The sequence below is a fragment of the Cardiobacterium sp. genome, assembly GCF_057314735.1.
On record NZ_DBHKZK010000039.1, the window covers coordinates 56,343 to 99,940 of the forward strand.

The 43,598-nt window shown below is 60.3% G+C and carries 42 protein-coding genes and 3 pseudogenes (1 of these 45 only partly in view); 18 read left to right on the forward strand and 27 right to left on the reverse strand.

Translation table 11 applies throughout. The features are described from left to right. The 4 genes from ACO54Z_RS04680 to ACO54Z_RS04695 all read left to right on the forward strand — a co-directional run. Nucleotides 1-186: the 3' portion of a hypothetical protein gene (locus tag ACO54Z_RS04680; protein ID WP_485995974.1), read on the forward strand. 510 nt of this gene lie to the left of the window's left edge; the window shows 186 of its 696 coding nt (coding positions 511-696); its start codon lies off the left edge, out of view; the stop codon is at nucleotides 184-186. A 9-nt stretch (nucleotides 187-195) separates the two neighbouring features. Then, on the forward strand, nucleotides 196-657 hold the full coding sequence (locus ACO54Z_RS04685) for a hypothetical protein (RefSeq protein WP_485995975.1): 462 nt from the start codon (nucleotides 196-198) through the stop codon (nucleotides 655-657). Nucleotides 658-902: 245 nt separating this feature from the next. After that, nucleotides 903-1,388, forward strand: coding sequence for a hypothetical protein (locus ACO54Z_RS04690; RefSeq protein ID WP_485995976.1), 486 nt, complete (start codon nucleotides 903-905; stop codon nucleotides 1,386-1,388). A 188-nt stretch (nucleotides 1,389-1,576) separates the two neighbouring features. Beyond that, nucleotides 1,577-2,053, forward strand: coding sequence for a hypothetical protein (locus tag ACO54Z_RS04695; RefSeq protein ID WP_485995977.1), 477 nt, complete (start codon nucleotides 1,577-1,579; stop codon nucleotides 2,051-2,053). An 841-nt stretch (nucleotides 2,054-2,894) separates the two neighbouring features. On the opposite strand, the gene ACO54Z_RS04700 is transcribed toward ACO54Z_RS04695, so the two are convergent. After that, the gene (locus ACO54Z_RS04700; protein WP_298079495.1) at nucleotides 2,895-4,460 is read right to left on the reverse strand and encodes a DUF4139 domain-containing protein; all 1,566 of its coding nucleotides are present in this window, start codon (nucleotides 4,458-4,460) and stop codon (nucleotides 2,895-2,897) included. 59 nt (nucleotides 4,461-4,519) lie between these two features. After that, entirely contained in the window at nucleotides 4,520-5,461 is a 942-nt protein-coding gene (locus tag ACO54Z_RS04705) for an NAD(P)-dependent oxidoreductase (protein ID WP_485995978.1), read from the reverse strand. 174 nt (nucleotides 5,462-5,635) lie between these two features. Between ACO54Z_RS04705 and ACO54Z_RS04710 the strand changes: the two genes are divergently transcribed. Further along, nucleotides 5,636-6,322 (forward strand): TIGR00266 family protein, encoded by a 687-nt coding sequence (locus tag ACO54Z_RS04710; RefSeq protein WP_298079493.1) that lies wholly within the window; start codon nucleotides 5,636-5,638, stop codon nucleotides 6,320-6,322. Between the two features lie 57 nt (nucleotides 6,323-6,379). On the opposite strand, the gene dksA is transcribed toward ACO54Z_RS04710, so the two are convergent. The 3 genes from dksA to ACO54Z_RS04725 form a co-directional block, all read right to left on the reverse strand. Next, on the reverse strand, nucleotides 6,380-6,805 hold the full coding sequence (dksA, locus tag ACO54Z_RS04715) for an RNA polymerase-binding protein DksA (RefSeq protein WP_298079492.1): 426 nt from the start codon (nucleotides 6,803-6,805) through the stop codon (nucleotides 6,380-6,382). Nucleotides 6,806-6,885: 80 nt separating this feature from the next. Further along, nucleotides 6,886-7,698, reverse strand: a complete 813-nt coding sequence (locus ACO54Z_RS04720; protein ID WP_485995979.1) for a metal ABC transporter permease — start codon at nucleotides 7,696-7,698, stop codon at nucleotides 6,886-6,888. 66 nt (nucleotides 7,699-7,764) lie between these two features. Next, entirely contained in the window at nucleotides 7,765-8,469 is a 705-nt protein-coding gene (locus ACO54Z_RS04725) for an ATP-binding cassette domain-containing protein (RefSeq protein ID WP_485995980.1), read from the reverse strand. A gap of 55 nt (nucleotides 8,470-8,524) precedes the next feature. On the opposite strand from ACO54Z_RS04725, the gene ACO54Z_RS04730 reads away from it, so the two are divergent. After that, nucleotides 8,525-10,681: a primosomal protein N' gene (locus ACO54Z_RS04730; protein ID WP_485995981.1), complete on the forward strand. Its 2,157-nt coding sequence runs from the start codon at nucleotides 8,525-8,527 to the stop codon at nucleotides 10,679-10,681. A 171-nt stretch (nucleotides 10,682-10,852) separates the two neighbouring features. Next, nucleotides 10,853-11,677: pseudogene (locus tag ACO54Z_RS04735) on the forward strand (IS256 family transposase, variant Zn-binding type); the annotation flags it as partial. A 288-nt stretch (nucleotides 11,678-11,965) separates the two neighbouring features. Here the strand turns inward: ACO54Z_RS04735 and ACO54Z_RS04740 are convergent. The 17 genes from ACO54Z_RS04740 to leuA all read right to left on the reverse strand — a co-directional run bounded on the left by ACO54Z_RS04740 (nucleotide 11,966) and on the right by leuA (nucleotide 26,554). Next, the gene (locus tag ACO54Z_RS04740) at nucleotides 11,966-12,388 is read right to left on the reverse strand and encodes a stringent starvation protein B (protein WP_485995982.1); all 423 of its coding nucleotides are present in this window, start codon (nucleotides 12,386-12,388) and stop codon (nucleotides 11,966-11,968) included. Beyond that, nucleotides 12,385-13,023 (reverse strand): glutathione S-transferase N-terminal domain-containing protein, encoded by a 639-nt coding sequence (locus tag ACO54Z_RS04745; RefSeq protein ID WP_298080258.1) that lies wholly within the window; start codon nucleotides 13,021-13,023, stop codon nucleotides 12,385-12,387. The genes ACO54Z_RS04740 and ACO54Z_RS04745 overlap by 4 nt, the downstream gene beginning before the upstream one ends. Before the next feature lie 13 nt (nucleotides 13,024-13,036). After that, nucleotides 13,037-13,810, reverse strand: coding sequence for a cytochrome c1 (locus ACO54Z_RS04750; protein ID WP_485995983.1), 774 nt, complete (start codon nucleotides 13,808-13,810; stop codon nucleotides 13,037-13,039). Further along, the gene (locus tag ACO54Z_RS04755; RefSeq protein ID WP_485995984.1) at nucleotides 13,807-15,060 is read right to left on the reverse strand and encodes a cytochrome b; all 1,254 of its coding nucleotides are present in this window, start codon (nucleotides 15,058-15,060) and stop codon (nucleotides 13,807-13,809) included. Before ACO54Z_RS04755 ends, ACO54Z_RS04750 begins: the two co-directional genes overlap by 4 nt. Nucleotide 15,061: 1 nt before the next feature. After that, a complete protein-coding gene (petA, locus tag ACO54Z_RS04760) occupies nucleotides 15,062-15,697 on the reverse strand; it encodes a ubiquinol-cytochrome c reductase iron-sulfur subunit (protein ID WP_485995985.1) in 636 nt (211 codons plus the stop codon). 111 nt (nucleotides 15,698-15,808) lie between these two features. Continuing rightward, nucleotides 15,809-16,555, reverse strand: a complete 747-nt coding sequence (locus ACO54Z_RS04765; RefSeq protein ID WP_485995986.1) for a Nif3-like dinuclear metal center hexameric protein — start codon at nucleotides 16,553-16,555, stop codon at nucleotides 15,809-15,811. A gap of 161 nt (nucleotides 16,556-16,716) precedes the next feature. After that, on the reverse strand, nucleotides 16,717-17,979 hold the full coding sequence (gene murA / locus ACO54Z_RS04770) for a UDP-N-acetylglucosamine 1-carboxyvinyltransferase (RefSeq protein ID WP_485995987.1): 1,263 nt from the start codon (nucleotides 17,977-17,979) through the stop codon (nucleotides 16,717-16,719). Between the two features lie 458 nt (nucleotides 17,980-18,437). After that, nucleotides 18,438-18,662: a BolA/IbaG family iron-sulfur metabolism protein gene (locus ACO54Z_RS04775; RefSeq protein ID WP_298078749.1), complete on the reverse strand. Its 225-nt coding sequence runs from the start codon at nucleotides 18,660-18,662 to the stop codon at nucleotides 18,438-18,440. Beyond that, nucleotides 18,647-18,952 (reverse strand): STAS domain-containing protein, encoded by a 306-nt coding sequence (locus ACO54Z_RS04780; RefSeq protein WP_485995988.1) that lies wholly within the window; start codon nucleotides 18,950-18,952, stop codon nucleotides 18,647-18,649. The genes ACO54Z_RS04775 and ACO54Z_RS04780 overlap by 16 nt, the downstream gene beginning before the upstream one ends. After that, a complete protein-coding gene (locus tag ACO54Z_RS04785; RefSeq protein WP_298078751.1) occupies nucleotides 18,949-19,566 on the reverse strand; it encodes an MlaC/ttg2D family ABC transporter substrate-binding protein in 618 nt (205 codons plus the stop codon). The genes ACO54Z_RS04780 and ACO54Z_RS04785 overlap by 4 nt, the downstream gene beginning before the upstream one ends. Then, complete coding sequence (mlaD, locus tag ACO54Z_RS04790) at nucleotides 19,563-20,063, reverse strand: outer membrane lipid asymmetry maintenance protein MlaD (protein WP_485995989.1); 501 nt, start codon at nucleotides 20,061-20,063, stop codon at nucleotides 19,563-19,565. Before mlaD ends, ACO54Z_RS04785 begins: the two co-directional genes overlap by 4 nt. Nucleotide 20,064: 1 nt before the next feature. Beyond that, the gene (mlaE, locus tag ACO54Z_RS04795; protein WP_485995990.1) at nucleotides 20,065-20,856 is read right to left on the reverse strand and encodes a lipid asymmetry maintenance ABC transporter permease subunit MlaE; all 792 of its coding nucleotides are present in this window, start codon (nucleotides 20,854-20,856) and stop codon (nucleotides 20,065-20,067) included. Continuing rightward, nucleotides 20,853-21,659, reverse strand: coding sequence for an ABC transporter ATP-binding protein (locus tag ACO54Z_RS04800; RefSeq protein WP_485995991.1), 807 nt, complete (start codon nucleotides 21,657-21,659; stop codon nucleotides 20,853-20,855). Before ACO54Z_RS04800 ends, mlaE begins: the two co-directional genes overlap by 4 nt. After that, entirely contained in the window at nucleotides 21,649-22,125 is a 477-nt protein-coding gene (locus ACO54Z_RS04805) for an EVE domain-containing protein (protein ID WP_485996010.1), read from the reverse strand. The genes ACO54Z_RS04800 and ACO54Z_RS04805 overlap by 11 nt, the downstream gene beginning before the upstream one ends. Nucleotides 22,126-22,400: 275 nt before the next feature. Continuing rightward, nucleotides 22,401-24,158: a peptidylprolyl isomerase gene (locus ACO54Z_RS04810; RefSeq protein WP_485995992.1), complete on the reverse strand. Its 1,758-nt coding sequence runs from the start codon at nucleotides 24,156-24,158 to the stop codon at nucleotides 22,401-22,403. Nucleotides 24,159-24,273: 115 nt separating this feature from the next. Beyond that, entirely contained in the window at nucleotides 24,274-24,783 is a 510-nt protein-coding gene (azu, locus tag ACO54Z_RS04815; RefSeq protein ID WP_485995993.1) for an azurin, read from the reverse strand. A gap of 124 nt (nucleotides 24,784-24,907) precedes the next feature. Next, nucleotides 24,908-26,554: a 2-isopropylmalate synthase gene (gene leuA / locus ACO54Z_RS04820; RefSeq protein ID WP_485995994.1), complete on the reverse strand. Its 1,647-nt coding sequence runs from the start codon at nucleotides 26,552-26,554 to the stop codon at nucleotides 24,908-24,910. Nucleotides 26,555-26,669: 115 nt separating this feature from the next. Between leuA and ACO54Z_RS04825 the strand changes: the two genes are divergently transcribed. The 7 genes from ACO54Z_RS04825 to mfd all read left to right on the forward strand — a co-directional run bounded on the left by ACO54Z_RS04825 (nucleotide 26,670) and on the right by mfd (nucleotide 35,241). Next, a complete protein-coding gene (locus tag ACO54Z_RS04825) occupies nucleotides 26,670-27,143 on the forward strand; it encodes an Lrp/AsnC family transcriptional regulator (protein WP_485995995.1) in 474 nt (157 codons plus the stop codon). Between the two features lie 72 nt (nucleotides 27,144-27,215). Beyond that, the gene (locus ACO54Z_RS04830) at nucleotides 27,216-27,806 is read left to right on the forward strand and encodes a class I SAM-dependent methyltransferase (protein ID WP_485995996.1); all 591 of its coding nucleotides are present in this window, start codon (nucleotides 27,216-27,218) and stop codon (nucleotides 27,804-27,806) included. Nucleotides 27,807-27,825: 19 nt separating this feature from the next. Beyond that, nucleotides 27,826-28,275, forward strand: a complete 450-nt coding sequence (locus tag ACO54Z_RS04835) for a Fur family transcriptional regulator (RefSeq protein WP_485995997.1) — start codon at nucleotides 27,826-27,828, stop codon at nucleotides 28,273-28,275. Between the two features lie 112 nt (nucleotides 28,276-28,387). Beyond that, nucleotides 28,388-29,489 (forward strand): peptide chain release factor 2 gene (gene prfB / locus ACO54Z_RS04840; protein WP_485995998.1). Its coding sequence is split into 2 segments (ribosomal slippage): nucleotides 28,388-28,459 and nucleotides 28,461-29,489, totalling 1,101 coding nucleotides; the frame shifts between segments, so codons are not numbered across the junction. Further along, a complete protein-coding gene (gene lysS, locus ACO54Z_RS04845; protein WP_485995999.1) occupies nucleotides 29,486-30,979 on the forward strand; it encodes a lysine--tRNA ligase in 1,494 nt (497 codons plus the stop codon). Before prfB ends, lysS begins: the two co-directional genes overlap by 4 nt. 14 nt (nucleotides 30,980-30,993) lie before the next feature. Beyond that, nucleotides 30,994-31,896: a L,D-transpeptidase family protein gene (locus ACO54Z_RS04850; protein WP_485996000.1), complete on the forward strand. Its 903-nt coding sequence runs from the start codon at nucleotides 30,994-30,996 to the stop codon at nucleotides 31,894-31,896. Between the two features lie 63 nt (nucleotides 31,897-31,959). Continuing rightward, the gene (gene mfd / locus ACO54Z_RS04855) at nucleotides 31,960-35,241 is read left to right on the forward strand and encodes a transcription-repair coupling factor (RefSeq protein ID WP_485996001.1); all 3,282 of its coding nucleotides are present in this window, start codon (nucleotides 31,960-31,962) and stop codon (nucleotides 35,239-35,241) included. Between the two features lie 222 nt (nucleotides 35,242-35,463). Here the strand turns inward: mfd and ACO54Z_RS04860 are convergent, their stop codons facing one another. After that, complete coding sequence (locus ACO54Z_RS04860) at nucleotides 35,464-36,834, reverse strand: Na+/H+ antiporter family protein (protein WP_485996002.1); 1,371 nt, start codon at nucleotides 36,832-36,834, stop codon at nucleotides 35,464-35,466. A 237-nt stretch (nucleotides 36,835-37,071) separates the two neighbouring features. Between ACO54Z_RS04860 and ACO54Z_RS04865 the strand changes: the two genes are divergently transcribed. From ACO54Z_RS04865 to ACO54Z_RS04875, 3 genes are read left to right on the forward strand one after another with little or no spacing between them, the layout of a single operon-like run. Beyond that, on the forward strand, nucleotides 37,072-38,847 hold the full coding sequence (locus ACO54Z_RS04865; RefSeq protein ID WP_485996003.1) for a bifunctional chorismate-binding protein/class IV aminotransferase: 1,776 nt from the start codon (nucleotides 37,072-37,074) through the stop codon (nucleotides 38,845-38,847). 2 nt (nucleotides 38,848-38,849) lie between these two features. Next, nucleotides 38,850-39,629 carry a helix-turn-helix transcriptional regulator gene (locus ACO54Z_RS04870; protein ID WP_485996004.1) on the forward strand — a complete coding sequence of 260 codons (780 nt, stop codon included), beginning with the start codon at nucleotides 38,850-38,852 and terminating at the stop codon, nucleotides 39,627-39,629. Between the two features lie 60 nt (nucleotides 39,630-39,689). Further along, complete coding sequence (locus tag ACO54Z_RS04875) at nucleotides 39,690-40,070, forward strand: VOC family protein (protein WP_485996005.1); 381 nt, start codon at nucleotides 39,690-39,692, stop codon at nucleotides 40,068-40,070. Nucleotides 40,071-40,127: 57 nt separating this feature from the next. Here ACO54Z_RS04875 and ACO54Z_RS04880 read toward each other — a convergent pair whose 3' ends face one another. Beyond that, nucleotides 40,128-40,565, reverse strand: a complete 438-nt coding sequence (locus tag ACO54Z_RS04880) for a helix-turn-helix domain-containing protein (protein ID WP_485996006.1) — start codon at nucleotides 40,563-40,565, stop codon at nucleotides 40,128-40,130. Continuing rightward, nucleotides 40,562-40,786 (reverse strand): annotated as a pseudogene (locus tag ACO54Z_RS04885) (hypothetical protein). Before ACO54Z_RS04885 ends, ACO54Z_RS04880 begins: the two are co-directional and overlap by 4 nt. 53 nt (nucleotides 40,787-40,839) lie before the next feature. Between ACO54Z_RS04885 and ACO54Z_RS04890 the strand changes: the two are divergent. Then, nucleotides 40,840-41,630, forward strand: a pseudogene (locus ACO54Z_RS04890) (IS5 family transposase). A gap of 141 nt (nucleotides 41,631-41,771) precedes the next feature. On the opposite strand, the gene ACO54Z_RS04895 reads toward ACO54Z_RS04890, so the two are convergent. Continuing rightward, a complete protein-coding gene (locus ACO54Z_RS04895) occupies nucleotides 41,772-43,094 on the reverse strand; it encodes an MFS transporter (protein ID WP_485996007.1) in 1,323 nt (440 codons plus the stop codon). A 145-nt stretch (nucleotides 43,095-43,239) separates the two neighbouring features. Then, nucleotides 43,240-43,598 (reverse strand): transposase (locus ACO54Z_RS04900; protein ID WP_485996008.1); only part of this gene is annotated, 359 nt, incomplete at its 5' end.

Genomic DNA, 43,598 nt, shown 5'->3' on the forward strand with positions numbered 1-43,598 from the left:
TGGCAACCCTTCGCTGCCAGCCTCCTGCAAGCGCTGGAAGTACCCGCAGCGGACTGGCCGCTCGCCTGCGGACTGGCGATACAGGAGCTGATGGCACAGGGCAAAGACGTCCTCGCGCCGCATCTCGTGGTAACCATCGTCATGGAATGCGCGGTACCGATGAGCAAGATGGTGATGAAAAGCTGACGGGAGAATATGATGGCTTTTAAATGTGAAGGGATTAACCCAACGCTTAGGGAAAAATTTTATAAGGAAGAAATAGATATGCGAAAAATAGATCCTGAAAAATATAGTTTTTTAGTAACAGGTATAGATAAAAAGGATAATTGGATAAGAGATTACGAAAGAAATATTATTTCATGGTTTTCCCCAAGCATGATGGCAAAAAGAGATGGTGATTATTCAGAAAGAGTATGGATAAAATTTCTTAATTTAAGAGGTGATAATATATCTTTTTTTTGGGTGGAGTCAAGTAATGCTATTCATAGTGATGATAGGGTTATATATAACTGGAGTAAGATCCTTGATTATAGGATATGTAATAATATGGACTTTGGAAGTTCTGTTTTAATATTAAAAGATATACTAATCTGTTTTGGGGGAGGAAAGTGGAACAATGAATATTTTCCTAATTTTTTGGTGGCTTTTGATTTTTAATGTTTGGAACAAGCATAGGGTGCGCCTTGGTGCACCCTATAGTCAGAATGCCGGTTAGCAATCGCGGATTGGTTGTTGTGTCCGGTATTTTTCGTCGGGCGTCGGCCCAACCTGCGGCAACGGGTCGTACAGAAACGATGACACAGGGCAAAGACGTCCTAGCGCCGCATCTCGCGGCAACCATCGTCATGGAATGTACGGTGCCGATGAGCAAGATGGTGATTAAAAACTAACAGGAGAATGTGATGGCTTTTAAATGTGCAAAAGTGGATGAAAAACTCCGCAAACAAATCGAAGAAGAAAATGGAATATTGACTGGCATAAAGGAAATATCATCCTGGATGATTGACGAAGAACGTGGCATTGTTGTCTGGATGCAACCAAGTACTTTGAAGAAGATAGATGGGGATTTTTCTGAATGCCTATGGATAAAGTTTTTAAAAATAAAATCAGATTATATTGATTATTTCTTGGTTATGCCTGGAGAAAGCGAACAAGTTGTTACTCTTGATGGTAAATGCAAGATGATCTATCGCTGGGATAAAATCCTGTCTTTTAGGATTGGTAAAAATATGGATTACAACGAAATGCTATCCATATTAAAAGAAGCGCTCACTTGTAGAGATGGTGCGCGCAATGAAAAGTGCCCTGATTTTTCAGTAGAATTTAATTTTAACCAAAGAGCAAACATAGGGTACGCCTTGGCACAACGTAAATGGAATGCCGGTTAGCAATCGCGGATTGGTTGTTGTGTCCGGTATTTTTCGTCGGGCGTTAGCCCAACCTGCGGCAACGGGTCATACAACGACTGATGGCACAAGGCAAAAACGTCCTCGCCCCGCACCTCGCGGCAACCATCGTCATGGAATGCGCGGTACCGATGAGCAAGATTGTGATAAAAAACTGACGGGAGAATGTGATGATTTTTAAATGTGAGAAAGTAGATGAGCATCTCAGAGAAAGATTTTTTCAAGAGGAAGCGGAGTTAAGAGAGAAAGAACCGATTAGATATTACAAAACAGATTTGGAAAAAATTTCCAGATGGTGGGTTAATGAAACGCGCGATATTTTTGCCTGGTGTGAAGGATGGGATATATATGGAAAAATATTGAATGGAGATAATTCAGACAAGTTTTGGTTGAAATTTACTGATTGGCATAGTAATGAGAACTTGGCTTGTTTTGTTATTGACCCAGTAATTGTGAATAGGGATACTGCAGATTGCATTAAAAACCGCTCAGCAATTTATACTTGGGACAAAATTCTACATTTCGTGCTATGCAAAGATATGAGTTTTGCGTATGCTTTACCAATTTTAAAAGACTTTTTATCAAGTTATGGCGGGGGTGAGGATAATAAATATTATCCTGATTTTTCAGTGAAATTTAATTTTTAATTTATAAGAGCCCGTTCAAAATCTTGAGGAATCGCATTTTTTGTATGCTTGCGTAGGGAACTGAAAGCCGGGAAAACAGCTAATATGCTCCATCTCTCGCTACGCGAGCAATGCTTGTCCCTGTGGGACTGGGACAGCTCGCTCAGCGACAAGCATTGCTTGCGACGTAGAGGATTGGGGTGAGGGCAGCAAACAATTGGAAAAGCAGGATTTCGGTTTATCGAGAATATAGCCCACCCCCACCCTAACCCTTCCCCGCTGCGGGCTTCGCCCTGCGGGGGAGGGGACAATTGGCGCAACCATTCAAATTTGTGTGGATGGCCGGGATTTTGAACAGGTTCTAAGGGGCAAGCATAGGGTACGCCTCGGCACAACGTAAATGGAATGCCGGTTAGCAATCGCGGATTGGTTGTTGTGTCCGGTATTTTTTTCGTCGGGCGTCAATGCCAGACCCATTTGTTCATGGATGGTTTTCCGGTGGGGCGAGCTCCACGTCATCTATAGCCATCCACCGAAAGTTTCATACCATGCCGGCTTTCCATACGGCCGCATATCACCTCCTGCGTTGCTCATTGTGTAAAACTTTGAGTGTATCGCTATATTAAAAAATCCCGCCGAAGCGGGATTTTTGGTGGTGTTCTGAAATGTATGCTGGCCAAAGATGTTTAACGTGCATCGGCGGTAGTGTTATTGATGCTCCCCCCTCCCCCAATTTTCTCCCGCTGCAGGGGCTGACGCACCTTGCGCGGGAATGGGCGATGGCAACGGGCTGATTTTTGCCGCGCGGCGGGTTGTCAGCATTCTTTTCTGGACGCCACCGGATGTTTCTTGCAAAAGCAGCTCAGTCAATGCCCACCAGCCGCTTGCCTTCGGGGTAGCGCACGTCGTAGCTGTTTTCAATGCGCAGGGTGTCGCCGGGGTTGAGGTGTTTTTCCCAGAGGACGATGCCGCGTACGTTTTCGACGTTTTCTTGATCCGGTTTGGGGCTGAATTTGGGCTCAACGGTGACGTCGCTTTGGCTGGCAATTGGCAGGCGCGCGTAGAGGCGCACCGCGCGCGGGATTTTGCCGCTGTTGCGCAGGGTGACGGTCTGCCGTTTTTCCATGCGGTCTTTGAGAATGAGGCCGTTGCCGATGTTGTAGCCCGGCGGGATGCTGTATTGCACTTCGGTGTGCGGGTCTTCGCCGAAGCTCATGATTTGTCGGCTGCGCTCCAGCATGGTGCGGTCCAGCCGCATTTGTCCGATGCGGTTGCCGTCGCGGAAGAAGTTGGTGTAGCCGGGGTAGAAGCCGTAGCCGTCCGGCTGTTGCCATTCGGCGACGAGCAGCGCCCTGCTTTCGACCCAGGCGTAGGCGGCGCTGTAGAGTTTGGTGCGGCTGCGGTTCTGCCAGTAGGTGAGCTGGTAGCGGTCGCGCGAGGTGGCGAGGTTGTGCCGTCCGGGGATTTTGACGTCGAAGTCCACGCCGGAGATGGCGACGTCGTTTTCGCTCGCGGTCGCTTCGTTTTTGTCGGCGCTGGCGACGGTCGGGCTGTTGTTTTTGGCGGTGGTCGCGCCGATGCCAAAGGGCGCGTTGTTTTCGCCGAGGACGGCGGCGACGGTGCGGTCGGCGACGGCGACGTTGGTGCTTTGCAGCACCGGGGTGTCCTGGTAGTCCGGCGGGGCGAAGGAGAGGCTGACTTCGACGTTGTCCCAGTCCAGTCCGCTTTGCTGGACGACTTGCGCGTAGGCGCGGATATCCAGTTCGCCGTTTTCGGTGTTGAGGGAGAATTCGCTGTAGGGTTGCCAGTAGGCCTTGTCGGTGCGTTCGCGCAGGGTGAGGGTGACTTCGCCGATGCGGTCGCTGTAGATGTCGAACACGCCCGCGTACTGGCGGCTGTCGCGTCCCTTGTTTTGCCAGACGAGTTGTTCTTTGAGCTGGCGCAGTTCGTCCTGCTGTTCGCGTTCGGTTTTGAGCAGGTCTTCACGCAGGCGGGCGAGGGTGTCGAGCTGGCGCTGTACTTCGCTGACCGAGCTGCCGTGGCCTTGTAGGCGCTGGATGAGGGCGCGGCTCATGTCGCGGTTGTCTTCGATGCTTTGCCGGGTGATGGTCAGCGCCTGTTCGGCTTCGTCCGCCTGGTGCACCAGCGGCTCGGTCGCGTCCTGCGCGGGCAATGGCCGCATTCCCTGGCCGGTGAGGCGCGCGCCGTCAATGCCGAGCGAGACGTTGGCGATGTTGTCGCTGAGCAGCGGCGAGACGATGATGCGGTGTGCGCCGGGCTTGTGCACGGTGACTTTCGCTTCGCGGACCAGTTCGGCTTCGCGGTTGTAGAGTCTGGCGGTGACGACCGGCGCGTCCAAGTAATAGTCTTCGGCGCGGACGATTCCGGTCGTCAGAACAGTCAGCAGGATTGCCAACCATAGACGCATGATTTCATTCCTCGTTTTGCAAAAACGCGGCTATGATAACAGATAGGCTTTCCATCCTGTCATTTTCCTGCAATGAATGCCGCCACTTGCGCGCAGAGGATGCGCCACAACTCGCGCTGCGCGCCGACGCTGGCCCAGGCGTTGTGCGGGGTGAAGATGACGCGCGGGTGGTCGCGCAGGGTGAGCAGCGGTTCGTCCGCAGGTGGCGGTTCGTCGGGGAAGACGTCGCTGACGTAGCCGAGCAGTTTGCCCGCGTTCAAGGCGGCGACGACGGCGGCGCTGTCGGCGACCGGGCCGCGTGCCATGTTGAGAATCAGCGGCTGGCGCTGGCACAGGGTGAGGGTGTCGGCGTTGAGCAGGTGAAACGAGGCGTCGTTGAGCGGGCAATGCAGGCTGATGATGTCGGCACGGGCGAAAACGTCGGCAAATGGCGTGTAATCCGGCGAACGCGGCGCGGCGCCACGGCGCTCCGCCCACAGTACTTCCATGCCGAAGGCGCGCGCGATTTCCGTCACCCGCCGTCCGATGTTGCCGGTGCCGACGATGCCGAGCGTCTTGCCGGCGAGGTCAATAATCGGCAGTTCATTGAGGCAGAAGCGGCCATCGCGCTGCCAGTCGCCGTCAATCACCGCCTGATGGTAGGGAATGATGCCGCGCAGCGCGGCGAGAATGACGGCGAAGGTATGCTCGGCGACGGAGGTGGTCGAATAGCCGGCGACGTTGGCGAGCTGCACGCCGTGCGCCTTGCACGCCTCGGCATCGACATTATTGACGCCGGTGGCGGCGACCTGAATCAGCTTGAGTTCGGGCGATTGGGCGATGATGTCGCGCGTCAGCAATACCTTGTTACTGATGGCAATTTGCGCGCCACGCAGACGCTCAACCACGGTGGCGGTGTCGTTCGGCGTGGCATCAAACACCTGCCAGTCGCTGACGCCTTCCGGCGCGGGCAGGTCGATGGATGGCGAGAAGGTGTTGCGGTCAAGAAATACGGCTTTCATGCGGGTCTCCGATGCGGGTTAAGGGGGCGGTCATCTTATCGCAACTGTCTCCCCCACGGCACGCGCTGCCTCGTCCTGCTGCGTTTCGCTTTTTCACCGGTTTCGCCCGATATAATGGCTAGTCTTCGCCGTTACCGGCCCCAGCACATCATCTTTTTTGTCAGAGGAGCAACCATGCCTGTTTTCACGCCCACCGGCGAACTCGATCCCTTTCTTCACGTCAGCCTGCGTCGCGGCGAGAGCATTTATTGCGAGAGCGACGCGATGGTGATGATGGAGGCCAATCTTGAGCTGCGCGGGCAGATGCAGGGCGGCTTTTTGAGCGCGCTCACCCGTCGCCTGGCCAATGGCGAGAGCTTTTTCCAGCAGCATATTCGCGCCGAACGTGGCGACGGCGACTGTCTGCTCGCGCCGATGATGCCGGGCGGGATTGAGGTGCTGGACGTCGGCAAGAGCCAGTACAACCTCAACGACGGCGCCTATCTCGCCGCCAGCGAGCGGGTGCAACTCACCGCGCGGATGCAGAGCCTCGGCACCGCACTCTTTGCCGGTACCGGCGGCTTTTTCATCGGGCAAACTTCCGGCGAGGGGCAGATTGTGATTAACGGCTTTGGTTCTCTCTTTACCCTCGAAGTCACGCCACAAAGTCCGGTCATTATTGACAACGGTCACGTCGTCGCCTGGGACAGCAGGCTGCATTATGAATTGTCGGTGACGACCGGTGCGAGCCGCGGTATGCTCGGCAACCTGGTCAACAGCGTCACCAGCGGCGAGGCGGTCGTGCTGAAGTTCAGCGGTAGCGGCAAGGTGATTCTCTGCTCGCGCAATGCCAACAGTTTCCGCTCGTGGGCGAAGCAGTAATGCCCGCATGACACGCATAAAAAAGCCCGCGGTTGCGGGCTTTTTCGTATCTGGCCATTAGCGGTTGTCGTGGAAGTTGCGTTCCTGCCGCTCGGCGATTTCCTTGCAGTCGATGCAGAGCTCGGCGGTCGGTCGCGCTTCGAGGCGGCGGAAGCCGATTTCTTCGCCGCAGCGTTCACACCAGCCGAAGTCTTTGCGGGCGATGCGCTCCAGCGCGCGGTCGATTTTGTGCAGCAGTTTGCGTTCGCGGTCACGGGTGCGCAGCTCCAGCGAAAACTCTTCTTCTTGCGTGGCGCGGTCGTTGAGGTCGGCGGTCGGCGCGCGGTCATCACGCAGATGTTCTTTGGTGCGGTCGCTGTCGGTGACGATTTCGTTTTTCCAGTCGGTCAGCAGCCGGGTGAAGTGCGCGAGCTGCGCATCGCTCATGTATTCTTCGCCTTTCTTTGGGGTGTAGTGGGTTTTGGCTTTGAATTCTTTGGCCATTTTCGCTCTCCTGCGTGTTGTCTGTGAAAATTGGCGGCGCATGGTAGCGGAGCATTTCGTGCTTGTAAATGGTAAATGTTTTAGGGTTTGGCAGCGCGTTTCCGCCCCGCGCGGGTGTGTATCAGCACAGCGAAGTAGAGGATGCCGGCGACGCCGATGATGGCCGGGCTGACCGGCAGGTCGGCGTTGTAGGCGAGGATGAAGCCGCAGATGGTGGCGATGGCGGCGAGGACGGCGGCGATGGTGGCGCTTTGTTCCGGGGTTTTGGCGAGGCGGTTGGCGGTGTTTGCGGGCACGATCAGGAGCGCGATGACCAGCAGCAGGCCGAAGTATTGCACGGTGGTGCCGATGAAGAGGCCGATGAGCAGCAGGAAGACGAGGTCGTATTTGTCGCTCGCCGGGTATTCGGTTTTGGCAATGGCGGGGCTGGTGGTCATGAGGATGAGCGGTTGCCACAGCGCGCGCAGGGTGAGGAGCGAGACGGCGGCGGCGATGGCGATGGTGACGAGGTCGCGCGGCGTGGTGGCGAGGATGTCGCCAAAGAGGTAGGCGAGCAGGTCGGTGCGCACGTTTTCCATTTGCGACATCACCAGATAGCCCAGGGCGAGGGCGATGTGCGACAGGCTGCCGAGGATGTTGCTCGGATTTTCCCGCCCGCTGCGTTCGATGAGGTGGAGCAGCAGCACCAAAAGCAGGGTGATGCTCCAGATGCCAACGGCGGGCGGCAGGCCGAGCCAGAGGGCAAGGGCGATGCCGAGCAGCGAGGCGTGCGACAGCGCTTCGCCGAAGTACACGAGGCGGCGCCAGCCGATAAGCGCGCCGATGGGGGCGGCGGCGGTGGCGGTGGTCAGGGCGCAGAGGCAGGGGATGAGGATGTATTGGTAGAAGAACATGGGGTTATTGATGGGTTTGATGCCCTCCCTCACAGGGGGAGGGAGCCGTTTTGTGGAAAGGGGCTTTTATAGATGTCTGTGGTCATGATGGTGCGCGTAGATGCCGATGGCGTCGAGGTGGCCGCCGTCGCCGAGCATATGGCGGAAGGCGGGATTGCTGGCGACCGCTTCCGGGCTGCCGTGACAGCAGATGTGGCGGTTCAGGCACAAAATGTGGTCGCTCGCCGCCATCACCAGATGCAAATCGTGGCTGACCATCAGCACGGCGGCGCGTGTGCCGCGTTGCCAGTCGCGGATGGTCTGGTAATAGTCGCCGAGCGCGACCGGGTCGATGCCCGCCGCTGGTTCGTCCAGCACGATAAGGTCGGGCTGGCGCAACATCGCCCGCGCCAAGAGCAGGCGCTGCGTTTCGCCGCCGGAAAGCGTTTGCAGCGGCGTATCGAGCAGATGGGCGATGTTCAGCCGCGAAAGCCACGGGCTTTCTGCCGCCTGCGGGATGTCGCGCAGGAAACGGCGCGCGGTCATCGGCAGGTCGGCAGGCGGGTGGAATTTTTGCGGGACAAAGCCCATTTTCAGCCACTTGGCGCGGGTAATCGTACCGCCGGTCGGGCTTTTATGCCCCAGAATTAGCGCGAGCAAGGTGCTTTTGCCCGCACCGTTCGGGCCGACAATGGTGAGGATTTGGTCGCGCCCGATGGTAAAAGTGATGTCGTGTAGAATGTCGCGCCCGTTGGCGGCGAAGGCGACGTTGGCGAGGGAGATGAGCGGCATGAGTGAGGGGGTAAAAAACAATGTTATATGTTAGCCATTTTGCGCGGCAGAACCAATGCTGATGCGGGTTGGCGTCGCCGTGCCACGCCCGCTTTCGGGCAGTTTCGATTACCTTTGTCATGAACCGGTCGCGGTCGGCGCGCGGGTACGGGTGCCGTTTGGCCGGGGGCGGGTGATTGGCGTCGTCGTCAGCATTCAGGAAGATGCGACCGATGACGGCACGCTGAAGACGGTGGAGCGCGTGCTCGACGACGCGCCGCTCTTGGACGCGCCGCTGCTCAAATTGCTGCATTTTGCCGCGCGCTACTACCAGCACCCGCTCGGCGAAGTGGTGCAGGCGGCGTTACCGAAACTGCTGCGCGAAGGACGGGCGACCACGCGCGAGCTACCGCGCGACTGGTGCATTACCGCCTCCGGACGCGACGCACTCGCCGGGCGGCTTGGCGGCAAACAGGCCGCCGTCCTCACCGCCCTGAGCGAATGCGAACAGCCTGAAGCCGCACTACGCGCCGCGCACCATTGCAATGCAGGCTGGTTGCGCGATTTGGAAAAACGTGGCTGGATTGCCCCGCGCGCCCATTGGCAAGGACTTGCCGCCGCACCCGCCCCCGCGCCGACGCTCAACGCCGCGCAAGAAGCCGTCCTCGCCGCCCTGCCCGCCAGCGGCTTTAAGGCGACGCTGCTCGATGGCGTCACCGGCTCCGGCAAAACCGAAATCTACATCCGCTGGATTGAGCGCTTGACCCAAGACGGCGGCCAGGTGCTCTTGCTCGTGCCGGAAATCGGCCTCGTGCAAACCCTCGCCGCCCGCCTCGCCGCCCGCCTCGGCGAACGCATTGCTGTGCATCACTCGGCGCTGGCCGACGGCGCCCGCCTCGAACAATGGCTGGCGGTGCGCGCCGGCGACGCACAAGTGCTGGTCGGCACCCGCTCCGCCGTCTTCGCCCCCTGCGCGGCGCTGCGCGGCATCATCATCGACGAAGAGCACGACGCCGCCTACAAACAGCAGGACGGCTTCCGCTACCACGCGCGCGACCTTGCCCTGAAACGCGCGCAACAAGCGGGCGTGCCCATCCTCCTCGGCTCGGCGACGCCGTCGCTGGAAAGCTATCACCAGGTCTGGCGCGGCAACTGGCAACAGCTGCGCCTGCCCGCCCGCGCCGCGACCACCGCCCTGCCCGCCATTCACCTTGAAAACATGGACGGCGCAGCGGCGAGCGGCGGCCTCAGCCACGAACTCATCCGCGCCATGCGCCGCACCCTTGCGGGCGGCGGCCAAACCCTGCTTTTCCTCAACCGCCGGGGCTACGCGCCGCTGTTGCGCTGCGACGACTGCGACTGGCAGGCCAGTTGCGACGCCTGCGACGCGCTGCTCACCGTGCATACCGCCAGCCACCAACTGCAATGCCACCACTGCGGCCGCGTCCAACCGCTGCCGACGCGCTGCCCCGCCTGCCACGGCGCCCACCTGCAAATGCTCGGCCTCGGCACACAGCGGCTCGAACAAAGCGTGGCGCGGCAATTCCCGCAGGCGCGCGTGCTGCGCATCGACAGCGACGCTTACAGCACCAGCCGCCAATTTGAAGCGGCGCTGGCACAAATACAGGCGGGCGCGGTGGACATCATCCTCGGCACCCAATGGCTTGCCAAAGGCCACCACTTCCCCCGGCTGCACCTCGTCGCCGTGGTCGATGCCGACCAGGCGCTGTACAGCCTCGACTATCGCGGCGAAGAACGGCTGGCGCAACTGCTGGTACAAGTCGGCGGCCGCGCCGGACGCGAAAGCGCAGGCCAGATTTGGATACAGACGCGCCAGCCACAACACCCCGTCTTCACCGTGCTGGACGTGCCCTACGAAAACACCGCCCGCCGCCTCTACGACGAACGCCAGCGCGCCCGCCTGCCACCGCATTGCGCGCAAGTGGCGCTGCTCGCCCGCCACAGCGACGCCGAACGCGCCCTGCAAACATTGGCATTTACCCGCGATGGCGCACAACAGGCGGGCATCGGCCAAAACTGGCAATGGCTCGGCCCCGCGCCAGCGGTGATGCCACGCAAAGACGGCCAGCACCGCGCGCATTTGCTCGTTCAGGCGGAGAGCCGCGCCGCGCTGCAACAAGAGCTGCCGCAACTCACCGCCTGGCTGCACGCGCAGGGCAAAGCCTTCCGCGTGCGCGTCGCGGTGGATGTCGATCCGTGGTGGCTGGAATAAATGCCTGATAACCTGTTCAAAATCTTGGGGAATTGCATTTTTCGGCGTATAGGACAAAAAAGGAGCTAAAAAACGCTGTAAGCCTTATGCTGCAAGGCTTTAAGCGGGGTCAAAACCTTTGAACACAAAAAATGCTTTTTCTGTGGCTCGAAGAAGGTCAAAAAGAACGGGCGGCGCAACAGCCAACAACGCTATAAATGCTGCAACTGTGGCAGGCAATTTGACGGTAGCAGGCGTCACCAAAGCGATGAACTTTGGACAGCCTACAGCGCGGGCAAGCAGACTGCCGCCCAGCTCGCCGCGCAACACGGTTGTAGCTGCAAGACCATCTACCGCCATCTGCGCAGGGCGCGCATCCGGGAAACCTTCCCGCAGCCTGCCAAAGCCAACATCATCATGGACACCACTTACTTCGGGCGCAGTTTCGGTGTGATGGTGCTGATGGACAGCATCAGCGGGCAAGTCCTTTCCGTCCGTGAAGTCAAACACGAAACCAACGCCCTCTATGCCGAAGCGCTGAACGATTTGCGGGAAAAAGGCATTGCAATACAGAGCATTGTTTGCGACGGACGGAAAGGATTGTTGCAGCTGTTCCCGGAGATTCCCGCGCAACTGTGCCAGTTTCATCAGGTCAAAACCGTCAGCCGCTATCTGACACGCAACCCGAAAACGGCAGCTGGCAAGGCGTTGTGGCAGCTGGCGCTAACGCTAAAAGACAGCGGCAAGGTGGCCTTTCAAAGCGCCCTGCAAGCGTGGTTTGAGCGGCATCAGGGCTTTCTTAACGAACGGACGGTCAATGAGGAAAACGGCAGGTCGCACTACACGCACAAGCAGCTGAGAAGCGCGTATTTAAGCCTGAAACGGAATCTGGACTACCTGTTCACCTTTGAGGCGTATCCCGGTTTGGGCATTCACAACACCACCAATCTGCTGGACGGGAAATTTGCCGACTTAAAGCGCAGTGGGATGTCATCACGGGATGAGAAAGGTGAATAAGATAAGGTTTATAAAGGATTATTTCTCTGTTAAAGAAGGCTGATAGCCTCCATTTTGTCCTATAACTATCCACCGAAAGCCTCGTACGGTGTTGCGTCGCCTGACCGGGCACCCTAAAAAAATGGCTCAACCATTTTTTAGGGAAACCCGCGCCGTACAAATGCGTACTGCCTTCGGCGACGCGCCTTATCTGAAACTTTCGGTGGATGGCTATATTTGGAAAAACGGTACAAAAAAGCGGCTCTTGCGAGCCGCCAAATGGATTGCGATGAAATGGGTTTTGTGCGGTTATTTGAGGATTTTCAGGTGGCTACCGCCGGAAGCGGTTTCGCCATCTGCCGGAGCAGCGTTGTCATGTTGCGGGCCGTTTTCCAGGTCTTCCGCAACCTCCAGCGCGATGCCGTCGCCGTTTTCGCGGGTAACCAGCGCTGTGATGGCTTTCATGCTGACCCAAACCTGGTGTGCCTGGCCGCCGAAGCGGGTGCTGAAGGTGACGCAGTCGTCTTCGATCGTGAGGTTGGCGGTCGCGGTTGGCGAGATGTTCAGCACCAGCATTTCTTCCTGCAAGAGGTGCGACGGTACGCCGTGTACCCAGCCCGCGCCGGGGGCGGCGATGACGAGATGCGGGGTGCAGTCGTTATCGACAATCCACTGGTAGATGGCGCGCAGCAGGTAGGGCTTGCGGTCGGTCATGGTGATGTTGTCCATCATGCCCCCGCCCGCAGTGCGGCTTCCTGTTTGGAGAGCGATTTGCGGAAGTACTCTTTGTTGAAATGGAAGTCCATGTAGCGCTGGATGGTCGCTGCCGCTTTGGGCAGTTCGATTTCGAGGCTTTCCAGCCGCCAGAGGACGGGCAGGACGCAGCAGTCCAGCAGGCTCATTTCGCTGCCAATGAGGTAGTCGCGCCCCTTGAACATTGGCGACATCAGCAGTACGGCTTCGCGCAGTTGTTTGTGCGCTGTTTTTTTCTTCGCTGCGGTCAGTTTGCCGTGCTGGAGCTGGTCCAGCGGCTGGTACCAGTTGGTTTCCAGTTCGTAGCAAAACAGGCGGATTTTCGCTTTCAGGTTCGCCTCTATCGGCATCAGCGCCGGGTGCGGGAAGCGTTCGTCAAGGTATTCGCTGACGACGCGCTCGTCAAAGAGGACGAGGTCACGGTCTATCAGGGTCGGCAGGCGTCCGGTCGGGTTGATTTCGATGAGGTCGGCCGGGATGTTGTCCGGGTCGATTTCAACGTAGTCGATTTCGAGGTCTTTCGCCTGGCAGACGAGGCGGATGCGATGGCTGCTGGCGTGGACGGGGCTGCCGAACAGCGCCAGCCCACCCCGTTTTTGGCTTACGATACTCATAGGCTCCTTGGGCTTAGTGGATGTCGCGCCAGTATTCTTTTTTCAGCAGGTAGAAGATGACGGTGAGGAAGGCGAGGAAGGCCAGCACCCACGGTCCCATGCGCATTCTGTCCAGTGCTGAAGGGTCGGATACGTAGCTGAGGAAGTTGGTGATGTCGTAGGCGACTTTGTCGTACTCTTCTTTGTTCAGTTTGCCCGGCGTGACGGCTTCAAAGCCAACGAGGCTGCTGTGGGTCTCGCATTGTTCTTTGCCATCAACGGTCTCGCAGGTTTTGTCTTCGTGATAGACGGGCTTTTGGATGCCCTGCAGTTCCCACAGCGGGTTGGGCATGCTCGCCCCGGCGAAGACGGAGTTGTTGAAGCCAAGCGGGCGGCTGTCGTCCTGATAGAAGCCGCGCAGGTAGTTGTAGATGTAGGCGCCGCTTTTTGCCCGCGCGGTAAGCGAGAGGTCGGGCGGGGTCTGGCCGAACCATTTCAGGCCTTCTGCGCCACTCATCGCGGTGTGCATTTGTTCAACGTCTTTGGTACCGGTAAAGATGAGGTTCTTCGCCCCTATTTCCGGGTCAATTTGCAGGTCGCGGAACATCCGGTTGTAGCGCTGGTATTTGAGCGAGTGGCAGCCGGAGCAGTAGTTGATGAAGTATTTGGCACCGTTTTGCAGCGAGATTTTGTCGTTCAGGTCGGTCTGAAAGGTGTCGTTCGGATAGGTTGCCGCGCCGCCGGAGGCGAAGGTTTGGCTTATTGCCAGCGCTGCAACGAGCAGGATCAGGTTTTTGATGGCGTTCATTTGGTCACCCTGGTTGGTACTGGCTTGGTTTTGTCGAGTTTGCTGTAAATCGGCATCAGCAGGAAGAAGGCGAAGTAAACCGCCGTGAAGAACTGTGCCAGCAGGGTTACGGTGTTGGTCGGCTGCATGGTGCCGAGTTTGGTCAGGGTGAGGAAGGCGATGACGAACATTCCAAGGGCGACGCGCGAGATCCAGCCTTTGTAGCGGATGGATTTGACTGGTGAACGATCCAGCCACGGCAGGATGAAGATCATGCCGACAGCGGCAAACATGGCGATGACGCCCCACAGTTTGGCGGGGATGCCGAACCAGTCCCAGGTCATGGCGCGCAGGATGGAGTAGAAGGCGCCGAAGTACCACACCGGGGCGATGTGTTCGGGCGTTACCTGTGCGTTTGCCGGTTCAAAGTTGGCGAGTTCGAGGAAGTAGCCGCCAAATTCGGGCATATAGAAGATGATGCCGGCGAATATCATGAAGAAGAAGCCGAAGCCGACCAAGTCTTTGATGGTGAGGTAGGGGTGGAAGGGGATGCCGTCCAGCGGCACGCCGCGTTCGTCCAGGTGCTCCTTGATCTCAATGCCGTCCGGGTTGAGCGAGCCGACTTCGTGCAGCGCGATGATATGCGCCGCAACCAGCATCACCAGCACCAGCGGGATGAGGATAACGTGCAGCGAGAAGAAGCGGTTGAGCGTCGCGTCGGAGATGTAGAAGTCGCCCTGGATGAAGGTGACGATGGCGTCGCCGACAATCGGGATGGCGCTGAAGAGCGAGATGATGACGTTCGCGCCCCAGTAGGAGGTTTGTCCCCACGGCAGCAGGTAGCCCATGAAGGCTTCCGCCATCAGCGCGAGGAAGATGAGCGCGCCGAAGAGCCAGACGAGTTCGCGCGGTTTGCGGAAGGAGCCGTACATCAGGCCACGGAACATATGCATATAGACGCAGATGAAGAAGAACGACGCGCCGGTGGAGTGCATATAGCGGATGAGCCAGCCGTAATCAACGTCGCGCATGATATATTCAACGCTGCTGAAGGCTTCGGCGGCGCTGGGTTTGTAGAACATCGCCAGCCAGACACCGGTGAGGATTTGGTTCACCAGCACGACGAGGGCGAGCGAGCCAAAGTAGTACCAGAAGTTGAAGTTTTTCGCCGCGTAGTAGCGATCCATGTGGTCGTGCCACAGGACGGAGAGGGGGAAGCGGTTATCGACCCAGCCGAGCAGGCCGGTGGTTTTGTACGGATTACTGGCCATTTTATGCTCCTTCGCTGCTGGCGCCGACGACGACGAGGTTGTCGTTTTTGAAGTTGTACGGTGGGATGGTCAGGTTGGTCGGGGCAGGCACGCCTTTGTAAACGCGGCCGGCGTAGTCGAATTTTGAGCCGTGGCAGGGACAGAAGAAACCGCCTTCCCAGGTGGCATCACCGCGCACTTCGCGGCCTTCGGCGCGCGATTGCAGTTTCGGCGCGCAACCGAGGTGGGTGCAGATGCCCAGCATGACCAGCACATCCTTGCGCTCTGCCCGCCATTCGTTTTGCGCGTATTCGGGCTGGATGGATTCTTTGGATTCGGGGTCGCGCAGGTCGCCACCGACTTGCGGCAGGGTGGCGAGCATATCGTCGGTACGGCGCAGGACGTACACGACTTTACCCTGCCAGAGTACGGTCTGCATCGCGCCCGCTTCGAGTTTGGTGATGTCAACTTCTACCGGCGCGCCAACGGCTTTTGCCCGCTCGCTCGGCAGCCAGCTTTTAAGGAAGGGAACGGCGAGAAATCCCGCGCCGACTGCGGTCGCGCCGGTTGTCGCCGCGACCAGCATTTTGCGGCGGGCGGGGTTCTCCACCGGGTGCGCCGGAATGAAGACCGGCTTGAGGTTCGCTGCATTGCTCATGATTGTTCTCCGCGCATCGATTGTTTCCTATCAATACGGCGTTATTGCCTTGGGGTGAATAGTTTTTAGGAAGCGCTATCTTAGCAAAATCTTGCGCTTTTCGTCTGCTATTCATAAGGGATTTTCTTCATCAAAAAAGCGCTGTTGCAGGTCAAAGGTAGCGGCAAGATGTTCGCCCAGGGCGCGAATACCGGCGCGTTCGCTGGCGTGATGGCCGCAGGAGATGTACACCGTCCCCGTTTCCCGCGCTTCATGGTAGCTGCGCTCAGCGTATTCGCCGCTGATGAACACCTGCGCGCCCTCGCCCGCCGCCTGTTGCAAAAAGTCCTGCGCGGCGCCGCTGCACCAGGCGATGCGGGTAATGGCGGCGTCAGTCGCGCCAACCGCCTGCGGTTCACGCGCAAGACCGTCCGCCAGTTGCGCCAGCAATGCGGGCAACGGCGTCGGCGCAATGCGCGCGTGCCAGATGAGCGGTTCATCCGCCGACTGCCATACCGCTTCGCAGGCAAAATGGCGGGCAAAGAGCGCGTTGTTGCCCAGTTCGGGATGTTGGTCGAGCGGCAGGTGGTAGGCAAAGAGATTCAGGTCATGGGCGAGCAGCGCGGCGAGGCGACGCTTTTTCATACCCACCACCTGCGGCGCTTCGCCTTTCCAAAAGTAGCCGTGATGCACCAAAAGCGCGTCCGCCTGCCAGTCAATTGCCGCGTCAATCGCCGCCTGCGAGGCGGTGACGGCAGTGAGGATGCGGCGGATTTCCGCCCGCCCTTCCACTTGCAGGCCGTTGGGCGCGTAATCGCGGAAACGGGCGCATTGCAGCAGTTCGTGCAAATGGGTTTGCAGTTGGTTGCGGGTAATCATGTGGACTCCTGAAGGCTGAAAAACGGGTAACAGGGCGACAGCACGCATCCCCGCCATCCGGGCGAACGGTGCGCATTTACATACGGGTAGCGGGGGATGGTGTATGTAAAAGGACGGTCGGATTGGCAACTCATCACCGCAGGAGCTTGTTCGTGCGGACGCTATTCCGCCGCGCGCACCCGCTGGATATTCGCACCAACGGCGCTTAGTTTCTTCTCGATGGCGTCGTAGCCGCGATCGAGGTGGTAGATGCGGTCAATGGTGGTTTCGCCTTCGGCGGCAAGTGCGGCGAGGACGAGGCAGGCGGAGGCGCGCAGGTCGGTCGCCATTACCGGCGCGCCGCTCAGTTTGGCGACGCCGCGCACGGTGGCGGTATGGCCTTCGATGGCGATGTCCGCGCCCATCCGCGCCAGTTCGGGGACGTGCATGAAGCGGTTTTCAAAGATGGTTTCGATGACGGTCGCCGTGCCTTGTGCGACGGTGTTGAGCGCCATGATTTGTGCCTGCATATCAGTCGGGAAGGCGGGGAACGGCGCGGTGCGGATGCTCACCGCCTGTAATGGCCGTCCGCGCTGGTCGAGGCGGATGTAGTCCTGACCGCGCTCTATCGCCGCGCCTGCCGCTTCGAGTTTTTCCAGCACGGCTTCGAGCAGGGCGGCGCGGGTGCGGCGGGTGGTGATTTCCCCGCCGGTAATGGCGGCGGCGATGAGGTGGGTGCCGGTTTCGATGCGGTCAGGCAGGGTGGTGTAACGTGCCGGTTGGAGCGCACGCACGCCTTCGATGGTGAGCGTGGTCGTGCCGATGCCGCTGATTTTCGCGCCCATCGCGGTCAGGCAGTGGGCGAGGTCGGTCACTTCCGGCTCGCAGGCGGCGTTATCGAGGATGGTGGTGCCGTCGGCCAGTACTGCCGCCATCAGCAGGTTTTCGGTGCCGGTGACGGTGGTCATGTCCATGACGTAGCGCGCGCCGCGCAGTTTGCCGCGCGCGTCAATGTAGCCTTCGTGGATGTCAATGTGCGCGCCGAGCGCCTGCATTCCCTTGATGTGTTGATCGACGGGGCGCGCGCCGATGGCGCAACCGCCGGGCAGGGAGACGCGGCCTTCGCCAAAGCGGGCGAGCAATGGCCCCAAAACGAGGATGCTGGCGCGCATGGTTTTGACGAGTTCGTAGGGCGCTTCGGGGTGGGTGATGGTGGTGGCGTCCACCGTGACCTGGTTGTCGCCAGTGAAGGCGGCTTTGGCGCCCATCGCGTTCAGCACTTTGATGAAGGTGTGGACGTCGCGCAGGCGGGGGACGTTGTCGATGACGGTTTCGCCGGGGACGAGCAGGGTGGCGGCGAGGATGGGCAGCACGGCGTTTTTCGCGCCGCTGATGGTGATTTCGCCAGAGAGCGGCGTGCCGCCGGTGATTTTGAGTTGTTCCATGTTTTGAATTTGTTGGCTGTTGGTTGGAGGTTTCCCGGTGAGGCGGGAAAAGCGGGAAGGTGTGTGGAAATTTGTGGGTAGTGTCCAAAAATGTGTGCCGCTTCAGGGATGGCTAATTTGCGTCGGAGACAATGTCACGGACGCTACCCCCACCCCAGCCCTCCCCCGCTGCGGGTGCTGGCGCACCCTGCGAGGGAGGGGGCATATCGGTGGTTTTTGCCGCTTCAGCGCGAGAAGCGCCGTATGTCATTTACATACACTTGAGCACCCGATGTGTATGTAAACAGGGTTGGGTTTTGTCGCGCGGCGAGTAGTTTGCTGCCCCCACCCCAGCCCTCCCCCACGGGGGAGGGGGAGTTTGGTAGACAACCGCAGAGCGAAGCCCGCAACGGGCAGGGTTGAATTGCAATAGCCTCCAGTAACCCCGCCACCCCGGCTACCCCACGGAGGAGGATTTTTTAATTTGCCACTTCGGTTTTCAAGGCGAGCGCGTGGATTTCGTTGCTGCCGAGGATGTCGCCGAGGGCGTTCATCACGGTGCGGTGTTGTTCGAGGCGGCTTTTGCCCGCAAATCCGGCGGAGCGGATGTGGGCGCTGTAGTGGACGCCGTCGAAGGTGTGCAGGCTGATTTCGGCGTCGGGCAGGACGGCTTTGATGCGGGCGGTGATCAGTTCTTCTTGCATGGTTGGCTCATGGCGGGCAGGTCGATTTCGTAGAGGGCGAGGAGTTCGGTGAGGACGGGCGGCAGGTGTTGCCAGTTGAGTGTTTTTTGTTGCCGTGCGGCGAGGGCGGCGAGCCAGACCAGCGCGGCAACGCCGACGCTGTCGGCCTGTTGCAGGGTGCTTGCGTCAATGGCGAGGGTGTCGGGCAGGGGCTCGTCGCGCAGGCGTTTGCCGTCCAGCGCAGGAATGGTTAAGGCGGGGTGCAGTTGTAGCACCCCGCCGTGGTGGGTTCCGAGGGCGGCGAGGCTCATTCGTCGCCTTTCATGGTTTTGATTTTGGCGATGAGTTTGTCAAGTCCGCCCTGGTTGATGTCGGTGTCGAAGCTGTTGCGGTAGCTGGAGAGGATGGAGACGTTTTCAAAGGAGACGTCGTACATTTTCCACTGTCCCGCCTTGTAGCGCAGGCTGAAGACGACGATGGCCTGTTTGCCGTTTTTGTCGCGCACCTGGATGCGGATGTCGCTGCGCTGGTATTTGTCCACCGGCGAGGCGCTCAGGATTTTCACCGCTTCATCGACCGGGGTTCCGGCGTAGTTCGTCCAGCCGCGCGAGTAAACGCGCACCAGCAGGTCGCGGAAGGCGGCGGTGAAGTCGGCTTTTTGTTGTGCGCTGGCATCGCGCCAGTGGCGGCCAAGGACGATTTGCGACATCAGCTCGAAGTCCATGTACGGCAGCACTTCGCTTTTGATGAGGTCGCTGAAGGCGCCGGGGTTGCTGCGGTAGCGGCTCTGGTTGGCGTTCAACTGGGTGAAGACGGTTTTCGCCTGTTGTTCGACCAGCGCCTTGGCATCGTCGGCGGTCGGCTGGGCGGCAAAGGTCACGGCGGATACGGCCGCGAGGGCGAGGCTCATGAGGATTTTTTTCATGGGGATGACTCCTGGGTTGTGGTTTTTGACGCATCGCCCTTGGCGGACATCTGCGTCACGAATTGCTGAATCAGCTTTTCCAATACCATAGACGAACCGGTGTACTGAATGGTATCGCCATTTTGTAACATCGCCGGATCGCCGCCGGGGACGACGCCGATGTATTTTTCGCCGAGCAGGCCTGCGGTGAGGATGTCGGCGCTGCTGTCCAGCGGCAGGCGGTCGTATTCGCCGGAGATTTCCAGCACGACTTTCGCCTTGTAGGTTTCCTGGTCGTAGCCGATGGATTTCACCTTGCCGATTTGCACGCCGGCCATCGTCACCTTGGCGTTTTTCGACAGGCCGCTAATGTCAGCAAAATCGGCATTGACCTGATACGGATGGCTCATGCGGAAGCCGCGCGCGTTGCTCGCCTGCAACGCCAAAAAAACCATCCCGGCGAGCGCCAGCAGGACAAACAGCCCCACGGCGACGGATATACTGCGATTCGATTGCACATCAACCTCCAAACAACATCGCGGTCAAAACAAAATTGAGGCCGAGGACGGCGAGCGAAGACATCACCACCGTCGTCGTCGTTGCCCGCGACATCCCGCTCGCGGTCGGCAGGCAACTGAAACCCTGATACACGGCAATCGCCGCGCACACCCAGCCGAAAACCAGACTTTTCAACAGCATCCCGCGTACGACATCGCTCCCGAAATCGACGCTGTTCTGCATTCCCGACCAAAAAACACCGTCATCGAGGCCGAGATAGACCACCCCGACCAGATGCGCGCCGATGATAGCGATGGCGACGAACAAAACCGTCAGCAGCGGCAGGGCGAACCAGGCGCCCAAAAAGCGCGGCACGCCGACCTGCGCCAGCGGCTCAATCGCCATCATCTCCATCGCCGCGAGCTGCTCGGTCGTCTTCATCAAACCGACCTCGGCGGTAATCGCCGACCCGGCGCGCCCGGCAAAGAGCAGCGCGCTCACCACCGGCCCCAGCTCACGCAACAGCGACAGCGCCACCATCGTGCCGAGCGACTGCTCTGCGCCGAAACGCACCATCGTCGTATAAGCCTGAAACGACAGCACCATGCCGACGAACAGCCCGGCAACCAAAATAATCGGCAGCGACAACACGCCCGCCGCATACGTCGCACGCAGCGTCAAGAGCGGCTTGCGCAACAAAATCGCCACATGACGCATTAGCGCCAGCGCGAACAACGAAAAATTGCCCAAAGCAGCGAGACAGGCGACCGTCGCCGCCCCTACCGCCGCCAACATATTGATAACCGCCTTCATCGCATCCGCTCCAGCAAACCCTGCGCATAATCGGCGGCCGGAAAATGAAACGCCACCGGGCCGTCCGCCTCGGCGTGCATAAACTGATGCACCAGCGGGTCAGAACTCGCATACAGCGCCGCCGGAGCGCCGTTGGCAATCAACTTGCCGCCGGAAAACAGCAGCACGCGGTCGGCAATCTTGCTCACCTCGGCAACATCATGCGACACCACAAAACTGGTCATGCGCAGGCCGTCATTCAAATCGCGCACCAGCCGCGTCAGCACACCAAGCGAAATCGGATCCTGCCCGGTGAACGGCTCGTCATAAATCATCAACTCCGGGTCAAAGGCAATCGCCCGCGCCAGCGCCACCCGCCGCGCCATGCCGCCGGACAACTCCGCCGGCATCAACGCCGCCGCGCCGCGCAGACCGACGCGCTGCAACTTCATCAGCGCCACCGCCTCAATCAGGCGGCGGTCCAGCCGCGTCTTCTCGCGCAGCGGAAACGCGACATTCTCCGCCACCGACATATCCGAAAACAGCGCGCCGGACTGGAACAACATACTCATCCGCCGCCGCAACCGCATCAACGCCGCGCGCGACAACTGCGGCACCTGCTCGCCCAGCACCTCGACCGTGCCCGCATCCGGGCGCAACTGCCCGGTCAAAAGGCGCATCAGCGTCGTCTTGCCGGTGCCGGATGGCCCCATCACCGCGACCACCTCGCCGCGCGCAATTTCAAAACTCACATCGTCAAAAATCTTGCGGCTGCCGCGCGCAAACGACAAATGCGCGACCCGCACCACATAATCAGTTGCCATCAAAAGCCTCCCCGGCCAGCGCCAGCACCGCCTGCCACTCGGCGGGCGACACCGGCGACACCGACAAACGGCTGCCCTTGCGCACCACCTCCATCCCGGCTAGCGCGGGAGCTTCCCGCAACAACGTCAGCGGCAAAATCGCCGCAAACGCACGGACAAACTGCACGATGACCAAATCCCAGCGCGGCGCATCCACCGACGCCTTCGCGTCAAAATAACGGCTTTCCGGGTCAAACTGCGTCGGGTCAGGCCGCGCCTCGCCGACGATTTCCACCACACCGACAATGCCGGAAGGCTTGGCGTTCGAGTGATAAAAAAACGCCTGGTCGCCGGTGCGCATCTGCCGCATAAAATTGCGCGCCTGAAAATTGCGCACACCGTCCCACGGCTCGCGCTGCTGCGGGCGGGCGCGCAAATCATCGAGCGAAAAATTGCCCGGCTCGGACTTCAACAACCAATAATTCATGAACCAAGAGGGTGAAAAAAGAAGGCGCGCATCATACCGACAAAGGTGCTGGTATGCCAATGGCAAAGCCCCTCACGGGGAGGGGCTGTTTGCATTTAGCGGTGAGGCTTTCCCGGCTAGGCTAGGCGCAGTCGACTGGAACAGCTCGCACCGCGACAAGTTATTGCTCGCGCCGAGAGAGAGACCCAACAAATCGAATGCTGAACAATCTTCCGTTATTGGGTTAGGCGCTAACCCAACCTATCAAAGGTTTACGGCTGAATTGTAAACGGCTCTTAGCGTTGCAGCGCGTCTTCATTCACCTTGATTTTTGCCTGGCGGTAGAGCCAGGCGCCGATGTTGGCGTAGGTGCCAGTCAGTTGCTGCATTTGCCATTGTTGGCTGAGGTTTTGGCGCACGTTGTCGGGCAGTTTGGCCGGGTCGCCGTCGGCAACGCTGTCGAGGCGGGCGACGAGCAGGTTGCCATCCGGGGTGTCGAGGGTGGTGAGGCGTTCGCTGTGGTTGTAGAGTTCGAGCACGAGCGGGTTATTGGTGTCGTAGCGGCTGGCCGGGGCGACGGTTTCGGTGGTCGCCTGGTATTCGCTGGCGAGTGCGGCGGCTTTGTCCGCGCTTTCGCCCAGTGCTTTTTTCAGCGCCTCGCCGCGTTCGTGCAGGGTGGCGTCGGCCTGCTCGTTGCGGTAATCGGTCTCTACTTGGGCGCGCACCTCGGCAAACGGGCGCGGCTGCGGTTTTTCGCGGTGGGTGATGGTGAAGAACAGGGTGCGCTGCGGTGCGATTTCGACCGGCTCGCCGGTTTTGTTGTCGGCGAGTGCCTTGGCGCCAAAGAGTTGCTCTTGCAGGGCGGGGTTGTGCAGCCAGTCGGTGTTGTCGCTCGCGGCGGTGATGCCGCTCAGGGTTTCGGTTTTGCCGCCGGTGATTTGGGTGATGGTACTGAGCGGTTTGCCGCTTTGTGCGGCGTCAAAGGCCTGGTTGGCGTGGTCGTTGTAGGCGGTTTCGTTTTCGGCGGCGGCGAGGCGGCGCAGTTCGTCGTCGCTGCGGTTGCCGCTGTCGATGGTGCCGAGTTCGACGAGGATGTTGCCGTATTCGCTGTTGATGACGGGCGAGGTGTCGCCGGTTTTTTCGAGGGCAAACAGCGCTTCGTCCACTTCGGGACTGACGCCTTTGCCTTTGGCGTTGGGCGAGAGTTCGCCGGTTTGGCCAGCGAGGGTTTTGTTTTCAACCGCCTGCCAGTAGTCGGCAAAGGTTTTTTCGCCCGCCTTGATGGTGGCGGCGGCGTCAGCGGCGGCTTTGGCGTCGTCGATGATGAGGTAGCGTCCGCCACGGCGTTCGCTGCTGCTGCGCGCCTTGGCGATTTGTTCGTCGCTCACCGGCAGGTCGGCGATGTCGTAGATGGTGTAGTTGATGTCCACGCTTTCCGGGGTGGCGTAGCGCTCGCCGTACGCTTCGTAGTATTTTTGCAGGTCGGCTTCGCTCACGCTGATGGCGGCGGCGATGGGCGCGCGCGGGAGGGTGTAGAGGGTGTAGCCGCGTTGTTGGGCGGCGCTTTGCAGGTAGTGCTGTTCGAGCGGGCTGTTGCCGTTGCCCGCTTGCAGCGCGGCGTAGTAGCCATTGATGCTTTGTTCGCGGCGGACGCTTTCCTGGAAGGTGTCGGCGCGCAGGCCGCGGCTGTTGAGGAATTGCTGGTAGGTTTTGTCGTCGCCGAATTGTTGTTTGATGATGCGGTAGAGGGCGCTGTCCGGCAGGCGGTAGCGGCTGTCCAGTGCGTGTTGTTCAAACAGGCTGCGTTCGATCAGGGCGCGCACGGTGCGCTGTTTGAGTTCGGTTTCGCTGAGGCCGGGGCTTTGTTGCTGGACGTCGCGGTAGGCGTTGTTGTAGGCGCTCAGCGGGATGTCCTGGCCGTTGACGGTGGCGACGGTCATGTCCGGGCCGTGGTTGAAGAAGGGAACGCCGATGAACAGCATACCGATACCGGCGATGATGACGAGCAGGTAGGTGATTCGGTTGGTTTTTTTTTCGCGGATGTCTTCGAGCATGGGAGCGGTTTTCCGTGGGATTGATGAAGGCGCGGATTGTATCGCCGCCGCCGCCAACTTGCCATACAGGCATGAAAAAAGCGCCCCTTGCGGAGCGCTTTTGGGCAGGTGCCGTTTATTCGACGACGACTTTTCCGCGCATCACGGCGTAGTGGCCGGGGAATGAGCAGAAGAAGTCGTAATCGCCACCGGCTTCGAGTTTGTCGGTCTTGAAGGTGACGCTGTCTTTTTCACCGCCGCCAACGACTTTGGTGTGGGCGATAACGCGCTCGTCACCGTCTTTGACGTAGTTGGTAGCGGCTGCGCCTGCACCTTCTTTGGCAACGGCATCAACGTCAGCGGTTTTGGTGATGACGACGTTGTGCCCCATCGCGGCAGCAGGCAGTTTGCCGATGTGATCGACTTCAACGGTAAATTCCGGGCAGCTTGCCTTGTTAATCTTGATTTCCTTGATGTCGAATTTCATCCCGTCATCGCCTTTAGCCACGGCCTTGCAGGCGCCGTCCGCAGCGGCTTCTGCCGGTTTGGCAGCGTCAGCGGCGGCAGCTTCGGCCGGTTTGGCGTCTTCGGCGAAGGCGGCAACGCTCATCAGGGCGACAATGGCAGGAATCATCAGTTTTTTCATGGGAGTACCTCTTGTGTTGTGGAAGGGAATTTCCGCGGCGCATGGTATGCGGGCGGCAGGCGAAAAGCAATGTGAAAGTTTCCTGATTGCAGGATTTTCACACGGCTTTCACATGGCGATTGGGTTATTGCGCCTGGCCGACGGCGACCAGCGTCGCGCGCAGCATCGCGCTGACGGTGTCCTGGCTGTAAGCGATGCCGGTGTGCAGGTGCTCGCCAATCATCAGTTGCACGTAGGCGACCGCCTGCGCGTCGGTGGATTTGCTCATTGCGTGTTCGGCGTAGTTGGCGACGCTGATGGTGAGGCCGGTGTGGCTTTGCAGGGCGTCGATGAAGGCGCTCATCGCGCCGTTGCCGTTGCCGCTGATGTTTACCGCGCGGCCGTGGTCGTGCAGGGTCGCTTCCAGATGGTCGTGTTGGCCTTGACGGCGCAGGGTGTAGTCGTCCAGATGCAGCGGGCTGTCGTGCAGGTAGCGCGCTTCAAAGAGGGCGATGATGTCCTGGCTGGTGAGTTCTTTTTGCGTGCGCTCGCTTTCATGCTGCACTTTTTGCGCGAAGTCGATTTGCAGCCAGCGCGGCACGTTCAGGCCGTGGTCGCGGGCGAGAATGTAGGCGACGCCGCCTTTACCGGACTGGCTGTTGATGCGCACCACGTCCTGATAGCTGCGGCCGATGTCGAGCGGGTCTATCGGCAGGTAGGCGATGTCCCAGATGCCGCCGCCGTCTTTTTCCAGCGATTTTTTGATGGCGTCTTGGTGCGAGCCGGAGAAGGCGGTGAAGACGAGTTCGCCGATGTAGGGATGGCGCGGGTGTACCGGCAGGTTGTTGCATTCGCTGACGATGTGGACGATGTCGTTCATGCGGCTGAAATCAAGGCCGGGATCAATGCCCTGCGAGTAGAGGTTCATGGCCATAATCATGATGTCCATGTTGCCAGTGCGTTCGCCGTTACCAAGCAGGGTGCCTTCAACGCGCTCCGCCCCCGCCATTACCGCAAGTTCGGAAGCTGCAACGGCGCAGCCCCGGTCGTTGTGGGTGTGGACGCTGATCACGACGTCTTTGCGGCAGGAGAGTTTGCGGCAGAAGTATTCGATTTGGTCAGCGTAGCAGTTCGGTGTGCAGGCTTCGACGGTATTCGGCAGGTTGAGGATGACTTTGCGCCCTGCCCACGGCTGCCAGATTTGGCAGACAGCTTCGCAAACGGCAACAGCAAAGTCGGGTTCAGTTTGCGAGAAGCTTTCCGGCGAGTATTCAAAAATCCATTCGCTATCCGGGTAACGCGCAGCCCGTTCTTGCAGCAGAGTCGCGCCCGCAACGGCGATAGCCGTAATGTCTTCTTTGCTTTTTTCATAGACTTTTTCCCGCTGTACGCGCGAGGTGGGGTTGTACAGGTGGACGATAGCGCGCTTGGCGCCGCGTAGGGACTCGAAGGTGCGGTCGATGAGGTGTTCGCGCGCTTGCACCAGCACTTGAATGGTGACGTCGTCCGGGATGTGGCCGCCTTCAATCAGCAGGCGGGTGAAGTCGTATTCGATTTGCGAGGCGGCGGGGAAGCCGATTTCGATTTCTTTGAAGCCGCAGGAGACCAGTAGCTTGAAAAAGCGCAGTTTTTGCTCGATGGTCATCGGGTCAATCAGCGCCTGGTTGCCGTCGCGCAAATCGACGCTGACCCAGACGGGCGCTTTGTCGATGATTTTATCCGGCCAGGTGCGGTCGGGCAGCTGCGGGGCGAAGGCGAAGGGGCGGTATTTGCGGTGGTCAAAGCGGCTCATGGTGGCTCCTGATAAATGGACTTGCGCATTATAGCTACGGTTTGTGCAAATTACCCGGCAAATACCGCGCGATTATGCAGTATAATGAGAGAAATTTACCAATTTGCACGCTTTTATGAGTGATATTCACCTGATGCTTGACGACACCGACAAGAAAATCCTGCGCATCCTCGCGGACGATGGCCGCATCAACAACCTGGCGCTGGCGGAGGCGATCAACCTCTCGCCCACCCCCTGCGCGCGCCGGGTGAAGCGGCTGGAAGAAGCCGGGATTATCGAAGGCTACCGCGCCATCATCAACCGCCGCGCGCTTGGCTACTCGCTCAGCGCCTTCATCGCCGTCACCCTCGACCACCACACGCCGGAGCGCTTTGCCGCCTTTGAAGAACAGGTGAGCAGCTTCCCGGAAGTCATCCGCATGAGCATCGTGACGGGGCGCGCCGAGGATTACCTGTTGCAGGTGCTGGTCAGCAATATGCAGGCGTTTGAAGAATTTCTGCTGGGCAAGCTGAACCGCATCCCCGGCGTGATTAACGTCCATTCCAGCTTTGAAATGCGCTGCGTTTTCGAGCGGCAACCGCAGCCGTAGCGCCTGTTCAATACAGCAGTTTGCGCGTATTATTCCCGGCAAATCAGACACAAAAAAGGAACCCGCTTGCTTATGGGCAACAAAAACAAACTGGGGCGTCTCGTGCAGGAAACCGCCGGATTTTCCTACGAATTTATCCGTCATCCGAAAAAAATGGGCAGCGTCATCCCCTCGTCGCGGATGCTGGCACGGGCGATGCGCCGCACCGCGCAGGATTACGGTGCGCCCGACAGCATCATCATCGAAGCGGGCGCGGGCACGGGCGCGATTACCCGCGAGCTGGTCGCCCATTTCCCCGCCGAACGCCTGCTGATTAACGAACTCAACCCGCGCCTGGCCCGCCGCCTGCGCGACCGCTTCCCCCACAACACCGTGCGCCGGGGCGGGGTGGAAGCGCTGGACGTGTGGACACAGCCCGCGCCGAAAACCATCGTCTCCTCACTGCCGTTCCGCTCGCTGCCGCCGGAGATTGGCGCAGAAATCGAGCGCGTCTTCTTCGCCGCGCTGCGCGAAAACCCGGCCAATGTCCTCGTCCAGTTCACCTACGGACAAAAATCGCCGCTGCACCTGCCGCCGGAATCGGACATCAGTGGCGAGCGCGTCACCTACGCCTGGCTCAACTTCCCGCCCGCGCGCATCTGGATTTACCGCTGCCGCAAATAGCCACCACCCCCGCCACCCCATGAACAAAAGACAAATCGCCAGCACCGTCGCCAAAGTCGAACAATATTGCATCAAACGCGGCGTGCGCCTCACTCCCATCCGCCGCCAGGTACTTGAGCTGTTGCTGACCTATCCCAACGTCGTCAAGGCTTACGAAATCCTCGACGAACTGAAAAAACAGCGCGAAAACGCCGCACCGCCGACCGTGTACCGCGCGCTGGACTTCTTCGTGGAAATCGGCGTGCTGCACCGCGCCGAATCGCTGAACGGCTTTGTCTTTTGCAGTCATTTTGACGAAGCGCACACCAGCGTCATCCTGAACTGCACCCACTGCGGCAAAACCGAAGAACTGGCGGCGCAGGAGCCAGTTGACATCCTGCTCGCCTTCTGCCGCGAGCGCGGCTTTGAAGTGCAGGAAGGGCCGCTGGTCTTGAGCGGCGAGTGCCGCGACTGCCAGCAGACCATCTGAAAAAACGCCTGCTTTTGCAGGCGTTACCTTTATATATGGCAAGCGTGGCGCGTTTCCATCCCCCTGCCGCCGCTATATAATGCCGCGCCCTTACTAACAGACTAATAAAACTATGGAACTCAACCTCACCTACGAACGCATCAAAGACCTGCAAGCGCGCGAAACCGCGCTTAGGGGGTATCTTTGACTACCCGCTGAAGGCCGAGCGCCTCGAAGAAGTCGAACGCGAGCTGGAGCGTCCCTCCATCTGGGACAACCCTGAAGAAGCGACCAAACTCGGCCAGGAACGCGCCTCGCTGGCAGGCGTCGTCCACGGCCTCGATGAAATCCGCCAGGGCCTGCAGGACGCCTTTGACCTTATCGAACTGGCCGAAGCCGAAAACGACGAAGCGACGGTAAATGCCGCACTGGAAGACGTCAGCCGCATCGAACGCCGCATTGAAGATTTGGAATTCCGCCGGATGTTCTCCGGCGAGCTTGACCCGAACAACGCCTTCCTTGACATCCAGGCCGGTTCCGGCGGTACCGAAGCGCAGGACTGGGCATCGATGCTGCTGCGGATGTATTTGCGCTGGGGCGAAGCGCGCGGTTTCAAGACCGAACTCATCGAAGAATCACCGGGCGACGTCGCCGGCATCAAGTCCGCCACCATCGAATTTACCGGCGAGTACGCCTACGGCTGGCTACGCACCGAAATCGGTGTGCACCGTCTGGTGCGCAAGTCGCCGTTTGATTCCGGCAACCGCCGCCACACCTCGTTTGCCGCCGTCTTCGTCTCGCCGGAAATTGACGACAACATCGAGATTGAAATCAACCCCGCCGATTTGCGCGTCGATGTTTACCGCGCGAGTGGCGCGGGCGGGCAGCACGTCAACCGTACCGAATCGGCGGTGCGCATCACCCACCTGCCGACCAACATCGTCGTGCAATCACAAAACAGCCGCAGCCAGCACGAAAACCGCAGCACCTGCATGAAGCAGTTGCGCGCCAAACTCTACGAACTGGAGCTCAGCAAACGCAGCGCCAGCGCACAAGCAATAGAAGACAGCAAATCCGACATCGGCTGGGGCAACCAAATCCGTTCCTACGTCCTCGACCAATCGCGCATCAAAGACCTGCGCACCGGCTACGAAACCAGCAACACCCAGGCCGTCCTTGACGGCGGACTCGATCCCTTCCTCCAGGCCAGCCTGAAACAAGGAGTAGAAGCATGACTACCCAACCGCAAGACGAAAACAAACTCATCGCCGAGCGCCGGCAAAAACTCGCCGCCATCCGCGCGCGTGGCGTCGCCTTCCCCAACCACGCCCGCCCCACCCACAAGGCCGCCGCGCTGCACGCCGCCTATGACGGCGTGGAAGATGCCGACCAACTCGCCGCCGCCGGCGAAATCCGCGTTGCCGGGCGGATGATGGGCAAGCGCGTCATGGGCAAGGCGAGCTTTACCGCCATCCAGGACGGTAGCGGCGCGCGCATCCAGCTCTATCTCAGCCGCGACGAACTGCCGGAAGGCCGCTACGCCGACTTCAAAACCTGGGACGTGGGCGACATCATCAGCGCGCGCGGCAAACTGTTCCGCACCCAGACCGGCGAGCTGACCATCCACGCCGACGACGTTGAGCTGCTGACCAAATCGCTGCGCCCGCTGCCGGAAAAATACCACGGCCTCTCCGACCAGGAAACGCGCTACCGCCAGCGCTACGTTGACCTCATCACCAACGAAGCGAGCCGCAACACCTTCATCACCCGCAACAAAATCGTGCGCTACATCCGCCACTTCTTTGAAGGCCGCGACTTCATGGAAGTGGAAACGCCGATGATGCACCCCATCCCCGGCGGCGCGACCGCCAAACCCTTCATCACCCACCATAACGCGCTCGATATGCCGCTTTACCTGCGCATCGCGCCGGAGCTGTACCTGAAGCGCCTCGTCGTCGGCGGCTTTGAACGCGTCTTTGAAATCAACCGCAGCTTCCGGAACGAAGGCGTCTCCACCCGGCACAACCCCGAATTCACCATGCTGGAGTTCTATCAGGCCTACGCCGACTACCGTGACCTGATGGACCTCACCGAAGCGCTCTTTCAGGGACTGGCGCGCGAAGTCCTCGGCAGCCCGCAAATTACCTATCAGGGCGTGGCCATTGACCTCGGCCAGCCGTTCGCACGCCTCGCCATGACCGACGCCATCCGCCAGTACGCGCCGCAGCACGCCGCGCTTCTCGATGACCCGGCCGCCCTCGCCGCCGTGCTGCGCGAGCAGTACAAACAAAAAGCCGATGCCAGCATGGCCATCGGCAGCCTGCACACCCTGCTCTTTGAAGAAGCCGTTGAACACCAACTGGTACAACCCACCTTCATCACCGCCTACCCGTCGGTGGTCTCGCCGCTGGCACGCCGCAACGATGACACCCCGGACATCTGCGACCGCTTCGAACTCTTCATCGGCGGGCGCGAAGTCGCCAACGGCTTCTCCGAACTCAACGACGCCGAAGACCAGGCCGAACGCTTCCGCGCCCAGGCTGCCGCCTTCGACGCGGGCGACGACGAAGCCATGCACTACGACGCCGACTACATCCGCGCCCTCGAATACGGAATGCCGCCGACCGCTGGCGAAGGCATCGGCATTGACCGCCTCGTCATGCTCCTCACCGACGCGCCCTCCATCCGCGACGTCCTCCTCTTCCCGCATATGCGCCCCGAATAAAACGGAGACCAACCATGCAACTGCACAAAATCGCCGCCCTCGCCGCCGCCCTCCTCGCCGCAAGCGCGCAGGCCGAAAAATACCAACTGCCGCCCGCCGACATCAGCGTCGTCGGCCAGGTCCAACAAATCAGCGCGCGCCAGGGCGAAACCTTCTACGACATAGGCCGCGAATACGGCATCGGCTACGACGCGATGGAACACGCCAACCAGGGGCGCGACCCGCTCTACCTCAAAGAAGGCGAACAAGTCCTCTTGCCGACCCGCTTCATCCTGCCGGACGCGCCGCGCGAAGGCATCGTCATCAACCTGCCGGAAATGCGCCTCTACTACTACCCGCCGGGCGAAAACGCCGTTTACGTCTATGCCATCGGCATCGGCCGCGAAGGCTGGGGTACGCCGAAAGGCATCCTCAGCATCGCCGACAAACGCGCCAACCCGACCTGGACACCGCCCGCCTCCATCCGCGCCGAACACGCGGCCAACGGCGACCCGCTGCCCGCCGTCGTTCCCGCAGGACCCGACAACCCGCTGGGACTCTTCGCCATGCGCCTCTCCAACCCGTCCTACCTGCTGCACGGCACCAACAAACCCGAAGGCGTGGGAATGCGCGTCTCGCACGGCTGCATCCGCCTCTACCCCGAAGGCATCGAAGAACTGTTCGGCATGGTCGCCGTCGGCACCAAAGTAAACATCGTCAATCAGCCGATGAAAGTCGGCTGGTTCGGCGACAGTATGTACCTCGAATTCCACGCGCCGCTGGGCGAAGACGCACGCACGCTGGAGCAGAACCTCGCCGAAGCCCGCGACACCGTACACCGCAGCATCGAAAGCCGCGGCCTGCAAGTCTCAAACGACCTGATTGACGCCGTGGTACGCGAAGAAAGCGGGATGCCGGTCGAAGTCGCCTACCGCTGACCAACCCGCCGCCAAAAACGCCGCCTCTGCGGCGTTTTTTACATAAAAACACCGCCTAACTCCATGAAACTCCCCTTCCTCCCCTACAACCTCGCCCGCCAACCCGACCACAAACACGTCCGCCTCCTCGTCGCCCCCGACGCGCGCACCGGCGAATACTGGTACGAAAACCTCAAATACTGGCTCGCCGACCCCGCCGCGCTTTACTGGTTCAGCGACTGGGAAACCCTGCCCTATGACCAGTACACGCCGCATCCCGACCTCGTTGCCGAACGCCTGCGCGTCTTGGCCGAACTGCCGACGCGCACCCACGGCACCGTTATCGCGAGCGCCGCCGCGCTGCGCCAGCGCCTCTGCCCGCAAACCCACCTCGACAAATACGGCATCTACCTTGCCGTCGGCGACCGCCTGGCGCGCGACGCCCTCATCCAGCGCCTCAATGACGCGGGCTATCAGCGCAGCGCGCACCACATCAGCGGCAAAGGCGAATACGCCGCGCGCGGCAACATCGTCGATCTCTACCCGATGAACGCCGCCGACCCCATCCGCCTCGAATGGTTCGACGACACCATCGACAGCATCCGCACCTTCGCCGTCGCCGACCAGCGCACCCTGGAAAAACTGGAGCGCATCAGCATCCTGCCGCGCAGCGAGCTGGATCTCTCCGACGCTGGCCGCACCTGCTACCGCCAGAACGCCCGCCTGCACTACGGCGAAAAAATCACGAACAGCCCGCTCTACCAACAAATCAGCGACGGCCAGACGCCGCAAGGCCTCGAATACTACCTGCCGCTGTTTTACGACGACACCGCGACCCTGTTTGACTACCTCCCCAAAAACAGCCAAATCCTCACCTGCGACGAACTGCCCGCGCTGCTGGAGCAACACGCCAACTGGTGCGAACAGCGCTATCAGCGCACCAACCCGCTGCGGGAAAACCGCCTGCTGCCGCCGGACGCCCTCTGGCTGACGCCCGCCGACACCCTCGCCCGCCTCGCCGCGCTGCCTTCCGTCCCCTACAAAGAATACGCCGCAGCCATCCCCTTCACGGGCGACGCGCGCGCGCGCGAACAATACTGGCAAGAAATCATCGACCAGGGCGGCGACCTCACCCTGCACTTTCCCAGCGAAGGCAGCCGCGAACAATGGCAGGAGCGCCTCGGCGCGCGCGGCCTCGGCCTCCGCCACACCGTCTCGCCCAACCGCGACAGCTTCCGCGACGGCGACGCCGTCCACCTCGCCGAAGCCGACCTGCACACCACCCCGGTCGCGCAAAACTACCGCCAGAGCCGCAGCCGCGACCCCGCCGCCCTCATCCGCAGCCTGCAAGACTTGAGCCCCGGCACCGCCGTCGTCCACGCCGACTTCGGCGTTGGCCGCTATCAGGGACTGGAAAAACTCGAAGCAGACGGCGACGAACTCATCGCCATCACCTACGCCAAAGGCGCCAAACTCTACGTTCCCACCGCCGACATCGACCTCATCACCCGCTACGGCGGCAGCGACCCCGACAGCGCGCCGCTGCACGAACTCGGCGGCAAAAGCTGGCAGACCGCGCGGCGCAAAATCCGCGCCAGCCTGCACGATACCGCCGCCGAACTGCTCGCCCTCTACGCCAAACGCGAAGCCACCGCCGGCATCACCATCGCCCACGACCCCGCCGCCCAAGCCGCCCTCGCCGCCGAATTCCCCTTCGCCACCACCCCCGACCAACAGGCGGCCATCGACGCGGTGCTGGCCGACCTCGCCCGGTCACAGCCGATGGACCGCATCATCTGCGGCGACGTCGGCTTTGGCAAAACCGAAGTAGCAGTGCGCGCCATCCACGCCGCCGCCAGCGCGGGCTACCAAATCGCCCTCATCGCGCCGACGACACTTCTCGCCGAGCAGCACTACCACAACCTGCAAGACCGCTTCGCCAACCACCCGCTCACCATCGACAGCCTCAGCCGCTTCAAAAGCGCGGCCGACGCCAAACGCGCGATAGAGCGCCTGAAAGCGGGCGGCACCGACCTCATCATCGGCACCCACCGCCTCTTGCAAAAAGACATCGCCTTCAAAAACCTCGGCCTCGTCATCATCGACGAAGAACAACGCTTCGGCGTGCGCCACAAAGAAAAACTGAAAAGCCTCAGAAGCGACACCAACCTGCTCACCCTCACCGCCACCCCCATCCCGCGCACCCTGAACCTCGCCCTCAGCGGCCTGCGCGACATCAGCATTATCGCCACCCCGCCCGCCGGACGACAAAACATCCAGACCATCCTCGCCGAATGGGACATCGACACCATCCGCGACGCCTGCGAACGCGAGCATCGCCGGGGCGGCCAGACCTACATCCTCCATAACGACATCGACAGCATCGAGCGCATCGCCCGCCTCTTGCAAGACGCCCTGCCGGAGCAGCGCATCGCCATCGGCCACGGGCAAATGCGCGAGCGCGAACTCGAACACCTGATGCAAAACTTCCAGAACCGCCACTACGACATCCTCATCGCCACCACCATCATTGAGTCGGGCATCGACATCCCCAACGCCAACACCATCATCATCAACCGCGCCGACAAACTCGGCCTGTCGCAACTGCACCAACTGCGCGGCCGCGTTGGCCGCAGCCACCACCAGGCGTATGCCTACCTCATCACCCCCCACTGGAACACCCTCGGCAAAGACCCGCAGCGGCGGCTCGAAGCCTTCACCACCCTTGACAGCCTTGGCGCGGGATTTCTGCTGGCGAGCCAGGACCTGGAAATCCGTGGCGCGGGCGAAATCCTCGGCGACGAACAAAGCGGGCAAATCCAGCAAATCGGCATCAGCTACTACCTTGACCTGCTGGAGCGCAGCATCGCCGCGCTGAAAAACGGCCAGACCGCCGACCTTGACCCGCCGCGCAGCACCATCGAACTGGGCGTCCCCGCGCTCCTGCCCGACGACTACATCTACGACCCGCAAGAGCGCCTCGTCCTCTACCAGCGCCTCGCACAAACCAAAACCGAAGCCGAACTGCAAGACCTTGCCGCCGAACTCATCGACCGCTTCGGCAAACTGCCCGCGCCCGCCAAAGCCCTCATCGCCCGCACCCGCCTCAAACAGCGCGCCGAACCACTTGCCGTTGAGCACATCAGCATGAGCGAACGCGAAACCCGCATCCGCTTCGCCGACCCGACGCGCATCAACCCCGAACCGCTGCTGACCCGCATCCAGAACGACCCCGCCCACTACCGCTTAAACGGCAACACCGCCATCAGCCTGCACTACCCCGCCGCCAGCGAAAAAGAACCGGCAGCGGATTGGGACAGCCGCCTCGCCGAGCTCGAAGCGCTGCTAACCGAAATCGCGCCATAACCCTACCCTAAGCGCTGTTTACAATTGGCCATAACATGATGATTTCATTCGCAGGTTTGGTTAAGGCCTGTTTACCATTCAGCGTAAACACGCCCAAGCCAATGCGGTTGCGTGGCGACGATTTTGTGAGCTACATCATTGGTTTGTGGGGTGTGTGCCGCAGGCACGCACCGCCCACCAAAAACGCCGCTTGATGCGGCGTTTTCCTTGTTCCTCAAATCATCACAGCACCAGCGCCGCAATCCAGCCCGCGAGCAGCAGCGGGATGTTGTAGTGGATGAAGGTCGGGATGACCGTATCCTTGATGTGGTTGTGCTGACCGTCGGCATTGAAGCCCATCGTCGGGCCGAGGGTGGAATCGGAGGCGGGTGAGCCGGCATCACCGAGTGCGCCGGCGGTGCCAATGAGGGCGACGGTGGCGAGCGGTGAGAAGCCCATGTGTACGCAAATCGGCACATAGATGGCGGCGATAATCGGCAGGGTGGAGAAAGAGCTGCCGATGCCCATCGTCACCAGCAGGCCGACGACGAGCATGGCGAGCGAGACCAGCGCGCGGCTTTCGCCGAAGAAGGCGACGCTGTCTTTCACCAGCGGCTCAACCCCGCCGCTGGCGTTCATCACTTCCGCGAAGCCGTTGGCGGCAATCATGATGAAGGCGATCATGCTCATCATGCGGATGCCGCTGTTAAAGACAGTGTCGGCCTGTTGCCAGTGGATGACGTGCGTCACCATGAAGATGGCGAAGCCAATGAGACCTGCGAGGATGAGCGAGCCGGTGTATTTCTGCGCGAGGAAGGCGGCGATGACGGCGACGAGGGCGACGCAAATGTGCAGCGGCTTAATTGGCACCTGTTCCGCCGCGCCTTCCACCGGCAAGTCCTGATAATCGCGCGGTTTGCGGTAGCTGTAGAAGATGGCGATGGCGAGCCCCGCCACCATGCCGAGCGCGGGAATGGCCATCGCCTGGTAGATGTTCACCCCGGAGACGTCCATGCCGAACTTGGTGATGTTGCCGAGCAGGATTTTGTTCAAGAAGATGTCGCCGAAGCCATAGGGTACGAACATATAGGTGCAGACCAGGCCGAAGGTGACGGTGCAGGCGAGCAGGCGGCGGTCGAGCTTGAGGCGGTTCATCACCAGCAACAGCGGCGGCACCACCAGCGGGATGAAGGCGATGTGAATCGGCACGAGGTTCTGGCTCATGATGCTCATCGCCAAAAGCGCAATGATGAGCAGCCATTTGATGCCGCTGCCCTTGCCGTGCTTGGCGCGGCCAATGATGAGGTTCGCCATCGCCTGCGACAGGCCGGAATAGGAAATGGCGACGGCGAACGCGCCCAGCACCGCATACGACAGCGCGGTGGTGGTACCGGCGGCGATGCCTTCTTCAAAGACCTTGACCAGATATTTCAGCTTGAGCAGGCTGTCCGGTTCGGTGACGCCCGCGTCGGGGAAGGCGGCGAGGATGGTTTCCGCCGGGATGTCAGCGACCATGCCGCCGATGAAGGCGCTGATGATGAGACTGAAGACAACGTGGACGCGCGCCAGCGAGAGGATGAGCATCAGGCAGACGGCGAGGACAACGGGGTTCATGGTGAAGTTCTCCTGGTGAATGAAGCGGACGGGTGAGTGTAGCGGGATTTTTGCCGGATGACGGGATTTTTTGCCACGCGCGGGCAATAGCGCCACAAAAAAGCCACCCTCGCGGAGAGGAATACCCATGAGATAGCTATATAGCCATCCACCGAAAGTTTCAGACAAGGCGCGTTGTCGAAGACAGTACGCGGTTGTACGACAAGACAACGCAACACAGTATGAGGCTTTCGGCGGATGGCTATAATCAGCGCCCTCGCCACACCGCGCACGACCATGCCCTACCTCCTCCTTGACGACGCCCGCGCCGGGCGCGCCCGCCTTTACCGCGACCACATCCGCCGCGACACCCTTACTGCCGCCGACCTCGACCAGCTTGATGCCCTGCTCGCACGCGGTTGGGCGGACGGCCTGCACGCCGCGTTGCGCATCCCTTACGAATTTGGCGTTGCCCTGATGGAGCTCGCCGCCAGCGCGCCGCCACTCATCCTCGACTGGTACGCCCGCCTTGACCATCTGCACGGCGACGCCATCGACGCCTGGCTGCGCAGTCGGCACGACGGCGCCCCCGCCGGCCTACTCGACTTGTGCTTTGACACCGACCGCGCCGCCTACGCACGCACCATCGCCGCTATCCACGCACTCATCCGCGCCGGTAACACTTACCAAGTCAATTACACCCTGCGCGCCACCGCCGAGAGCTACGGCAATCCCGTCGCCCTTTATCAACGCCTGCGCGCGCTACAACCCGCGCCCTACGCCGCGCTCGCCTGGCATCCCGCCGACGGCCACACCCTCTGCCTCTCGCCCGAACTGTTCCTCGCCCGCGACAGCGACCACCTCCACACCCTGCCGATGAAAGGCACGGCGCGCGCTACGGGCGACATCGCAGCGGCAAAAGCGGCGCTCGCCCGCGACCCGAAAAACCGCGCCGAGAACACGATGATTGTTGATTTGCTGCGCAACGACCTCAGCAAAATCGCGCGCCCGCACGGCGTGAGCGTCAGCGACGCCTTCCACGTCGCCCAACACGGCGAAGTCCTGCAAATGACCAGCCGCGTCAATGCCCTGCTGCGCCCCGGCACCACGCACGCCGCCATCCTGCGCGCCACTTTTCCCTGCGGCTCGATTACCGGCGCGCCGAAACGCATCACCATGCAAACCATCGCCGCGCTGGAAACCAGCCCGCGCGACCTCTACACCGGCGCGCTCGGCTACATTGAGCCGGACAAAATGCGGCTGAACGTCGCCATCCGCACCCTGCAAATCACCGACGGCCACGCCCGCTTCGGCGTCGGCTCCGGCATCACCATCGACAGCGATGCCGACGACGAATACCGCGAATGCCAACTCAAGGCTGCCTTCCTCCGCCACCCGCCGGACATCGGCCTCATCGAAACCCTGCGCGTTGAAAATGGCGCGGCGCAACAGCTTGACGCGCATCTCGCCCGCCTTGCCGCAAGTGCCAATGCGTTAGGACTGCCCTGCGACGTTGCCGCAATTCGGGCGGCAGTCATGGCGCGCTGTGCGGACGCAGCCAGCGCCCACCGCCTAAAAATCACCCTACAACACGACGGCACGCCGCAACTCGAACTCGCGCCGCTTGACGCCATCGCCGGCGACGTTTTCGTCCTTGAACACCCAGCGCCGCTGCCCAACCGCGACCCGCTGCGCCGCCACAAAACGACGCACCGCGCCCACCTCGACCGCATTTGGCAAGCCGCCGTCGCAAGCGGCGCGTTCGACGCGCTGCTGTACAACGAAAGCGGCTACCTGCTTGAAGGCGCGCGCAGCAGCGTCTTTCTGCAAATTGACGGCGCCTGGCACACCCCGCCGCTCGCGCTGGACATCCTGCCCGGCATCGCCCGCGCCCGCATCTTGGCCGAACCGGCGCTGATTGGCGTAACACACATCACAGAAAGCAGCCTGACCCGTGCCGACGTCGCCCGCGCCACGCGCATCTGCCTCACCAACAGCCTGCGCGGCATCCTCACCGCCCGCCGGATTGCCTGACCATGCCCGCCCCCCTCGCTGACATCTGCGCCCACATCCGCGCCACCCTGCCCGATTGCACCCCGGCCAGCGTTGCCGCGCATTTCGCTATGAGCCGCTTCCACCTGAGCCGCCGCTTTCACCGCGAAACCGGCCTGCCGCTGCGCGACTACATCGCCGCGCTGAAAATCGAACACGGCATCGCCGCACTGGTCGCACAAAAGCCGGTTATCGACTCGCAACTCGACGCCGGACACGAAAGCGCGGCGACCTACAGCCACACCTTCCGCGCCGCGACCGGCATTGCCCCCGCCCATTACCGCGACAAAATCGCCGCCTACAGCGCCGCCCTTTCCGCCGAACTCGCCTGCCCGCAGCCGCGCGTCTTCGCGCACCACGCCTATTCACCGGCGCAGCATCCGCAAGCGCACCCGCTTACCGTGCGCATCTGCGGCGGCGAGACGCGCCACGCCGTCTTCGCCGGACTATTTCCCGCGCCCATCCCGCGCGGCCTGCCGGTATTGGGGCGAGCCCTCTTTCATTGCCGCGAATTTCGCATAGACGCCATCCCCGACGGCACCTACTACCTGCTTGCCTGCGAAATCCCGAAAAGCCGCAACCCACTGCGCTATTTCCGCCTCGATCACTGCCTGCGCGCGCTGCATCCCGCGCCCATCACCTTCCCGCTACCCGCCGCGACACACATCGACCTCGTCTTGCGCCCCTTCGCCGCGAGCGACCCGCCGATAACCGTCAACCTGCCGAAACTGCTCTACGACTTCCTGCGCCAGCGCAATCCATGACAAGCCGCGCCGCGCGGGCGGCGCTATCCTGTCGCTCCCTAATCAACAACAGGAGCTGATATGAAAAACCCCGCCAACTGGTTCACCCTTTACGTGCGCGACCTGGCGCGTGCCAAAGCCTTCTACGAAGCCGTTTTCCAGATTGCGCTGGAAGACCTGCCGGTTGAAGGCACTGATGCGCGCTATTGCAAGTTCCCCAGCGACCGCGACGCGCCCGGCTGCGGCGGCATGCTCTGCCACGACCCGCAGCAGCCGTTTACCCCCGGCAATAGCGTCCTCCTCTACTTCGGCTGCGACGACTGTGCGATTGAGGCGGCGCGCGCCGCGCAACACGGCGGCAAAGTGCTGATAGGCAAGACCGCCATCGGCAACGATTACGGCTTTGACGCGGTAATTGAAGACAGCGAAGGCAACCGCATCGGCCTGTATTCGCAGCGGTAAGGGTTTGCTTGGATATGAAAAAGCCACCCATCAGGGTGGCTTTTTTATGAGCGCGATTTAGACACGCGTGACATCTAGCTGGGTCTGCGCCAGCTGGCCATGCTGGTAAAGCCACGCGGCAACTTCCGGCCAGGAATAAAGCGCCGTGCTGCCGGTTACGCCATACATCAGCAGCGGAAAGGCTTTGCCGCGTTTGCCTTTGGCGTAGTTGGAGAGCGCCGCCCGTGTCAGCCCGGCGCGTGTTGCCATTTCTGCCAATGTAGCAATGCCGGATTCTTGCAGGATGAGATCGTGAAATCCGGCACGGTGAATGTCGGCAAACGCACTATGTACGGCGGTTTTGGCGTCTGCCGCTTCGCGGTCAAATTCCAGATAGAGGGTGCGATCGCGCCAGCACACCAGTGCGTCATCACATCCCGCTTCATAAAGGCGATCTTCGATATTGGTGCTGTCAGCGGCATCGCGAATGACGATGGTGAAGTGGTAGGTATTCATCTGTCCTCCCTGCATTCGTTTACTTTGCGGATGATTTGTTTGGCATGATTTTCGGGGTTTTTAGGCGTACACCAGATACTCATCTGGTGTTCGGTGTGGCCTTTGCGACATCGCAAACGGCAGAAAGCGTGTGCCGATTTGCCACTGGAGACGATTTCCCATCAGTGTTGCACGGCATATTCCAGCGCCGTCCGGATATGTTTGTCGGGATGCTTTTTCATGGCGTTATCTTAGAGCGTGTTCATTGTCTCAGCCTCTGCTGTAAACTATCGGCATGAACAGAAAAACCTACCCAAGCGATATCAGTCGCGAGCAATTTGCGCCTCTCCTTCCCCTGCTGGAAAGTGCCCGTAAACGCACAGCGCCACGCCAGGTGGACTTGTACGATGTCTCGTGCCATTTTCTATCTGCAACGCACTGGCTGCTCCTGGCGCGCTTTGCCGGGCGATTTCCCCAAATGGCGCACCGTGCATTCCTACTTCCAGAGATGGACCGAACCACGCGAGAGAGGCATCAGCATTCTTGAGGAAGCATTAAAAAAATCAGGTAGTTGCGGAGCGCCGCAAGCAGGGGCACCATGAAGCAACCACTTTCCTGATTATTGATGCGCAGAGTGTGAAGAACACGGATACCGCCATGGAAAAAGGCTACGATGCGGGCAAGAAGGTTAGCGGTATCAAGCGACATATAGCGGTTGACACGCAGGGTTTGCCGCATGCGCTTGCGGTAACGACGGCGGATATTACGGATAGAAAAGGCTGTCTGCTGGCATTGGAACGTGACAAGGATAATCTTGGGGCGGTACAAAAAGTCCTTGCTGACGGTGGTTACACGGGTAGGGCATTTGCTTCGTCGGTATAAGCGTTGATTGGTGCGGAGGTAGAGATTGCCAAACGAAACGAATTGCACCGTTTTGCAGTATTGCCGAAGCGATGGGTAGTAGAGCGCAGTTTTTCCTGGTTGGAAAAAAATAGGCGGCTTTGGAAAAACTGCGAGCGTAAGTTGAGTACCAGTCTGCAAATGGTAGCTTTGGCTTTCTTGGGAGTCCTGCTACGAAGACTGTGAACACGTTCTAAAGAAAGCGTTGCCCGTGCAGCGGTTTCTTTATGTGCCAAGCGTGATAAACACCGGTTTCCCGGGCGCCCGTCAAGCGGAATAAACACCGGCTTTGCAGTGATTACCAAAAATGGTACAAGCAGCGGCAACCTACCCCGCGCTGATTTCTTCCAGCGTCCGCCCTTTGGTTTCCTCGCCGAGGACGACAATCACCACGACCACCGCCGCCAGCACAAGGGCAAACATCACAAAAATCCGCGCGAAGCCCGCGCTGCTGCCGCTCATCCCCGCCACCACCAGCGGCGCGATAATGCCGCCGATACGGCCAATTGCACCGGCCCAGCCCGCGCCGAAAGCACGGCAACGCACCGGATAGAGTTCCGGCGTGTAGGTATAGAGCACACCCCAGGCACCGAGGTTAAAGAAGGACATCAGGCTGCCCCAAAGCATGATGCCGTTTGTACTCGTGCTGTGCCCGAAGCAGTAGGCACAGAGCGCGCAGGCGCCGAGAAAACCAGCGAGCGTTGCCTTGCGTCCGATAATTTCCACCAGCACGGCAGCGGCGAAGTAGCCGGGCAGTTGCGCAAGAATCATCACCAGCACGTAGCGGAAAGTTTTCACCACGACAAAGCCTTGTTCCGCCAGCAGTTTGGGCAGCCAGGTGAAAATACCGTAGTAAGAAAAAACGATGCCAAACCAGATCAGCCACAGCATCAGCGTGCGTCTGGCAAACGGCGCCTGCCACAGCTCAATAAGCCGGTTACGCGTTTTCGCCGGGGCGGACGGGGCGATAGCAGTCGCGGCAGGCGTCAGCCCCGCCTGGCTTTCGAGGCGGCAGAGCAGGGTGTGCGCTTCATCCAGACGGTTCGCCGCCAGTAAATAAGCCACGGATTCAGGCAGGCGTTTCCACACGGCGAAAGCATAGAACAGCGGCACGGCACCGGCGAAAAAAGCGCTACGCCAGCCGTAGTGCGGGATGAGGTAGTAGGAAACAAGGGCGGCGGCGAGCCAGCCCAATCCCCAGAAACTTTCCAGCAGGACGATGAAACGGCCACGCAGGCGGGGCGGTGCATATTCGCTCACCAGCGACACAGCGACCGGCAACTGCCCGCCGAGGCCGAAGCCGACCCAGAAGCGGCAGATAAGCAAAAACGGCAGATTGGGCGCCAGCGCGCAAAGACCGGTAGCAGCGCCATAGAGCACCATGGTGGCGGCGAAAACATTGCGGCGGCCGAAGCGATCGGCTGCCCAACCACTCAACACCGCGCCAAGCGCCATGCCGATGAAGCCGACGCTGACAATCCAGCCGGATTGCTGCGCGTCAAGCTGCCATTCACTTGCCAGGGTAACGAGGACAAAGGACACCATGCCGGTATCCATCGCATCGAATAGCCAACCCAGACCGATGAGACCGAGCAGGCGGAAATGGAAGCGGGATAGTGGCAAGGCGTGCAGCCGGCTGAGAATATCCATGAGGAACTCCTTGGGTTTAGTGTGTTTTTGCTGATAATGTGCATAAATTATAACACTGGCTGAATATTGCTGATGCTGCATGAGAACGTGGCGGTGAATGACAGGGTGGCAGTGGCCCTGTGGCTGGTGAGTAGTAAGAACGTGTTCACAGTCTTCGTAGCAGGACGCCCAAGAAAGCCAAAACGACCATTTGCAGACTGGTACTCAACTTACGCTCGCAGTTTTTCCAAAGTCGTCTGTTCTTTTCCAACCAGGAAAAACTGCGCTCGACTACCCATCGCTTCGGCAATACCGCAAAACGGTGCAATTCGTTTCGTTTGACAATCTCTACCTCCGCACCAATCAACTCCTGTACCGACGAAGCAAATGCCTTACCCGTGTAACCACCGTCAGCAAGGATTTTTTGTATCGCACCAAGATTATCCAGCTCGCGTTTTAGTGCCAAAAGACAACCTTTTCTATCCGTAACATCCGCCGTCGTTACCGCAAGGGCATGCGGCAAAC

Excerpts from the sequence above, each read along its gene's own strand:
- ACO54Z_RS04685 (WP_485995975.1), top strand. The coding sequence starts at position 196 with ATGATGGCTTTTAAATGTGAAGGGATTAACCCAACGCTTAGGGAAAAA.
- ACO54Z_RS04690 (WP_485995976.1), top strand. The coding sequence starts at position 903 with ATGGCTTTTAAATGTGCAAAAGTGGATGAAAAACTCCGCAAACAAATC.
- ACO54Z_RS04695 (WP_485995977.1), top strand. The coding sequence starts at position 1,577 with ATGATTTTTAAATGTGAGAAAGTAGATGAGCATCTCAGAGAAAGATTT.
- ACO54Z_RS04700 (WP_298079495.1), bottom strand. The coding sequence starts at position 4,460 with ATGCGTCTATGGTTGGCAATCCTGCTGACTGTTCTGACGACCGGAATC.
- ACO54Z_RS04705 (WP_485995978.1), bottom strand. The coding sequence starts at position 5,461 with ATGAAAGCCGTATTTCTTGACCGCAACACCTTCTCGCCATCCATCGAC.
- ACO54Z_RS04710 (WP_298079493.1), top strand. The coding sequence starts at position 5,636 with ATGCCTGTTTTCACGCCCACCGGCGAACTCGATCCCTTTCTTCACGTC.
- dksA (WP_298079492.1), bottom strand. The coding sequence starts at position 6,805 with ATGGCCAAAGAATTCAAAGCCAAAACCCACTACACCCCAAAGAAAGGC.
- ACO54Z_RS04720 (WP_485995979.1), bottom strand. The coding sequence starts at position 7,698 with ATGTTCTTCTACCAATACATCCTCATCCCCTGCCTCTGCGCCCTGACC.
- ACO54Z_RS04725 (WP_485995980.1), bottom strand. The coding sequence starts at position 8,469 with ATGCCGCTCATCTCCCTCGCCAACGTCGCCTTCGCCGCCAACGGGCGC.
- ACO54Z_RS04730 (WP_485995981.1), top strand. The coding sequence starts at position 8,525 with ATGCTGATGCGGGTTGGCGTCGCCGTGCCACGCCCGCTTTCGGGCAGT.
- ACO54Z_RS04740 (WP_485995982.1), bottom strand. The coding sequence starts at position 12,388 with ATGATGGACAACATCACCATGACCGACCGCAAGCCCTACCTGCTGCGC.
- ACO54Z_RS04745 (WP_298080258.1), bottom strand. The coding sequence starts at position 13,023 with ATGAGTATCGTAAGCCAAAAACGGGGTGGGCTGGCGCTGTTCGGCAGC.
- ACO54Z_RS04750 (WP_485995983.1), bottom strand. The coding sequence starts at position 13,810 with ATGAACGCCATCAAAAACCTGATCCTGCTCGTTGCAGCGCTGGCAATA.
- ACO54Z_RS04755 (WP_485995984.1), bottom strand. The coding sequence starts at position 15,060 with ATGGCCAGTAATCCGTACAAAACCACCGGCCTGCTCGGCTGGGTCGAT.
- petA (WP_485995985.1), bottom strand. The coding sequence starts at position 15,697 with ATGAGCAATGCAGCGAACCTCAAGCCGGTCTTCATTCCGGCGCACCCG.
- ACO54Z_RS04765 (WP_485995986.1), bottom strand. The coding sequence starts at position 16,555 with ATGATTACCCGCAACCAACTGCAAACCCATTTGCACGAACTGCTGCAA.
- murA (WP_485995987.1), bottom strand. The coding sequence starts at position 17,979 with ATGGAACAACTCAAAATCACCGGCGGCACGCCGCTCTCTGGCGAAATC.
- ACO54Z_RS04775 (WP_298078749.1), bottom strand. The coding sequence starts at position 18,662 with ATGCAAGAAGAACTGATCACCGCCCGCATCAAAGCCGTCCTGCCCGAC.
- ACO54Z_RS04780 (WP_485995988.1), bottom strand. The coding sequence starts at position 18,952 with ATGAGCCTCGCCGCCCTCGGAACCCACCACGGCGGGGTGCTACAACTG.
- ACO54Z_RS04785 (WP_298078751.1), bottom strand. The coding sequence starts at position 19,566 with ATGAAAAAAATCCTCATGAGCCTCGCCCTCGCGGCCGTATCCGCCGTG.
- mlaE (WP_485995990.1), bottom strand. The coding sequence starts at position 20,856 with ATGAAGGCGGTTATCAATATGTTGGCGGCGGTAGGGGCGGCGACGGTC.
- ACO54Z_RS04800 (WP_485995991.1), bottom strand. The coding sequence starts at position 21,659 with ATGGCAACTGATTATGTGGTGCGGGTCGCGCATTTGTCGTTTGCGCGC.
- ACO54Z_RS04805 (WP_485996010.1), bottom strand. The coding sequence starts at position 22,125 with ATGAATTATTGGTTGTTGAAGTCCGAGCCGGGCAATTTTTCGCTCGAT.
- ACO54Z_RS04810 (WP_485995992.1), bottom strand. The coding sequence starts at position 24,158 with ATGCTCGAAGACATCCGCGAAAAAAAAACCAACCGAATCACCTACCTG.
- azu (WP_485995993.1), bottom strand. The coding sequence starts at position 24,783 with ATGAAAAAACTGATGATTCCTGCCATTGTCGCCCTGATGAGCGTTGCC.
- leuA (WP_485995994.1), bottom strand. The coding sequence starts at position 26,554 with ATGAGCCGCTTTGACCACCGCAAATACCGCCCCTTCGCCTTCGCCCCG.
- ACO54Z_RS04825 (WP_485995995.1), top strand. The coding sequence starts at position 26,670 with ATGAGTGATATTCACCTGATGCTTGACGACACCGACAAGAAAATCCTG.
- ACO54Z_RS04830 (WP_485995996.1), top strand. The coding sequence starts at position 27,216 with ATGGGCAACAAAAACAAACTGGGGCGTCTCGTGCAGGAAACCGCCGGA.
- ACO54Z_RS04835 (WP_485995997.1), top strand. The coding sequence starts at position 27,826 with ATGAACAAAAGACAAATCGCCAGCACCGTCGCCAAAGTCGAACAATAT.
- lysS (WP_485995999.1), top strand. The coding sequence starts at position 29,486 with ATGACTACCCAACCGCAAGACGAAAACAAACTCATCGCCGAGCGCCGG.
- ACO54Z_RS04850 (WP_485996000.1), top strand. The coding sequence starts at position 30,994 with ATGCAACTGCACAAAATCGCCGCCCTCGCCGCCGCCCTCCTCGCCGCA.
- mfd (WP_485996001.1), top strand. The coding sequence starts at position 31,960 with ATGAAACTCCCCTTCCTCCCCTACAACCTCGCCCGCCAACCCGACCAC.
- ACO54Z_RS04860 (WP_485996002.1), bottom strand. The coding sequence starts at position 36,834 with ATGAACCCCGTTGTCCTCGCCGTCTGCCTGATGCTCATCCTCTCGCTG.
- ACO54Z_RS04865 (WP_485996003.1), top strand. The coding sequence starts at position 37,072 with ATGGCTATAATCAGCGCCCTCGCCACACCGCGCACGACCATGCCCTAC.
- ACO54Z_RS04870 (WP_485996004.1), top strand. The coding sequence starts at position 38,850 with ATGCCCGCCCCCCTCGCTGACATCTGCGCCCACATCCGCGCCACCCTG.
- ACO54Z_RS04875 (WP_485996005.1), top strand. The coding sequence starts at position 39,690 with ATGAAAAACCCCGCCAACTGGTTCACCCTTTACGTGCGCGACCTGGCG.
- ACO54Z_RS04880 (WP_485996006.1), bottom strand. The coding sequence starts at position 40,565 with ATGAATACCTACCACTTCACCATCGTCATTCGCGATGCCGCTGACAGC.
- ACO54Z_RS04895 (WP_485996007.1), bottom strand. The coding sequence starts at position 43,094 with ATGGATATTCTCAGCCGGCTGCACGCCTTGCCACTATCCCGCTTCCAT.